Raw genomic sequence first — 56,366 nt, 5'->3', positions numbered from 1 at the left:
CCCCTGTGAGAGTAGGACGTCGCCGGTCTCAAAGTAAAGTCATTGCCTTCGGGTAATGGCTTTTTTTATGTTTATATAGATTTTAACCGAAGGGTTATATTGATGGCATACATAAAAATGTAAATGGCTTGGCGCTGAGGCGTCCATTTTTGAGGGAGTTACAATTGGGAGTTTGGATTTTAGATTGTTTGGTGCTTTGGGGAAGCATCCACAAAGCGTCGAAGCGGTATTAACAGGATTTATTGATACTCTTACCTATCTATAGTCGTATATAATAGAAGGAAGAAAAGGGAGTGGAAATTGTATTGAAAAGTTCTGAACGTCCACTTGTTGAGGCAATAACCAAATTTAAAGATGCAAATCCGATTTCATTTCACGTACCGGGACACAAGAATGGAATGCTTTCTGGATTACCTTCCGAACTGCAGGGAGCACTCCAATATGACTTCACTGAGTTAAAGGGACTTGATGATCTCCATGAACCGAATGGTGTTATTGAAAAGGCGCAGCAGAAGCTGGCTTCGTTGTACGGTTCCGACCGTAGTTTTTTTTTGGTGAATGGCACAACCGTAGGAAATCTGGCAATGGTTTATGCAACTTGCCGTGCAGGAGATACTGTTATCGTTCAGCGTAACGCGCATAAGTCGATTTTCCATGCTATTGAGTTGACGGGGGCCCGACCTGTGTTTGTATCTCCAGCTTGGGATGAAGCAACCAAGACAGCTGGAACTGTGACGTCTGCGCAAGTTAACGAGGCGCTCCAGGCGTTTCCCGAGGCAGTAGCTGTTATTCTGACTTACCCCACCTATTACGGCATAACAGGTTTAGAGCTGGAAGAAACAATCAGACTTTGTCATATGAATGGAGTGCCTGTATTGGTGGACGAGGCACACGGAGCACACTTTGTCGTAGGTGAACCGTTCCCGCGTTCGGCATTGGAGATGGGAGCGGATATAGTCGTGCAATCAGCACATAAGACGTTACCGGCTATGACGATGGCCTCATTTCTACATATGCGCACTAATTATATATCTTCGGAGAAAGTTGCTTCTTATTTAGGGATGTTACAATCTAGCAGTCCCTCTTATTTACTAATGGCTTCACTTGATGATGCCCGCGCTTTCGCGGAATCCTTTAGTAAAGAAGATAAAGATAAGTTCATGGAACGGCGTGAGATTTTTATCAAACAACTCAATCTCATTCCGCGACTTCTAACGATTAAAACGGATGATCCCTTAAAACTTATTTTACGAATAGAGGGTTGTTCAGGCTTTGATCTGCAGAAGCGGCTGGAAGCGGTAGGGATATTCGGGGAACTGGCAGACCCTTATCAGGTGTTATTTGTTTTACCACTATTGAAATCAGAACTATTTTATCCCTTTGCTGAAACTTGCAACAGGATCAAGACTGCGGTTGTGGGTCTGCCTGCAACAGAAAATACTGAGGGGATAGAAGATCTAGCCCTGTACGAAGAAGAGTTGACTTGCCTAGCTTATACGTCTGATGAAATGGCTCATATGGAAGTAGAATGGATTCCTTACAAAGAGTCAGTGAATCGTGTTGCGGCGGAGTCGATTACTCCATATCCGCCTGGTATACCCCTCTTGATCCGTGGGGAAACTGTAAGTGAAGCGCATATCCAATCACTGGACAAACTACTACAAATGGGGGCAAAGTTCCAGGGATCCATTCAAATTGTTGAAAAACAGATAATTGTGGTAAAGAATAGAGCGGAGGAATAATATGATACTGGAAGGTCAATTCATTTCGTTTGAAGGTCCTGAAGGGGCCGGTAAGACAACTGTTATTAAAGAGGTATATGAACGCTTGAAGAATGAAGGGAAACAGGTTATCTTGACACGTGAACCTGGCGGAATAAGAATTGCGGAAAAAGTCCGTGAGATTATTCTGGATAACGATCATCAGGAAATGGATGCCAAAACGGAAGCGCTTCTTTATGCGGCCGCTAGAAGGCAGCATCTCGTTGAAAAGGTTGTTCCGGCACTCAGGGAAGGAACAATTGTCTTGTGCGATCGTTTTGTCGATAGCTCATTAGCCTATCAGGGGCATGCCCGCGGACTTGGAATCGATGAGGTTCTATCTATTAACGAGTTCGCTATAGGTGACACAATGCCTGACTTGACATTGTTCTTCGATATTAATCCAGAAGCAGGACTTGCGAGAATTGCAGCAAACGAAATGCGCGAAGAGAATCGATTGGATAAAGAGAGTCTGCATTTCCATGAGCTGGTTTACGAGGGGTATCTAGAACTTATTCGGCGGTATCCAGAACGAATAAAAGTTACAGATGCTTCGCTCTCTCAAGAGCAGGTAACGGAAAATATTTGGAAAATCGTATGCGCCCAACTCATTAAAAAGTCTGATTCATGATATAATGGTTGGAAAGCGGAAAAGGGGAGATTATCGTGAAATTGATTGTAGCAGTTGTACAAGATCAGGATAGTAACCGATTATCTACGGCTTTAACCAAAGGAGACTTCCGGGCAACGAAATTAGCCAGTACGGGAGGATTTCTTAGATCTGGAAATACGACGTTCCTAATCGGGACCGACGAAACCCTTGTTCCGAAGGCACTAGAACTTATTCGGGAAAATTGCCGTTCACGCGATCAAATGGTAGCACCTGTTTCGCCAATGGGCGGAAATGCTGATTCATATATTCCATATCCAGTTGAAGTTGAAGTTGGTGGCGCGACGGTATTTGTCCTTCCAATCGAACATTTCCATCATTTTTGATGGACAGAGGTGAGCCGAAATGAAAGTCAATGGTGATTATAGAGCTGGACTTGATAAGACGCGAAATGATCCCTTGCAGGCGTCACAAGGCGGAACACGTTTTGGTCAGATGGTTGTTAAACAGGAACAGCGTCTTCAAGGTGAGCAAATTACTAGGCTGCTCGGAGATATTTCATCGGCCGGGGACCGAATTGCCCGTTCACGAAACTTGCGTGATATGGCCAAATTCAAAATGCTCATCAAGCGCTTTTTAAAAGAAGCCGTTGAATCTGGAATGGGGCTTAAACAGTCCCACTCATGGAATCAGTTCGGTGAAGGGCGCCGATTAAAACTTGTTGAAACGATTGACGACCGATTAATTGAACTGGCAAATGATTTATTGGACGAAGAAAAAACATCCGTTGATTTATTAGCCAAAATAGGAGAAATCAAAGGGCTTCTTATTAATCTATACATGTAATCCCGTGCTTTCTATCGCTTAGAAACACGGTTTTTTTTGAACACGGGGGAGGTGTGGTTAACATGACAGAAGAAGGTACTGACCGGCTGGTGCGGGAACAGAAAATAGTAATTCAACGCTTAAGTTCTTCACATAAAAATGCACGGATTGGACATGCGTACATGTTTGATGGCGAGCGTGGAACTGGGAAAGAAGCTGCAGCCATTTTTTTTGCCAAACTGCTCCTTTGTATTAACCCCGAAAAATCTGTTCCATGTGAAACATGCCATTCCTGCCGTCGTGTTTCATCCAGCAATCATCCCAACGTAACGCTCATCCGACCAGACGGACAAGATATCAAAAAAGATCAGATGTCCGATCTTGTTTTCAGTATGACGAAAAAGGGTTATGAAGCAGGCAAGAAAATATATATAATTAGTAGGGCAGATCGGATGAATGTTGCTGCAGCGAATACGCTTCTTAAGTTTCTTGAAGAACCTGAAGGCGATGTAACGGCAATTTTACTAACCGATTCGTATCAATCGATTTTGTCTACGATCCAATCGCGGTGTCAACGCGTATCTTTTTTACCACCTTCTAGAGAAATAATGATTGGTCAGCTTGTTGAAAAGGGAATTACTCCATCAATGGCGGCGACGGTTTCGATGGTAACAGCCAATCAGGAAGAAGCATTTCGGCTAGCAGGCGATGATCAATTTGCACACATACGAAAAACAGTGGTAAAATTGGTTGAAGCATCGGATCGACATGTCCATGAAGCGTTATTGTTCATCCAATCAGAATGGGTCCCTTTAATCAAAGAGAAGGAAGATACTGAAAGCGGACTCGACTTGCTTCTCTATGCATATAGAGATGTAGTCGCTTCTAAAGCAGGATTGCAGTCAACAGCAGCATTTCCTGATCAGCAAGAACTTATTAAAGGTCTTTCGATGAAGATGACATATAGCCGTTTGTCTGCTAACATGGAGGCAATATTGCGAGCCAAAAAGCAATTACACGGCAATATGAATCGCACGCTTTTAATGGAACAATTGGTGCTCAGCATGCAGGAGGGGTTACTTGTTGTATAAAGTTGTAGGAGTCCGTTTTAAAAAAGCGGGTAAAATATATTATTTCGATCCACTCGATTACGCTTTCGATGAAGGGGACTATGTCATTGTTGAAACCGCGCGAGGAATCGAATACGGTAAAGTTACAGGTGTAGTAAGAGAAGTCGGTGAAAATGATGTGGTCTTGCCACTAAAAAAAATTATTCGTCCCGCACAAACCGAGGACCTCGAAAAAGTGGAGGAGAATCTACTCGAAGCTGAGAGGGCTTTTAGCACAGGTGTAGAAAAGATCGTTGAACATAAGTTGGAAATGAAGTTAGTTGATGTCGAGTATACATTCGATCGAAACAAAATTGTCTTCTATTTTACAGCAGAAGGCCGTGTAGATTTCCGAAACCTTGTTAAAGACCTTGCTTCGATTTTCCGCACGCGTATTGAACTACGTCAGATAGGCGTACGCGATGAAGCGAAGATGCTTGGGGGTATTGGTCCTTGTGGTCGGATGCTGTGTTGTTCGACATTCCTTGGTGATTTTGAGCCGGTTTCTATAAAAATGGCTAAGGATCAGAATTTATCACTTAATCCATCGAAAATTTCAGGCTTATGTGGGCGACTTATGTGTTGCTTGAAATATGAGAATGATGATTACGAAGAGGCAAAAGCACTGATGCCGGACATTGGTACACGTGTCCAAACAGCAGAGGGACCAGGGAAAGTTGTTGGACTGAATTTACTTGAACGTCTTCTTCAAGTAAGTATGACAGACCAGGACTTGGTTCTAGAATATACATTGGAAGAGATAGTAGAGCAACAAAAAAATATAGCTCAATTGATGAAATAATGGGGTGGGATAGTTGAAAGAAAGGAACTTTCTGGATAGGGTTATGGAATTTGAGCAAGAACTCGAATCTATGCAAAAGCAATTCCGCGAATTGATTGGATTCGTCGCGCAGATGACGGAAGAGAACCATTCGCTTCAACTCGAAAACCATCATTTGCGCAAGCGGCTTGAAGAAATGGATAAACAAATGAATGAACAAACAGAAGAAATTATCAATACGCGCAAGCACCGGAAAAAACCGAATACGATAGATGTTGGCGAAGGTGTCGATAATTTGGCACGCCTGTATAACGAAGGGTTCCACGTCTGCAATGTCCATTACGGAGGTAGTCGTAAAGGGGAAGACTGTCTGTTCTGTCTCTCCTTTCTAAATAAACAAAACGTATGAAATGAGCCGATCCTATTATAATGTAGGCGTCGGCTTTTCTTTTATTGTTTGTACGCTAGGCACTTTACGGATTTTTTAAAATGGGGGAAATTATTATGGATGAATTTTTACAAGATGATGAGCGGCTTGATTATTTATTGGCTGAAAATTTACGGATAATTCAAAGCCCGTCCGTATTCTCATTTTCCCTGGACGCAGTACTGCTTGCAAGATTTGCATATGTTCCGATACGTGCTGGAAAAATTGTAGACTTATGTGCTGGTAATGGAGCAATTCCATTGTTTTTAAGTGCAAGAACAAACGCTGACATTATTGCCGTTGAATTGCAGGAACGTTTGGCGGGAATGGCTCAAAGAAGTGTAAGATACAATGGGTTAGAAAGTAGAATTCGAATCGTTAATGACAACGTTATCGGAATCGCAGCAAAAATAGGTTCTGAAAAGTACGACACAGTGACTTGTAATCCCCCGTATTTCCCTTCAAATGAAGCCAGCGAAAGGAACTTATCCGAGCATCTGGCGATTGCCAGACATGAAATCCATTTGAAACTTGACCAAGCTATCCAATCAGCGAGTGAATTGTTAAAACAGGGTGGAAAAGCAGCATTTGTTCATCGTCCCGGGCGCTTACTCGATATAGTCACTGCAATGCGTGCCAATCGTTTGGAACCAAAGCGGATTCAATTCGTTTATCCCAAAGAGGGCAAAGAAGCGAATACATTATTAATTGAGGGGATAAAAGACGGCAAACCCGACTTGAAGATACTGCCGCCCCTCTATGTATACGGTGCTGACAATGAATACACGGAAGAAGTGAGGCGCCTCCTTTATGGAAAAAACGAGTGAGCATCTTTTTTATGTTTTAGAATGCAACGATGGCTCTTATTACGCCGGTTATACGAATGATTTAGAAAAACGGGTTCGTGTACATAATGAAGGAAAAGGCGCGAAGTATACCCGTGCAAAAAAACCTGTCCGCTGTATTTATCATGAAAGCTTTGAAACAAAACGTGAAGCAATGCAGGCGGAATATCAGTTCAAACAACTGAAAAGAGATGCCAAAGAAAATTATATTGGAAAGAGGCGTAATGTCGATGAAGTCACAAAAAAGTGCTGAGCTGGGCGGCGGAAAACTATTTTTGGTCGGGACACCAATTGGCAATCTGGAAGACATGACATATCGTGCAATTCGTATATTGAATGATGTCGATACGATTGCAGCAGAAGATACGCGAAATACGATCAGGTTGTGTAATCACTTTGAAATTAAAACGCCTCTTATAAGCTATCATGAACATAATATAGAATTTGGTGGAGAAAAGATTTTGACACTATTGGAAGACGGAAAGTCAGTAGCACTTGTCAGTGATGCTGGTATGCCTTGTATTTCTGATCCGGGCGCGGATATTGTGTCTAAAGCGATTGGTGCAGGCTATGATGTAGTACCTGTTCCTGGCGCAAATGCGGCAATCAGCGCGTTGGTGGCATCGGGATTGGTACCGCAGCCCTTTCTGTTTTACGGTTTTTTATCGCGCCAGAAAAAAGCGCGGACGATTCAATTAGATCATTTAAAGCAGCGGGAAGAAACAGTTATTTTGTATGAGGCTCCTCACAGGTTGAAGGAAAGTTTACGTGCGCTACAAGATAGCTTTGGTGGACAACGTTCAGTTGTTCTGGCAAGGGAACTAACAAAGCGTTTTGAAGAATTTCTTCGCGGTACGCTTGAAGAGGCTGTAATATGGGCAGAATCGAATGAAATACGAGGCGAGTTCTGTATAGTCATTGAAGGCAGTGATGGGGTAATTGTTGAAGAACAACAAGCGTGGTGGCATGACTTGGATATCCATGCACATGTAACCGAATTAATAGAACAAAAAGGACTTCGTTCAAAAGAGGCAATCAGGGAAGTGGCAAATGAACGCGGATTAAGCCGTCGGGATGTTTATAAAGAGTTTCATGTCGAAATTGATTGAAGTAAAAGAGTATGAAAATATTAGAAAAAAAGTCCGAAACGGATAACCGTTCTGGACAATGATGGTTAATGATTATTTTTGTAAGCTTTCTTCAATTTCTTTGATTAGTTGTTTTGCGCCTTCTGGGCTCAAAATCAATTTACCATCAATCAAACTTAAATTGTCGTCAGACACATCGCCCGTAATGGAGCATGTCATGTTCGGCATATATTTCTTCAAGATGATTTTATCTTCATCAACATAAATTTCCAAAGCGTCTTTTTGTGCGATACCAAGTGTACGACGTAGCTCAATCGGAATAACAACTCGTCCGAGTTCATCGACCTTTCTTACAATACCAGTGGATTTCATAGCTAAACTCCTTTCAAAACAATTATTTTCGTCAAAATTCGACATAATTCGCTTGCTGTTTTCCATCATACCAAATCTTCCAATTTACGTCAATACATCTTATTAGAAACTATGAGAAAAATAGTAGTTTCTTGTAAAGAACATATTTTAGACATGAAAATTTCAAAGAGATATGTTGAATTAAAGAAATTCTTTGGATTGCTTTGGAGCGCAGACATGCCTTTCGTCAGTCTTAAACCACTTGTTACCTCTGAAAAGAATCCGTCGCTCGGTTTATACACCAATACATGTGAAATATAATGAAAGCGGCTGTTGCCGGGTTATTTCATTGTGTCGATGGGATCCTTTCGATAGAATAGAGAATATATACTTACACACTGGAGGAATAGTCTTGGCTGATTTGAATAAGACATTTTATATTACAACACCTATTTATTATCCGAGTGGTAAATTCCACATTGGTACCGCTTATACAACTGTGGCTTCTGATGCGATGGCACGTTATAAACGTCTACGCGGATTTGATGTCCATTTCTTGACTGGAATGGATGAACACGGCCAAAAGATACAGGAAAAAGCTGATGAGGCCGGATTACCGCCCCAAGAATACGTTGATGGTATCGCTGAAATAGCGAAAAAAGTCTGGAGCATTATGGACATTTCCTATGACGATTTCATTCGCACGACAGAAGAACGTCACAAAGAAGGCGTTGAAAAGATTTTTAAGACATTTCTCGATAATGGTGACATATATAAAGGTGAGTATGAAGGATGGTATTGCCTACCTTGTGAAACGTATTTTACGGAAGGACAGCTTGAAGATGGAAATTGTCCTGACTGCGGACGTCCAGTCCAAAAAGTAAAAGAGGAATCGTACTTCTTTAATATGAAGAAATATGCAGACAGACTATTGAAGTATTACGAAGACAATCCGAAGTTTATCGAACCCGAATCTCGGAAGAATGAAATGATTAATAACTTTATTAAACCTGGCCTTGAAGACCTCTCTGTTTCCCGTATGTCGTTTGACTGGGGCATAAAAGTTCCGAAAGACCCGAAACATGTCATTTATGTGTGGGTCGATGCACTGACAAACTACATTAACGCACTCGGTTATCAGACCAAAGACGATTCATTATTTAATAAATACTGGCCGGCAGACGTCCATGTCGTCGGAAAAGACATTGTCCGTTTCCATACGATTTATTGGCCGATTTTTTGCATGGCACTTGATTTGCCTTTACCAAAAAAAGTATTTGCACATGGCTTCATCATGATGAAAGATGGAAAAATGTCGAAATCCAAAGGGAACGTCGTCTATCCTGAAATGCTAGTTGAACGTTATGGACTGGATGCGACACGTTATTTCTTACTTCGCGAGCTACCATTTGGTCAAGACGGTGTATTCTCACCCGAATCTTTTGTTGAACGGACGAATTATGACCTAGCCAATGATCTCGGGAATTTATTGAATCGCTCCATTTCGATGATTAATAAATACTTTGACGGAGAAATTCCAACAGAAGACATTGTCGCAACAGAATTCGATAAGAGTTTGACGGATTTCATGACAATTACAGTCGAGAAATATGAAACTTCAATGGAGAATATGCAATTCAGTACAGTTCTTGGTGATTTGTGGGCGCTCATATCACGGACTAATAAATATATCGATGAGACCTCTCCGTGGGTATTAGCGAAAAATGAAGATGATAAAGGCCAACTGGCATCCGTAATGCTACATCTTGCCACGTCGCTTCGCCACATCGCTGTATTATTGCAACCGTTCATGACGGAAGCACCGAAACAGATTATTTCACAATTGGGTCTGGATGAAGGACTGCTTGCATGGGACACACTTGGTAACTTTACTAATATCCCAACAGGAACAAAAGTTGTGGAGAAAGGTGTACCGATTTTCCCACGTCTGGATGCAGATGTTGAGGTCGTTTATATTCGCGATCAGATGGCAATCACGGCTCCCGCTGAAGCTGCCCCTATAGAAGAAGCTGTTAAAGTTGAAATTGAGGAGACAGTAGAAGCTGAGATTACAATCGATGATTTCATGAAAATCGATTTACGCGTTGCGACAGTAACCGCTTGCGAAAAAATCCCGAAAGCGGATAAACTGCTTAAATTACAACTGGACCTAGGCTATGAACAAAGGCAAGTTGTCTCAGGCATCGCGGAACATTACGAACCGGAATCACTTATTGGTGAGAAAGTAATCGTTGTTGCCAATTTGAAACCTGTAAAATTACGTGGGGAACTATCCCAGGGCATGATTTTGGCAGGAAAATCAGAAGGTACTTTAAAACTTGCAACAGTAGATCCTTCATTAGAAAACGGTGCTAAAGTTAACTAAGTTAAACTTTTGTAGGTTACTTATGAGTCAGTTAAACCAAATTTCTAGACTAAAAAAGAATGAATGAAAGCGGCGTCCCTCTTGGAAACGCCGTTTTTCCTTTCACTGCAATAAAACCGTTTTGTAATCGTATTGTTAAATGTGTGAGATGAAAAACATAATTCTTTGAATTACAATAAAACCATTGTGAGGCGAAAATAGATGTATATAGATACACATGTCCATTTAAATGCAGACCAGTACGAAGAAGATGTAGATGAAGTAATTCAACGAGCCCTTGAGGCTGGTGTGGAAAAAATGGTGGTTATTGGATTTGACCGAAAAACCATATTAAGGGCAATGGAACTAACTGAACAGCATGCCTTCATCTACGCGGTCGTTGGCTGGCACCCTGTAGATGCAATCGATTGTACCGAAGAGGACTTGGCATGGATAGAATCATTAACTGCGCACCCTAAAGTGGTGGGGATTGGAGAAACAGGTCTAGATTATCATTGGGATAAATCACCGAAAGATATCCAGCAGGAAGTGTTCAGGAAGCAGATTCGGCTCGCGCAAAAAGTAAGTCTTCCCATTATTATCCACAACCGGGATGCAACGGCGGATGTTATTCGTATCTTGAGAGAAGAGGAAGCGGAAAAAACGGGCGGAATCATGCATTGTTTCGGAGGAAGTGTCGAAACAGCAAGAGAATGCATCGACATGAATTTTATGATTTCGCTAGGTGGACCCGTAACTTTTAAAAACGCAAAAACACCGAAAGAAGTTGCTACCGAAATACCGCTTGAGCATTTACTAATAGAAACGGATGCGCCCTATCTCGCACCTCACCCTTACCGTGGAAAGCGGAACGAACCAGCTTGGGTAACCTTGGTTGCAGAAGAAATTGCGAGGCTGAAAAAACTTCCAGTTATAGAAGTTGCAGAAAAGACTACAAAAAATGCTTTGAAAGTATTTAACATCGATTGATTAAACGAACAGGAAGTTTTCCATCCTTTACATATGGAGAACTTCTTAAACTTGCAATGAATTAAGTCCAAATGGGTTGACACTCTGTAGACTTACCTTTATAATTTGCCGAGTACTGAAGGAGGAGTTTTTTTCATGCAAAAAAGCACGATGAAAAACCTGTTCTTTAAGTCATTGAGGGGTAAACGATTAGCTATTACCGCAGTTTCACTTGCGCTATTCGTAACTGTTATTTCACTTGTTCTCTTTGAAGGAACAAAGAAATCGATCACGTTGGACGTGGACGGAGAAGAACTTAACATCAAGACACATGCACATACAGTAGGTAACCTTTTATCCGAGCAGGATATTAAAGTTGCCAAACATGATTTAGTGGTACCCTCAGTGAATACACCAATCGAAGATGGTTTATCGATCAGGTGGGAACAGTCGCAACAAGTCAAAATAAATGTCGACCAGGAAATCACATCCATATGGACGACTCATCATAAGGTGAAAGACGTACTAGCTGAAGCCGGTATTAAACTGACCGATTATGACGTTGTAAAACCCCAGATTCATGAACAACTTGGGGAAGATAACAGCATTGTCATTCAAAAAGCGTTTGAAGTAACGTTGAATGACGGAGGAAAAGAGAAGAAGGTCCAGTCACCTTCGACTACGGTCGCTGACTTTTTAAAGAGAGAAAACATTCAACTGAATGGAGACGATCGCCTGAACGGAAAGGCTGATGGTTACTTAAAGCCGGGTTCTATAGTGGAAATCGTACGAGTGGAAAAGGTCACCGATGTAGTGGAAGAACCGGCAAACTTTGTAGTTGAAACACGCAGCGATCCAACTTTACTGAAAGGACGGGAGAAAATCGTCCAGGCAGGAAAGAAAGGATTAGTTTCACGAAAGTTTGAAGTAGTAAAAGAAAATGGAAAAGAAGTTTCCCGTAAGTTAGTAGATGAAAAACCGATTAAAGCATCACAAAAGAAAATTGTTGCAATCGGCTCCAAAGCAATGGTTGCAAGCGTAGCGACATCCTCATCAAATAAGTCGTCTAACAAAACAGTTTCCCGTAACGACTCCTCAGCTGGGGGCAAAGAGTTTTATGTGACGGCCACAGCATATACAGCAGGATGTAATGGTTGTTCAGGCATTACAGCTACCGGCATTAATTTACGTGCTAACCCGAACTTGAAAGTTATTGCAGTCGACCCGAGCGTTATCCCGCTCGGTTCAAAGGTATGGGTTGAAGGTTATGGACACGCGGTTGCAGGAGACACAGGTGGCGCAATCAAGGGCAAAAAGATAGATCTTCATGTTGCGACGAAAAGTGATGCTTATAAATTCGGCAGACGCCAAGTGAAAGTTAAAATTATCGATTGATATAACAATCCGCAGGACTCTAAGTAGTCCTGCGGATTATTGTGTTATGCCGAAGTATGATTGGTCACCTACATATCTGTACATACGCCTGTGTGCAGAGTAGAATTAGGGTAAGAACGCAATGGGAAAGAGGATTTTTGTGAACATTAAAGAAATTGTTGTTGTTGAGGGAAAGTCTGATACAGTTGCCTTAAAACGAGCTACAGGTGCAGATACGATTGAAACAAACGGTTCCGCAATCGATGAATTGACACTTATACGTATTCGCCATGCGCAGGAAACAAGAGGTGTTATCGTATTCACCGATCCCGACTTTCCGGGCAGAAGAATCCGCGCAATCATCGAAGAACGGATTCCGGGCGTTAAACATGCATTTCTTGAAAAAAAGTTGACCATAGCTAAAAATGGTTCAGGTGTCGGAATTGAGCATGCAGCCGATGAGGACATCCGGTCAGCGCTGCGTTCTGTTTATACAGTGGAGGATAAGCCAGTTGTTGATATCCCGTTTGCAGACTTGATGGAAGCGAGACTAATTGGCCATCCCGATGCAAAAAGGCGGCGTGAACGTTTGAGTGAATTGCTACAAATCGGCCCGGTTAATGGGAAAGGATTAAAAAAGCGGCTTGAGATGTTCCGAATCGGTTATGAACGATTGGGAGAAACGTTGAAAGTTCTAGACAAGGAGGAGAAAGAAAATAATGAATAAAGATATAGCAACTCCGGTCAGGACGAAAGAGATTCTTGCTAAACACGGTTTTGCACTTAAGAAAAGTTTAGGACAAAATTTCTTGATTGACCCAAATATTTTACGAAATATCATAACTCATGCAGGCCTGACCGAAAAAACAGGCGTTATTGAAATTGGCCCGGGAATAGGTGCACTGACTGAGCATCTTGCTAGAAGCGCGGGAAAAGTGGTGGCATTTGAAATTGACGGCCGTCTTTTACCGGTTTTGGAAGACACATTGTCTCCTTATAACAACGTTACGATTGTTCACCAGGATATTCTGGAGGTCGATCTTCTACAGGTGATGAAAGAACACTTTGCCGATTACGAGGATGTCGTTGTTGTTGCAAACTTGCCTTATTATGTGACAACACCGATTATCATGAAGTTCTTGATTGGTAAAGTTCCTATCTCGGGAATGGTTATCATGATGCAGAAAGAGGTAGCGGATCGAATTACTGCGGTTCCAGGGACGAAAGCTTACGGTTCGCTGTCAATCGCTATTCAGTATTATATGGATGCGGAAGTGGCTATGATTGTGCCTAAGACAGTTTTTATGCCACAACCAAACGTGGAATCTGCCGTTTTACATTTAACAAGAAAAGAATCTGCACCCGCTGAAGTGATTGATGAAGACTTCATGTTCGTTGTATCCAGAGGCTCATTTGTCCAACGGAGAAAAACGATCTTGAATAACTTGCAATCTTCATTGCCTGAAGGCAAATTAAAAAAAGAGCAGATATTGAAAGCGTTCGAACAAATAGGTATGGATCCAGGCAGGCGAGGGGAAACACTGACAATTGCAGAATTTGCAAGTCTTTCCAATGCCTTGTACGAGGATTTCTTCATAAAGCGTAAGAAATAACGAAAAAAGAACATTTTTCACAATAAAATAAGCTTTTTCATAATAAAATGATTGACAAAGTACTTCAGCGATTGTTAAAATGGAGTTTTTAATTGACAGAACCTTTTTTAAGTGTTATGCTTATACTTAGTGAGGTGTAAGCGACGTGCCAAAAACATTAGCGGACATTAAGAAGTCATTGGATTCACATCTGGGTAAACGTTTGCATTTGAAAGCAAACGGTGGTCGGAAGAAGACGATTGAGAGAGCTGGAGTCCTGCGAGAAACATATCGTGCAGTATTCGTAGTTGAGCTTGACCAGGATGAAAATGCGTTTGAAAGAGTATCTTACAGCTATGCAGACATTTTGACCGAAGCGGTTGAAATAACAATTCTAGAGGGTGCAGATCCTACAGCATTCATAGTCAAATGATTACAGCATTTATGATTTAATACATTTTGTAAAGAAACACCTATACAGCCATTCAGAAATGAATGCCCTGTGGAGGTGTTTTTTATTTGATTTAGTCCATACTAATTTTGTCAGCCAAAAGGAGGAAAACCGAATGGCGAAAAAACGTGGTATTATGTCTGAGAGCTTAAAGGTAGAGATTGCCAAAGAGCTTGGATTTTACGATGTTGTTGAGCGGGAAGGTTGGGGTGGCATCAAATCACGTGACGCAGGTAATATGGTGAAACGAGCGATTGAAATGGCCGAAAGAGGAGTAGCACAACAGAAACAGCAGCTATGAATTACCCTTTATCCCACTAATAGGCTGACAAAAGAAGAGTTGGAACCGGGGTCGTCAAGACAACCGGGCCAGCTTTTTTTGTTGCTTTTTCCGTCAAGGAGAAATGAATTACCCAATTGTTATCATTTCACAGCGCAATTATTTCACCCTATGGTAAAATAGGGAACAAAGACAAGCTGGAATGGGGGGAAGCCGGATGCTTTATGAAAAAGCACCTGCAAAAATCAACTTAACACTTGATGTATTACATAAACGGCCAGATGGTTTTCATGAAGTCGAAATGATAATGACCACGGTCGATTTAGCAGACAGGGTCTGGCTCCGTCCAATGAATAACGGTGAAATTACAATTAAAGCATCTGAACGGTACGTACCGAATGATCGTAAAAACTTTGCGTATCAGGCTGCAGAACTCTTACAAAACGAATTTGGCATTACCAGAGGCGTTGAGATTACTCTTGAAAAGAGCATTCCTGTAGCTGCTGGGCTTGCAGGCGGAAGTTCAGATGCGGCAGCTACACTGCGTGGTTTGAATAGGTTATGGAACTTAAAATTAAGCGTTGAAGAGCTTGCTTCGCTAGGGGCTCGAATTGGTTCGGATGTTTCTTTCTGTGTTCACGGAGGAACAGCACTTGCTACAGGGCGAGGCGAAATAATTGAAGTTCTGCCCGCTCCACCGAAATGTTGGGTCATTTTAGCCAAACCAGCAATTTCAGTATCAACAGGTGATATATACGGAAATCTGGACTTGACTACAATTGAACATATAAACACAGCTGGTATGGTGGACGCATTAAAAACAGGTGACTACGACAAAATGTGCAAATCAGTTGGGAATGTACTCGAAACCGTTACGATGAATCTTCATCCTCAAGTCGTCGTGTTGAAAGATCAGATGAAAAAGTTCGGTGCAGATGCGGTATTGATGAGTGGCAGTGGCCCGACCGTTTTTGGCCTTGTTAAACATGAATCGAGAGTGCCACGCATTTACAATGGGTTAAAAGGATTCTGTCCGGAAGTCTATGCAGTAAGAATGGTCGGTGGACATACATTTCTTGATTGAACACGTACAATTGTGGTAATGTACATTAAAACATTCGGGTTTAGGAGATGGTACCATGAAGTGGAAAAGAAGCGAGCGACTTGTAGATATGACTCGCCACCTCTTGGAATATCCACATGAACTAATTCCATTAACCTTCTTTTCTGAACGTTACCAAGCGGCAAAATCCTCGATTAGTGAGGATTTGACGATTGTAAAAGAAACGTTTGAAGAAAAAGGAACGGGTAAACTTATAACGGTGTCTGGAGCGGCGGGAGGAGTGAAATTCATTCCAAAAATGTCGGATTCGGCTGTTCGTGAAGTGATATCGACGCTAATGGGTGAAATTGGTCATTCTGATCGATTGCTACCTGGTGGTTATTTATTCATGACAGATCTTCTTGGCAATCCAAGGATTATGGACCGGGTAGGTAAGGTATTTGCTTCAGCGTTTGCTGACACAGAGATAGATGTTATTATGACGGTGGCGACGAAAGGGATTCCGATTGCCCACGCAATTGCCCGTCACTTGAATGTTCCAGTTGTTATTGTTCGCCGAGATAGCAAAGTAACCGAAGGGTCTACTGTGAGTATTAATTATGTATCGGGTTCAAACAGGCGCATTCAAACGATGGTTTTATCGAAAAGAAGTATGCAAAGCGGTCTAAAGGTCCTTATCACAGATGACTTCATGAAGGCGGGAGGTACGATACTAGGGATGAAGAGTCTGCTAGAAGAGTTCGGCTGTGAGCTGGCAGGCATCGCTGTTTTAGTAGAGTCTGATCATGCAGAAGAAGTGTTGGTCGATAATTATCTCTCCCTAGTTAAACTTCAAGCTGTAAATGAGAAGCGTCGAACAATTGAGTTAGAAGAAGGAAACTATTTTGCGGAAGGTGGAAAATGATATGAATTATGTAGCAACAGAAAAAGCGCCAAAGGCAATTGGCCCTTATGCACAAGCAGTCACAGTAAACGGAATGGTTTACACTTCTGGACAAATCCCTTTAACACCGGAAGGTCTACTCGTTGCGGAAACAATCGAAGACCAGACGCACCAAGTGTTCGCTAACTTGAAAGAAGTATTGAAAGAAGCAGGCTCATCTTTGGATAAAGTGGTCAAAGCGACTGTTTTCATCAAAGACATGAATGAATTTGTTGCTGTCAACGACATTTACGCACAGCACTTCGGTACGCATACCCCGGCACGTTCAACTGTTGAGGTTGCAAGATTGCCGAAAGACGTAAAAATTGAAATTGAAGTCATTGCGCTTTTAGCAGAATGACGGAAGCGGCCCCGATTAACCGAAGCCGATAAAAACGAACATTTCAAACCCTGCAAGTAAATCTAAATTTAATTAGGCGACATTTCGTTTGGTTTTAACGAAATGTCGCCTTTCCTATGCGGAATTTTTGCAAGGGTTCCCCTGTGAGAATCCTAGTCCGATTCTATAATAGTGGTTCCTTTCAATAGTCTGGAAAACCGGATTATGTACATTTTGTCAACAGTAAAAACGAATTCAAAGCAGGCATTCTATTCCCTGTCTTTCAAATTTTAAAAAAATTATGTTTGTAAAGAAGGAAATTGCTTACTTTTGTGGAATATAGTCCTCATGTGCTTTAAAGACAAAAGGAGTGGTAGGGAATGGAAGTAACAGATGTTAGGTTAAGAAAGGTGGAGACTGATGGAAGGATGAGGGCGATTGCATCGATTACGATTGACGATGAATTTGTCGTACATGATATTCGGGTTATCGATGGAAATGAAGGATTGTTCGTAGCTATGCCAAGCAAACGGACACCTGATGGGGAATTCCGCGATGTAGCACACCCGATTAATACGAATGCTCGCACAAAAATCCAAGATGCCGTACTTGCGGCATACCATCTGTCTGCTGAAGAGCCAATATTCGAGGGAGCCGGCGCATGACGTGCCCTCTTCAATCATATGCAGAACACCTATATAGTGAAATTGACTGCCCTTTTTTAATGCGGCAGTTTTTTCTTGTTTTTAGTTTTAAAAGGGGACAGAGCAAAGAAAAATAATGACGATGAGCTTGTCAAGAGTAGAGAGGTTGAAAAAAACCCTGTTTTCAGCTATAGTTTATAAAGAAAACATTAAGAGAGGGATCGGCCTTCCTCACACATTTTTGGAGGCATTCAAATGACAAATACATATGCCGTCGTCCTTGCAGCAGGACAAGGTACACGGATGAAGTCAGATTTATATAAAGTACTCCACCCAGTCTGCGGAAAACCAATGGTGGAACACGTAATTGATCATATTCGGGGTCTTGGAACCGGTCGCATTGTCACTATTGTTGGGCATGGCGCGGAAATGGTCGAAGAGACACTTGGAGATAAAAGTGAATATGCATTGCAGGATGAGCAGTTAGGTACAGCACACGCTGTTCAGCAGGCGGAGAAGTTAATCGGTCATCTGGATGGCACGACGATTGTCGTGTGTGGAGATACGCCCCTAATTCGTTCTGAAACAATGGAGGCACTAATTGCCCATCACAATGAAACAGGCGCTAAAGCAACCATCTTAACGGCTTATGCAGATAACCCAACTGGCTACGGACGTATAATCCGAGGCGCAGGTGGACAGGTTCTACGGAACGTCGAACAAAAAGATGCAACGATAGAAGAGCAAAAGGTAATGGAAATCAATACAGGTACGTACTGTTTTGATAACCGTACGCTCTTTGAGACATTGAGAAAAGTGAAAAACGACAATACGCAAGGCGAATACTATCTGCCTGATGTTGTCGGAATTTTACAATCTGAGAGTGAACTTGTTTCGGCTTATGTGACGGATGACTTTAGTGAAACGCTCGGCGTCAATGATCGTGTGGTTCTGGCTAAAGCTGAACAAGTAATGCGCCAACGCATTGCTGAAAAGCATATGCGTAATGGAGTAACCATCATCAGCCCAGACAATACGTATATAAGTGCGGCTGCTGAGATTGGTCGAGATACAGTTCTTCAACCGGGTACCATGATTGAAGGGAACACTGTTATCGGCAGGAAATGTATAATTGGACCGAATAGCCAGATTATAGATAGTGTAATTGGGGATGAGACTACCATCCATTCGTCAGTGGTACGATCCAGTATAGTCGGTTCAACTACAACTGTGGGGCCTTTTGCGCATATCCGTCCTGATTCTAATCTAGGTGATAATGTGAAAATTGGTAACTTTGTAGAAGTGAAAAAATCATCACTGGGTGAAGGAAGTAAAGTATCTCATTTAAGCTATATCGGGGATGCTAAAGTCGGAGCGCATGTGAATGTGGGCTGTGGTTCAATTACCGTTAATTATGACGGGAAAAACAAATACCAAACAACGATCGAAGATGACGCATTTATCGGATGTAATTCCAATTTAATCGCACCAGTAACAATTGGTAAAGGTGCATATGTAGCCGCTGGGTCGACAATCAATAAAAATGTCCCAGAAAGTTCACTTGCAATTGCGCGCGCGCGCCAGGAGAATAAAGAAGGATATACTAACAAACTAAATCATAAGTAAACAGGGGGAACATGATGGCTAATCACTATCCAAACGATAAACTAAAGATATTCTCTTTGAATTCGAACCAAAGACTTGCGGAGCAAGTTGCGGAAGTAATCGGACGACCACTAGGGAAATGTTCCGTTAAGCAATTTAGTGACGGAGAAGTCCAAATCAATATCGAAGAAAGTATCCGGGGCTGTGATGTGTTCGTCATCCAGTCAACATCGTTCCCTGTCAATGAAAACTTGATGGAACTTCTTATTATGATTGACGCATTGAAACGTGCATCTGCTCGCACAATCAATGTCGTCATGCCTTATTATGGTTATGCACGTCAGGATCGAAAAGCACGTTCACGTGAACCAATCACGGCGAAGCTTGTTGCAAACTTACTTGAAACAGCTGGTGCGCATCGCGTCATTGCAATAGATCTTCATGCGCCCCAAATCCAAGGTTTCTTCGATATTCCAATTGATCACCTTGTTGCAGAACCAATTCTTACTGAATATTTTAAAGGAAAAGGATTCAACAGTGACGAATTAGTTATAGTATCACCGGATCATGGCGGTGTAACGCGTGCGCGTAAAATGGCGGACCGGATGAAAGCTCCTATTGCAATCATCGACAAACGCCGTCCTCGTCCGAATGTAGCTGAAGTGATGAATATCGTTGGGAATGTCGAGGGGAAAACAGCAATCCTGATTGACGATATCATCGATACAGCAGGGACAATTACGATTGCGGCGAGCGCATTAATCGAAAGTGGAGCAAAAGAAGTGTATGCTTGTTGTACACACCCCGTGTTGTCGGGTCCCGCAATTGAACGAATTGACAACTCTCAAATCAAAGAATTGGTCATTACGAATTCAATCGAGCTTCCGGAAACGAAGCAGTCTCCGAAGATAAAACAACTATCTATCGCCTCACTTCTTGCGGAAGCAATTGTCCGTGTATTTGAGGAGAAGTCCGTCAGCACCTTATTTGATTAATTCGAAATGTTTCATGTCGCTTGCCACTGGGTATTTATCAATTAGCACAATTTTTTCAATCAGAAGGGTGATTAAATAAAATGAGTACAAGTATACAATCAGAAGCGAGAGTACCAGCTAAAAAGTCAGCACTAACAGAATTAAGAAAAGAAGGCTATGTTCCTTCAGTTGTCTATGGTTATAAAACTGAAGCTACACCGATTTCAGTAAAAGAACGTGACCTCTTGAAAACATTGAGTGAAGTGGGCCGTAACGGTGTAATTAAACTTAATGTTGACGGTAAGGACATCAACGTTGTTCTAAGTGAATATCAGTCTGGCGCACTAAAAGGTGAAATCCGACATGCAGACTTCCTTGCTATCAATATGACAGAAGAACTAGAAGTGGAAGTACTTGTCCATCTTGTAGGAGAATCTGCGGGCTTGAAAGCGGGCGGCGTACTTCAACAGCCAAACCGCGAAGTGAAAATCAAAGTGAAACCTTCAGATATTCCTGAAACATTCGATATCGACATTTCAGAACTTCAAATTGGTGAATCAATTACAGTCGCAGATATTCGTGCGAAATCGAAATATGAAATTCTAAATGAAGATGATCATGGACTAGTTCTAATTTCTTCTCCACGTACGGAAGCAGAAATGGAAGAGCTTGAAAGTGAAGCTTCTGAAACGGCTGAACCCGAAGTAATCGGCGAGAAAAAAGAAGAGAAGTAATATGAAAACAAGCGTACGGAAACCCGTGCGCTTATTTTCTGTCTAATCATCTATTGTTAAAGGAAGATAAAATCGATGAAAATGATAATAGGACTCGGGAATCCGGGTAAACAATATGAAAAAACGCGCCATAATGTAGGCTTCCATGTCATAGATGAGCTTTGTAGACGTCTGACGGCGCCTGTGATGCAGTCCAAGTTCGGTGGGATGTACACGGTCATACATCGTCCAGAAGGTAAAGTGATGCTCGTGAAGCCGCTTACGTATATGAATCTATCCGGGGAATGTGTTCGGCCGTTAATGGATTACTTTCAAGTCGATGTGAAAGATATCACAGTTTTGTACGATGATCTGGATATTCCGCCTGGAACCATCCGGTTGCGTCAAAAAGGCAGTGCGGGCGGCCACAATGGCATGAAGTCAATCATTGCTCATCTCGGAACAGATCAGTTCAACAGAATCCGTATTGGTGTCGGTCGTCCGGTTGGCGGCATGAAGGTACCTGATTACGTACTATCGCCTTTTGGTAAGGATGAAAAACCATTGATTGAAGATATGGTGCAAAAAAGTGCATCTGCTTGTGAAGCCTGGCTAAACAAACCATTTAACGATGTGATGAACAACTTTAATGGTATGTAAGGAATAACAAAGCCCTTTCTCGCCTATACTTTGATAAAAGGGCGGGGGATTAGAATGGCGATCCGTTATACTTGCAGACATTGTGAGACCGAAATAGGCACACTTCCGTTTGAATCCGCGAAGGAGACTATTCTTCTTCTGCAAAAGTTGGACGACGGGGAAGTTGAGCATTTTCTGACGTATGAAGAGGACGGGGCATTAATGGTGCGATGCATATGCGAACAGTGTGAGCAATCGCTTCGGAGTTTCCCGGATTACTATACACTCAAGAAATGGCTTCAATAAGATGTACGCTTTGGCGCGGAATGCGTCCAAAGCTTTTTCTGTTTTCCTATTTATAAAGGGGAATTATCTACTAACTATTGGCGGCCAAACTCGTTTTGGCCTCCATTTTGAGCGTTTACTATAATTATAGAAAGGGTGTGTAGTATTGGAAACGCTGATGAATTTAATTTCACAAGAGAAAGAGATTAACGAACTAGTGAAAGAGTTGGAGGCGGGAAATGACCGCCAGCTTATCGCTGGTTTCTCAGGCGGAGCGAAGTCGATCCTTTTCAAGGTGCTCCATCAAGCAATGGATGAGCCCGTTCTAATCGTTTCCCCCAACTTGTTGCAAGCGCAACGTACATACGAAGACCTTGTAAAGACGTTGGGTGATTCACTCGTACACCTTTATCCCGCAGAGGAGCTAATTGCTGCGGATTTTTCTGTTTCAAGTTACGAGCTAAGGGCACAGCGCATCGATACAATCGATCATATGGCTCGTGTCGGAAAAGGAATTTACATCGCCCCCATTGCAGGCATGAAAAAACGATTGCCAGAGAAAGAACGATGGTTGGCTAGCTCCTTGTCGGCGAAATTAGGAGAAGAACTGAATATTTCTGAATGGCTTGTTAGACTTGTGTCAATGGGGTATACAAGACAGCCAATGGTTACCGCGCCAGGTGAATTTGCGTTACGGGGGGGAATACTCGATCTCTTCCCGTTAACTATGGAAGAGCCAGTTCGAATAGAGTTATTCGATACGGACATAGACTCGATCCGTACATTTTCAGCAGAAGACCAACGTTCAACTGGGAAGTTGGAAGCTGTGTTAATCCTCCCAGCCTCTGAATTTGTCTGGATGAAAGAAGATCTTACAGCAATCGCCGATGAACTTGAAAAAGCACTTGGGGTTAGCTTGAAGAAGATGAAAGATGCAGAGGCAAAAGAGCGTTTAATGATTAATATAACAAATGATATTCAATTGATGAGAGAAGGGTCAATGCCTGAAAACATGTTGAAATATGCATCATTTTCGGGTTCCACAACCTCGCTCGAGAGTTATTTCCCGAGTAATGGAATCGTTTTGTTCGATGAGATTGGACGTATTCTTGAAGTTGTAGGGTCACTTGAAACAGAAGAAAAGGAATGGATGGTTGCTCTTCTTGAAGAAGGGAAAATTGTTCATGATGCAACATTGTCAATTTCATTTGAGGAAATGAATGCGTTGCTAAAACAAAGGAAAATGTATTTCTCCTTATTCATCCGTACCGTGCCGGGAATCGTCGTGAAGAGGACTGTTACATTTTCTTGTAAACCCATGCAACAGTTTCATGGTCAAATGAATTTATTGAAAAGTGAAATAGAACGTTGGCATCAAGGAGAGTTTAATGTATTCATTGTTGCAGACGGGGAAGAACGGATGCGAAAAGTCCAATCGATTCTTCAAGATTATGATGTGTCGTCTTCCTTTTCAGGAAAAACATCGAAATCAGGTGGAGTACAGGTTATAGACGGTGATTTGTCTGCGGGGTTCGAGCTTCCATTCCAACGAGTTGCAGTTGTGACGGATTCTGAATTATTCAAAGGGAAATCTAAACGAAAAGCACGACCACATAAATTGACAAATGCCGAACGCATCAAAAGTTACTCGGAGATCAAACCTGGCGACCACATCGTTCATGTGCATCACGGTATTGGAAAATACTATGGTGTTGTAACACTTGAAGTAAGTGGAATTCATAAAGATTACCTCGACATCCGATACCGTGGGGAAGATAAGCTGTTTGTTCCTGCAGACCAAATTGATCTGATTCAGAAGTATGTAGCCTCCGGCGAAAAAGAACCAAAACTCCATAAATTGGGCGGAGCGGACTGGAAGAAAACAAAAAGTAAAGTTACGGCTGCTGTTCAAGATATCGCTGACGACTTGATAAAGCTCTATGCAAAACGGGAATCTGAAAAGGGACATGCTTTTGCGGAGGACGACGATATGCAAATGGCTTTTGAAAATGCATTCCCGTATGACGAAACGGATGACCAACTCAGATCTATCGCGGAAGTGAAGCTAGACATGGAAAGAGAACGGCCTATGGATCGTCTGCTATGCGGAGATGTAGGTTATGGTAAAACGGAAGTTGCAATCCGTGCGGCATTCAAAGCTGTATCCGACGGCAAACAAGTCGCATTTCTTGTTCCCACTACGATTCTGGCACAACAGCATTACGAGACAATGAAAGAGCGCTTTTCTGGTTTCCCAGTTGAAGTTTCCCTTTTAAATCGTTTCAGAACAAAAAAAGAACAAACAGAGACATTAAAAAAATTGAAGGCCGGTACAATTGATGTGGTTGTAGGTACGCATCGTTTATTATCCAAAGACATCGTCTATCATGATCTTGGATTACTGGTTGTCGACGAAGAACAGCGCTTTGGTGTAACGCACAAAGAAAAACTAAAACAGTTGAAAACGCACGTCGATGTCCTGACACTAACGGCAACGCCAATTCCACGGACACTCCATATGTCGATGCTTGGTGTTCGTGACTTGTCCGTCATTGAAACACCTCCTGCAAACCGTTTCCCGGTCCAGACCTATGTCATGGAACAAAACTTTGCACTCGTTCGTGAGGCAATTGAAAGGGAAATGAGCCGCGGCGGTCAAGTATTCTACTTATACAATCGAGTCGAAGACATGGAACGGAAAGTGGATGAAATAAAACAGTTAGTGCCAGAAGCAAGAGTAGGTTTCGCCAATGGACAGATGGGGGAGTCTGCACTTGAGTCGGTTATATTAAGTTTCCTTGAAGGGGAATACGATGTCCTAGTGACAACTACAATCATTGAAACAGGTATCGATATTCCAAATGTAAATACACTTATTGTCCAGGATGCAGACCGAATGGGCTTGTCTCAACTTTATCAACTTCGCGGACGTGTGGGGCGGTCAAATCGTGTAGCGTACGGTTATTTCCTATATCAGCGTGACAAGGTGCTAACAGAAGTCGCAGAAAACCGTCTACAAGCGATTAAGGAGTTTACAGAACTCGGATCTGGCTTCAAAATCGCTATGCGCGATTTATCCATTCGCGGTGCAGGCAATCTGCTAGGTTCCCAACAACACGGGTTCATCGACTCGGTCGGGTTCGATCTTTACTCTCAATTGCTTCAAGAAGCTGTCGAGGAGAAGCAGACAGGTATTATAAAAGCGGATATTCCTGATTTGGAAATAGCATTGCCGCTAAATGCATATATTCCTGACGACTATGTGCGAGATGGATTCCAGAAGATCCAAATGTATAAAATGGTGAAAGCAATCGAAAGTGAAGCGGACTATATTGAACTTGTTGACGAAATGACAGACCGGTTCGGCGATATTCCGCTTGAAGCTGACTTATTGCTCCGTGTAGGCCGTTTAAAAGCCTGGGGCCGTATTGCGGGGGTCGAATCAATTAAAAAGCAACAATCCCTTATTGAAGTTCGTATTTCATCGGAAGGAACAGCACGGACAGACGGCGCAAAACTTGTATCCGATTCCATGCCTTTTGGGCGCGCTGTTGGGTTTACGATGGAAAATGGTCAACTCATCATGACAGTAGATGAGCGCCATACGGGAAAACAGACTGGATTCGACGTTTTAGAAGCAATAATGAGAATTCTTGAGTCATCTACAAAGGAAACGATTGTTGCTGATTCCTTCTAAAGGACATGTTGCATATTTTGTCCATTATTGATGCATACTACAAATGAAATGAAGTCTTTGTTTAATTTGTAGAAAGTGAGGCATCATACATGAAGGCAACAGGAATCGTTCGCAGAATTGATGATCTTGGAAGGGTAGTTATTCCTAAAGAGATCCGAAGAACATTGAGGATTCGTGAAGGGGATCCACTTGAGATTTTTACCGACCGTGATGGTGAAGTGATTTTAAAGAAATATTCACCGATATCGGAACTCGGGCAATTCGCAAAAGAGTATGCGGAAACCCTTTACGAAACACTTGGAACTCCAGCACTGATTAGTGACCGTGATGAAATGATTGCCGTCTCCGGGTTATCTAAAAAAGATTATTTGAATCGCCAATTGTCCCCTGATATCGACGAAATCATGAATGGTCGTAAAGTCGTCACGGAAAAACTTGAAAAAGCCATCGAATGGGTTCCGGGACAAGTCGAACAAGTTAAATCTTATTGTATCGCACCAATTGTAGCTGCTGGGGATACAATCGGAGCTGTCTATTTACTGTCGAAGGTGCATTTTATAGGAGAAACCGAACTGAAGGCAGCGGAAACAGCTGCTCATTTTTTAGCAAAACAGATGGAACCGTAAAAACAGCCCACCAAAACCGGATAACACTGGTTTTAGTGGGCTGCTTATATTTACGTGGTGGGCAATAGAACATAAAATGACAGGTTAACGAGACAGCTATTCCGACAAAGGCTGCATTATATGTTTTTTTGTTATCCCCCAGTTTCAGCTGTTGCGATTGCAGGGCAGTTTGACTTCGATGGCTTGTGGCACCCCATATCGCACGCCATATTTACTTTAACTTCTGAGGGAAATGAAAAGAAAGCTGTATACATGAACATAAGAAAACAAAAAAAGGTGTCTTCTTACTTCCGTTTATCGGGAGAAGAAGACACTTTTATTATTATGAGATAAGCATATTAAGGACTAAGACACCAGCTAATCCAACTATCGAGAGAATCGTCACCATGACCGACCAAGTTGCAATCGTTTTACCGATTGAAAGATTAAAGTACTCTTTATAAATCCAGAACCCTGCATCATTTACGTGGGAGAACGTAATACTACCTGCACCAGCAGCCAATACCATCAGTTCTGGGCTGACACCCGTCATTGCAACTAGAGGTGCTGCAATACCGGCAGCCGTCATACCGGCAACAGTAGCTGAACCGACCGCTACGCGTAAAATAGCAGCAATTAACCAAGTGAGAAGTAACGGAGATAGAGTCGAGCCTGCCATGATATCTGCAATATATTGGTCGATGTGACTGTCAATAAGCACTTGTTTGAAGGCGCCACCAGCCGCAATGATCAGTAGAATCATTGCAATTCCGCTTACAGCCTCCGAAGTCGATTGCATAACCTCTTTCATTTTTCTACCGCGGTTCAGGCCAAACGTAAAGAAGGCGAGAATCACGGAAAGTAACAAAGCAATATTGGGATTGCCGATAAAATCAAAGAACGGCATTATTGCTGATTCTGGAATAGTGATTTCTACAATTACTTGAGAAGCGATTAAAATGACCGGCATTAAGGATGTCAAAATACTAGTTGCAAACCCGGGCATTTCTACCTCTGTAAATTCTTTCGGGTTAAATAATCCCTTCGGAATATCCACTTCTAAATATTCTTTTTTGAACAACTTCGTGAATAATGGTCCACCAATAATAATGGCAGGAATCGCAATTATAATTCCATATAATAATGTTTTCCCTATATTAGCTTCAAATACACTAGCAATCGCTGTCGGTCCCGGGTGAGGGGGAACAAAGCCGTGCATCGTAATAAGTGCTGCAATTACTGGCATCCCAACATATAATATCGGTACTCCGGCTGCAGTAGCGATCGTAAACACTAAAGGAATTAAGACGACAACCCCTGTTTCGAAGAACAGGGCAATCCCGACGACGGAAGCTGTCAAAACAGCAGCTAGTTGAACTCTCTTTTTCCCGAAGGATTTAATAAGGGTTGTCGCAATTCGCTGTGCGCCGCCTGAATCTGTCATCAATTTCCCAAGAATTGCTCCAAAAATGATAATCATCGTCAGACTTCCAAGTGTTCCACCTAAACCCCCTTGTACGGATGCGATTGCATCAATCGGTGACATTCCTTCTAATATCCCGACTACTAGTGCAACAAGAATTAAAGAGATAAAAGCATTTAACTTAAAAACAATCATTAATAGAAGTAATAGGGCAACTCCTATACAGACAGATACTATCGGCATGATATCACTCTTTTCGTTATATAGTAAGATGTAAATCGAAGAACGAATTATGTTATTGTTTATTTGCAAACAATCGAACGAATTTCGTCATCACGGGTTCAATGGCTTGTTGCATTTCTGCCATAACAGTGGAAAGGTGGACCATTTCTTTGTGTTCGAAACAGGTTTGTAAATAGGAAACGGCAGCCATGGAAACCTCCGTATTAACATTCACTTTGCATATTCCAAATTGTACAGCTTGTCTAATGATGGACGCTGGAGTTCCTGACCCCCCATGTAGCACAAGAGGAACGTCAACAGCCTGTTGTATACTTTCTAAAAGCAACAAATCTATCTTCGGCTCACCTTTATACATACCGTGGACAGTGCCGATAGCGGCTGCCAAAAAGTCTACGCCTGTTGCGTCAACAAAGTCTTTTGCAGACTGCGGATCAGTCAATGTGCCATCTCCTTCTTCTTCATCGGAGAATTCACCTTTCGCTAAGGAACCAATCTCAGCTTCAACAGACACGCCTGCCATATGGGCAATTTCTGTAATCTCTTTTGTACGGCGAATGTTTTCTTCCAATTCAAAGGTAGACCCGTCAAACATAACAGATGTAAATCCACAACGGATGGCTCGAATGATTGATTCCTTTTCATATGCATGATCAAGATGAAGTGCAATAGGAACGGGGGATTTTTCAGCCATTGCTTTTACAAAGGCTGAAAACCCTTCAACATCCACAGTAGGGAAATAACGTTCTCCTAGTGCAATAATGACCGGTTGATTTTCCTGTTCGGCAACTCGCACCGCTGCCTGGGCAGTTTCTAAATTGTATACATTAAAAGCTGCAACAGCATACCTGTTTTGCTGTGCATGCTGTAATATCGTTTTCGTATTTACTAACATGTGAAATGCCCCCTTATCTTACTTGATGAACAATTGACTAGTTATTTAAAATTTCTACTGTTTCTTTTAAGGTTGTTACAGCTCCTACATTACCTGGGAAGATAACGTATGCGATTCCTGGAAATTTACTTTCCTCTCCAGTAAACCATACCGGAATTCCCGGTTTTATTTGACCGGCTACTGTTGCTCTTTTTACTTCAAGGCCTTTTGTTCCAATATCGCTGGACGTGATGCCACCTTTTGCAACAATATAATTTGGTCGTACGTTCAGACGTTGCACGATACTTGTGACTGCATCCGATATTTTTACGGATAGTTTCAATTCTTCTTCTTTTTTGCCCTCACCGAGATCCAATCGTTCGCGCCTCGTATACACCGTAACTGTTTTGCCGGAGCGAACTAATTTTTCGGTTGTTTCTATCACCCGATTTATTTCTTCTTGGAACTTGGTAGGTTGCAACACAAGATGGGAATTAAATTCAATAAACTCGATAAAATCACTTGTTTTCAATTCATCTAATTGCTCAGTTGTCTTTTTAACATGAGATCCAACAAGGATTAAACCACCATGGCCTGTTTCTTCCCGAATCAATTCTTCTCTTGTCAAAAGTGCTTTATCGCTCACTCCGCCAATCACTTTAGTAAGGGCAGCCGCACTTCTAAACGTGAATTGTTTCCCGGATTTCATAGCTTTGATAAGAGCAATAACAAAAACTTCTACATCTACGTAATCGACTGCATTCACAACTACTTTATTGAAATCATTAACTTGTAGTAATTGGTTCTTAATGGTTTCAATATCAATCGCCCTTAAGCTTTCAAGAGAGATATATGTAGAATTCACAGCTTTGAATTCACCGTTTGTTTTTTCCTCAACCCATTCGCCTAAATGAGACTTGGAATAACCGAACGTCCTGTCCTTCGCAAATTCCGTCTCTCCTGCAGGCACTAGATAGTCTTCATATTGCACATAGTGGATATTGTCGACTGTGTAGCGGCCGCCTTCTTTGAAGAACGGCAAAATTACTTCCCCGTCATAGCGGATGTCCATAGCTGATTCAATTGTATTTTTCAATACTTCTGTCTCAAGAGGATAATGCCCTCTTAAAGTGGAATCTCCGCGGCTAATGATAATAAAGTCCTTGTTCTGTTTCTTCGCCGCCTCTACGACGTTTGCAGCAATTTCTGTATGTGCTTTTTCCGTTTCAGCAGCAGTGAATCCTCTGGAATTTGTCAATATGAAAAACATAGCATTTTCTTCTACAAAACCTTGTTCCAAACTTTCCACAGACCAATCCGTATAGACGGAAATACCATGAACCGTTTGAACACCTGTTGGATCATCATCCAGTACGATGATCTTTTTATTCAAATCAACTAATTCGTTTGCAAGCATACCTTTCACGGCTTGTGAATCGACCGCTTGGATATTCTCTAAAACATCTTGAACTAATCTCTTTTCATTACTCCCAATTGTGGTCATTGATTAAACTCTCCCAACTGTAATGTTTGCCATTTTTTCATAGTATTGAACAATTCCGCCATGGTCATCCGCCGCTTTACCATCCACTTTTAATGCGTGGAAAATCTCCAGTAATTGGCTAGATAACGGCATTGGAACTCCAATACTATGCGCTGTTTCCATTACGTTTGTCATATCTTTCAAGTTAATGTCAATTCTTCCGCCTGCCACGAAGTTTCGATCAAGAATTAATGGAACTTTCGCATCTAGGACGGCACTTCCTGCTAATCCACCTCTAATTGCTTGGTACATTTTTTCTACATCGATGCCTGCTTTTGCAGCTAATACCAATGCTTCGGACATAGCAGCAATATTTAAGTTTACGATTACTTGGTTGGCTAACTTCGCGGTTGCTCCGCTTCCATTACCACCAACCAATGTTATTTCAGAACCCATTGCGAATAAAACATCCTTCACTTGTTCAAAAACTTGTTCTTTCCCACCAACCATAATCGCTAACGTGCCGTCGATTGCTTTTGGTTCACCACCGCTAACAGGTGCATCCAACATTTCTACGCCTTGTTTTTCCGAGATTGCTGCAATTTCTTTTGAAACAACAGGGGAAATCGAACTCATATCAATAATAACAGCGCCTTTTTTCGCGCCGCTAAGGACACCGTTTTCACCCAATACTACTTGTTGTACATGATGTGAAGCGGGCAGCATTGTAATAATAACATCACTATTTTCGCCGATACCTTTTGCAGAATCCGCTGCTTTTGCCCCAGCATCTATCAGTGTTTGTACCGTCTCTTTATTCAAATCATTCACCATGACATCGTACCCTTTAGCTAATAAGTTCGATGCCATAGGTTTCCCCATGATACCTAAACCGATGAAACCAATTTTTTTTGACATGACAATTCCTCCTATTTATCTTAGTGTTTCTTACTTTATGATGTAAAATACTCTCAATTAATTGGAATTGTAACCGTTTACAACAACCCTAACGACTATATTGTATACCTTTTTTAAAATTTTGTACACATTTTAACTAGTTTTGTATACGAAAATGAAGCCGTAACATTTTAGGCTTTCTTTCTCTATCTACTTTTGATAAGTTAATGGTAATTAGTTTGAAGGAAATTGGAGTGAAAGAAATGACCCGAAACGATAAAAGCCCTCGCTCTGCTTACCATCAAGCATATGAAGTGATTCGTGACAGAATCCTAAACGGAGATATACCAGGCGGCACCAAAATTGTAGAAGAAAAATTAGCAACAGAATTAGGATTTAGCCGTACACCTATTAGAGACTCTTTAAGACAATTGGGTCATGAAGGACTGATCGTCAATAAAAGAGTTGTACAGCCCACAGAAAAAGATTTACGCAACTTGTTTCAAGTACGAATTCTTCTCGAAGGTTTCTCTGCGAAGTCAGCTGCTACCTATTTGCCGGAAGAAGAATTAAACGCGCTTTCCAATTGCGTTACAATAGGAAGAGAAGGTACAGTTGAAGAGATAATGGATGCCAATGAGCGCTTTCACGAAATTATTGTTCAAGCCAGTGGTAACGCTCTAATGATAGATACAATAGATCGCATGAAGTCCATAATTTATCTTTTTCGCAAGACCGTGGTGCTTTACAATCGTCCGCGATTAATAGACGAGCATGAGGAAATTTATGAAGCGATCAAAGAAAGAGATGGCGAGACAGCAAAACAGCTAATGGAAGCTCATCTAAAGGAGGATTTAGATTTTTGCCTCCATATATTAAGGAGTTCAAGTCATAATCACATATGAAAACCAAACGGCCCCCACTTTTCTAAGAAGTGGGGGCCGTTTGGTTTTGAAATAGGGTTTAATTCATCGCCGTTATCTATGAAAGAATCATTGAGTATTCGGTAATGCTGAATGGATGTTAGGATTTGCTCTGAAAGGTTTAACGCTTGTTGATGAAATATGTCATTTTTTTTCATTGTATAGATCGGATTCCTTGATATCTATTCAGCAATATATCCAGCTCTTGACTGTGTTCGACGACAATTGGATGACTCAAACCAAAGTCTTTTGCTTTCATATACATAATTTCCCTTTTTGATTTTATGAGAACCGATAGAATACGTTTTTTAGGAATTGTTTTTATCATTCTAGTCCCTCCGATTTATTTATATCATCATTCTTATTTTTTAATACATTTAAAGTAAGATATTCACAAACTTCATACCTATGTCTTTCCCATACAGTTGAACCATTAAACCTATTCTGAAAATTCAATTTGGATATTTGTAATACTACCTTGAAAATCTTTAAATTATTCATTCATGGTATAATGAATCTACTATGTACGACAGAAAGAGGCACGAAAATGGCGCAACAATGGGATATGAAAACGTTCATGAAAGGCGCGTCGATTCTGACGATTTCTGCGATTATTGTGAAATTACTTGGTGCGGTCTACCGAATTCCGTTCCAAAATCTTGTCGGCGACAAAGGGTTCTATATTTATCAACAAGTATATCCTTTTATCGGTATTTTTATCGTTTGGACGTCTTATGGCTTTGCGGTAGCTGTATCGAAATTACTTGCGGGAAGTACAAGCCGCGGTGAAGCAAAAGCGATGATGCGTGTGGCATTTACATATCTACTTTTATTATCAATAACCTTTTTTGTTCTATTAACTGTTTTTGCACCATTTTTCGCGCACTCCATGGGAGATCCCGCACTTGCTCCACTTCTGCGGGCAGGCGCGTATATCGTTCTGCTTATGCCGGCGTTAGCGGTGTTGAAGGGGTCATTTCAATCGGAGGGACAGATGGTGCCAGTTGCCGTTTCCGGTGTTGGTGAGCAGGCTTTCCGTGTAACGGTTATCCTCATTGGGACATGGATTGCGATGCGGACAGGTGCATCGCTGTATACAGCGGGTGAAGTGGCGATGTGGGGTGCAGTTATCGGAGAAAGTGCGGGCGTTGTAATTCTCGCACTCTATTTTCGTAATTCATTCAAAGGCCCGCTGGAAAGAGTCGATACATGGCGAGTGGTAAAAGAATTAACGGTTGTCAGTTTGGGGGTCAGCGCAAGTTCACTCATTCTCCTGATGTTTCAACTGGTCGATTCATTTACGATCTATAATATCCTCATGTCTAATGGTCTTGCAGAAGATACGGCGATGGTAATGAAAGGTGTCTACGACCGTGGACAACCGCTTGTGCAAATGGGGATTCTAATCGCTTCGACATTAGCGCTTGCGATTGTTCCACTAATCGCTCATCATTCGGCAAAAAAAGCGGGACAAGGGGCATTGCCATTTATCCGATTAACGTTCCGAACAGCATTCCTATTCGGATGGGCCGCCGCCGCGGGGCTTGCGCTAGTTTTACCCTATGTGAATGAAATGCTGTTTGAAACACGTGATGGTACCGCAGCACTCGTGATTTTTTCGTTTCAAATTTTTTGGTTATCTCTTATTTTACCGCTAACGGCGATGCTACAAGGTGCAGGGAAAGTGAAAGTACCGACGCTTCTACTTATTGGTGGACTGGTTATAAAAGTTTTTGCAAATCAACTGCTTGTCCCCGGATGGGATGTCATTGGCGCGGCAATTGCAGGAAATATTGGTTTCGCGGCGATTACGTTTGGACTATTACTTTATTTCAAAAAGGTTTGGCCGATCCGCCTTGCACAAATCCGTTTTTACGGATGGGTGATAGCGGCGACTGTCCTTATGATTGCAGTTGTCCTGCCATGGATGCTTATTGCAGACGGGTTTATATTCGACAAGTTTCCAAGTAGGATAGGTGCGACAATTATCGCGCTAACTTCTGTCGCTGCAGGTGCAAGTGTTTTCCTTTTCGTTGTTATGAAATCACGTATAATGGCAGAGAAGGAATGGTTTCTGCTGCCATTTGGCAAGCGTTTTGCTACATTGCAATTACGACTTAATAAAAGAAAAGGTGAATAACATGCATCGGTTAACAATTATTGGTCTCGGTGCGGGTGACCTTGATCAATTGGCGCTCGGGACATACCGAAAGTTAAAAGAAGCAAACCGCGTCGTAGCGCGTACGGATCAGCATCCTGCTGTCGCTGAATTAAGGGCAGAAGGACTTGTTCTGACAAGCTTCGATGAAATTTATGAAAAACACGACTCGTTCGAGCAAGTATATGATGAAATCGTAGATCAGCTGCTTGCAATGTGTGAGGAACAGCCAGTTACCTATGTTGTTCCGGGACATCCGCTCGTGGCCGAACGAACAGTTCAGCTATTAGTCGAGAAAGAGCGCGAAGGTATCGTTCAGCTTGAAATTGCGGGCGGCAACAGTTTTCTTGACCCGATTTTCGCAGCGCTGCGCATTGATCCAATTGAAGGATTTCAATTGCTTGATGGTACGGATATAAAACGCGATGATGTCCATATGACGCAGCATGTGCTGATTGGACAAGTGTACGATGCATTCGTGGCGTCTGAAGTGAAATTATCGTTGATGGAGAAATACGCTTATGATCACCCGGTGACGATTGTGACGGCGGCCGGTTCGACAGGCGAGAAAATTAGCACAGTCCCTCTATTTGAACTGGACCGAGTGACTGAAATTGATAATTTAACGACCATATATGTACCGCCTGTCTTCGAACGGGAAGCGCGGTTGAAAGACTGGACGACGTTTAGAGAAATCATTGCTGCACTGCGCGCTCCTGATGGTTGCCCATGGGACCGTGAACAGACGCATGCATCATTGAAACGGTACTTAATCGAAGAAGCACATGAACTGCTTGAAGCAATCGATAACGAAGATGACGAAGCAATCATTGAAGAACTTGGTGATGTATTACTTCAAGTGTTCCTTCATGCTCAAGTTGGGGAAGATGACGGTTACTTTGCGATGGAGGATATACTTCAATCGGTCAGTTCGAAAATGATCCGGCGACACCCGCATGTTTTTGGTGATAAGAGTGTGAAGGATTCTGAAGAGGTCCTGCAAAATTGGCAAGAAATTAAGCAACAAGAAAAACCGCAGCTGGCATCGCTTTTGGCAGGGCAGAACCGACCTTCTTCTTCACTACTGACGTCATTTAATTACCAGAAAGAAGCGGCAAAGGTTGGGTTTGATTGGCCTACGATTGACGGCGCTTTTGAAAAATTTGAAGAGGAATGGATGGAGTTCCGTAAAGAATTGGAGAGCGGAACAAAATACAGTCAAATGGACGAACTGGGTGATGTCCTGTTTACCATCGTCAACATTTCTCGTTTCCTCAAATTGTCTCCTGAAGAAGCAATGATCCACGCGAATCAAAAGTTCAATAGACGGTTTTCATTCGTCGAAAAAGGTGTAAAAGATGGACGTGGTGAATTTGCGGACTATACACTTGACGAACTCGAAGCATTTTGGCAATTAGCAAAAGAGGGGGAAGATAATCATGAGACTCGATAAATTTTTGAAAGTATCTCGCCTCATCAAAAGAAGGACGCTTGCAAAGCAAGTAGCCGATCAAGGCCGTATAACGATTAATGAAAAGGTTGCGAAGGCATCGTCTGTCGTGAAAGAAAGCGACGAACTGGCAATCCGTTTTGGTCAGAAAGTAGTAACGGTTAAAATCAATTTGCTGAAAGATACGACTAAAAAAGATGATGCAGCCTCAATGTACACGATTTTGAAAGAGGAGAAACTTGAAAAGGTGGAACCGGAGTTCATGGATGACGAAGATTGAACGGCATGACAGGGAATATTCCTGTCATGTTTTTTTATGGTCCGGCATAAGATGGCAATGAACGTACAAGCAAAGGGGGAAGCATATAATGCAATTTCAAACTGATAGTCCTACGTACGCAATTCCATCAGGAGACCATGTCGTTACGATGCGCAACAGAAAGCGGATGGATCTCACATCGGTAAAATCGATTGACCGCTTCGATCAGGAAGAGTTTCTCGTTCGTACATCTCAAGGATTGTTGCAAATCCGCGGAGAGGAACTGCGCATCGTCCACCTAGATGTCGATAAAGGACTTCTTACATTGGAGGGAACGGTCAGCACGATTCAATATGATGAAGAAGAATCAGGCTCAAAAGGTTTCCTCCATAAATTGTTTGGATGAGTTTATCCGTTCAATTTCTTAGCCTGCTCGCTATGATTGGGACGGGCATTGTCGCCGGGGCATTCATGGACATGATTGGAACAGGCACCACACACGCCGGTAAGAAATCAATTATTCGAAAGCGCGCGGCCTGGATTGAAGTGTTTGGATGGATACTTGTCGGATGCGGAACGTTTTATATTCTTTATCTTGTCAGGGATGGAGCATGGCGGATGTATGACCCCTTTGCTCAGATAAGCGGGCTGCTTCTTTATGCAAGTATCTTCTATAAGCCATTCCGATTTTTTGGTAGATTAATACTGGCATTACTAATAAAGCCGCTTTGGTTTCTTGCGCGTCTGATTATTACGGTTATTCGACATATCATCCGTTTCATTATAAAAGTCTTTGTAATGCTTTTCACACCAATTGTTAAACTATACCACTTCATTTCTGGAAAACTCTTTAAAGTGAGCGTGAAATGATGTATAATTTGTGGACTAACAACTTGTAAGGTGTGAAGAGAGGAAGTGTGGGACATGCAACAAAAGCAGCCGAAGAAATCGTCCGAAAGGATTGCATCGATTCAAACTGAATATGTCCGCTCCCTAAAAAAGAAAGAAGATAGGAAGAATGCGCGGAAGGTTCGTCTATACAGGAGACTAGCGGTTTTTGCTATCATTTCAGCAATTATCCTTGGTGGTCTAACGAATATGTTTTTCACTCAGAAGAAAGCTTTGGCAGAGAAAGAACTACAAAAAGAAGAAATGCTGACGCAGCTTGAAGAGGTAAATGAAGAGCAGGACATGCTGAAAAGACAACTAGTGAAATTGAATGATGATGACTATATTGCTAAGCTTGCGCGCAAAGAATACTTCTTGTCCGAAAAGAATGAGATTATTTTCGCAATACCGGAAAATGAGAAAAAAAAGGAAAAAAAAGATGAAGGAAAAGAGTAGTCTTATTGACACTCTTTTTTTATTGGCTATAATGGAAGTACGGTTCTTGCATTTGCAGGACTGATTAATATGGTTGCAAGGCTTCCAGCGCGGGGCCCGCTTAAATTTTAAGGAGGAGCATTTTTTTTATGTCAATTGAAGTAGGCAGCAAGCTAGAGGGTAAAGTAACAGGGATCACAAACTTCGGGGCATTTGTCGAGCTACCGAATGGCTCTACAGGCCTGGTCCATATAAGTGAAGTAGCGGACAATTATGTCAAGGACATCAATGATCATTTTAAAGTCGGTGACATGGTTGAAGTAAAAGTGATGAATGTCGGTGCAGATGGTAAAATCGGGTTGTCGATTAGAAAAGCGAAGCCTGAATCTGAGCAGCGTCCAGAACGTCCTCAGCGTCCGCAACGTCCGCGTCAAGGTGGTCGACCTGCTCCTGATCGTCCGGAGAACTTTGAACAAAAGATGGCAAAGTTCATGAAAGATAGCGAGGAGCGCCTCTCAACACTTAAGAGAGCGACAGAGTCGAAACGCGGTGGCCGTGGCGCAAGCAGAGGGTAACTTGCTAGCTGTTTCAATTCATGAAAAAATGTACGATAGTATAAAGAAAAACGGTGGCCAAGGGTTATTACTCTTGACCGCCGTTTTTTTGGATTTTAAGATGTACGATCTAAGAGATTGTCATAATTCTACCTAGGATAATTGCGGTAGTCTGACAAATTGTCATAGCTCGTCAATAATAGCTCCTCTTCTTGTTTGTCCTAAAAATAAAAGAGCAGTCCCAGCGTCGTTAGCAAACGACACTGGAACTGCTCTTTTACAACCTATCGTCTAGCAAGTTTAAATCATTTGCAGTGCGACACGATATAGCGAACTTAGACTGTTTTTTTAATCGTATGATGATTTTCGCATATAAACGACCATTTTTTGTAACTCATTTATGGCGGCAGAGGGGATCGAACCCCCGACCTCACGGGTATGAACCGTACGCTCTAGCCAGCTGAGCTACGCCGCCTTAACCTTATCTGCAAAAGAACTTGTTTCTGCTCATAAGAACAACAATATTTATAATACAATCGAACCGCGCCAGTGTCAACCTACTTCGAAGGGAAAAAGAAAAAACAGTTCGGAATGAGTCGAAACATTTTATTTTCTTCTTGTCATGAACAGACAATTTCCTGGCAAACGCCTATGTATACTCAAGGCATAGTAGACATAGGGGGAATGGGAAATGAAACTAATAGATAACGTAATGCGTCCTGTGGGCCATCCGATTGGCATGTATCTCGAAATGATTGGGAAACGAAAAATGCATATTTTAGTTGCAAGCCTATTCTTATTTGGATCCTTTTTCTTGGCACAAGCTGTTTTGTTCGACGCGGCTGTTCCTTTTTTCTTGCCGGTTTGGGCATTGGCACGGGCGCGCTTTAGGAAGCATCTGATATGGGTATTTATCGGCGGGATGCTAGGAAGTGCTTTTCTAGGTCTTGGACAAGCTGTCATCCATCTACTGATGCTTGCTTTGTTCAACGCAGTCATTAAGTATCCATTGTTACGAAGATCGGTACCTTTCACGGTAGCCGGATGCATCATCATCGTACAGGTGATATGGCAGTTTGTTATGCATGCCGGACAACCCCCAGTCAATGTTCAACTATATATAGGTTTTGAAGCAGTTCTTGCTTTATTTATGACGTTTTTCCTTTTTGTTGCTTTCCCGCCTGCTGATCGAATCTTTTTTGGAAAGTGGACACCTGAACGGCTTGGGGCGGCTTGCCTTATCGGAGCGATGGCTACAACTGGTATGAGTGGGATAATGTTGGGATCTGTATCGGTTTCAGGAACACTAATCCATCTAGCAATCTTACTAGCAGCACTAGTGGGGGGACTTCCATTTTCAACAACAGTCGCGATGATAATCGCTGCAATCGTTGGGATAGCAGAATTGTCGTTTACCGGAATGATGGCGGTCTATGGGATGACGGGCTTTTTTGCAGGTGCATTACGACGCTTTAAAAAAATGGGTATTGCAGTGGGGGGGATTGCGGTATCACTATTCTTCCTTATGTATGATCTGACGTTGCCTCTTGATAAATCTCATTTTGTGACAATCGGCGTAGCTACTGTTCTTTTTTTGTTTTTCCCAACAAAAAAACTTGAGACAATTCGGCGTGTATTTCATCCGGAAAACACGGATGTGACTGAAAAGCGACAGAAATGGCTAGCGGAAAGACTAGATGAACAGTTATCTGACTTCCAACAGTTCTCCGAATTCATGTCGGCACTCGTTAGCGACCGGTTTTCTCCGCAGAGTAATTCGAATATGGTGCCTCAACAAGTCATACCGAAAATCTGTCAGTCTTGTTTTAGGTACTCAAAGTGTTGGGATAGTGGAGACAATGATATGGGAGGACTGATTAATGAATGGGAAGTGACCTATTCCATGACGAAAAAAGCGAAGCGGCACCGCGTGGAAGAAAAAATAAAATACAAGTGTATTCGTTTTAACGGACTTGTGGCGGAACTTGAAGAAACGGCAGCTTCAAGTTTATTGACAGGGCAACTTCAACACGGACGGAAAATGCTGGCTCTCCAGTTACGGGATATGAGTACTCATCTCGATAAAATAATGAATGAAGTTAAAGAGGATTTATCTGTTTATAAACCAGCTGAAGAAGAGTTAGCAAAACGTCTTCTAGAAAAAGACATCGAATTCTTTCAGATTGATATGTTGTCAGGAGAAAGGGGAGCACGTCGCATCATCTGTTGTATCCCGGAGAAAAGATCCGACTTCGAAACAGATACTACGGTGGCAGAAAGGTTAATCCTACCTGTTCTAGAAGAAATGTATGACGAGCCTTTCCGGGTTGCAAAATCTCTCGTACTGCAAGAACCATTTCCGCATATTCAACTGACGTTCGGCTCTGCAGTTCGCTTTTCACTGGATTATGGCGTTGTCGCGACGGCAGGTGGTGAAACATTCCGTGCAGGTGACGCCTATGAAGTGTTCCCAATACATGAAGGACTTACTGCAGTCCTGTTGTCGGATGGGATGGGACAGGACTTGAATGCCTATCATGAGAGTCGAAAAGTAATTCGCCTGATGCGGGAGTGTCTTGATAGGAAAATGGATCCTGAAACGGCCATGCATACACTTCACTATATGATGTCCCTGAACGGACTTGATGATATGTATGCAACACTAGACCTCGCTCTTATTGATTTGCAGGATGGTCGTATTTGGTCTTGGAAAGCCGGGTCGATGAGTACGTATATTAAACGGGGGGAGGACTTTTTAAGGTTGGACAGCAAATCTGTGCCCGTTGGTTTTCTCCCATCCTTTTCTATTGAGGCGAAGAATGAAGAGTTAAAGTCGGGTGATATTATACTAATGTTAACGGACGGCATTTTTAACGGTGATATTCCAATTGAAAAACAAGAGGAGTCGCTGTATAACAGTCTTGAAAAATACGGAGGTTTCGAATGCGACAAAATCGCCGATCGAGTTATGCATGAGATGGAGCGGAAGTTTGGCGTAATGGGTGACGACCGTACAGTGTTAGTCATGAAAATCGATCATGTATTGCCAAAGTGGTCAAGTTTTACTCCGTACTCACAAATTATTTCCCGGGAAAAGGCGATTTGAAGAATCTTTAAGGGAGTGAGGGGACCCTAAATTGAAGCCCCTTTAGAAGTTTTATGATAAAATTTGATTAAGAGTAAGTCACTATAGGAGGAAGTCGGGCAATGGATACATTGGGACAGAAAATTTTTCGTTTCGTCAAGGATTGGTTGCTAATTTCCCCGAATGACCGTATTCTTGTCGCTTGTTCAGGGGGGGTCGATTCAGTGGCGCTACTACACTTCATGGTCTCCAATCAGGAACGAATGGGTATTGAAATCGCCGCAATTCACGTAGATCATAAATTGCGTGGAGAAGAATCGGAGGCAGACGGTACCTTTGTGAAAGAATTATGTGAATCATACGGAGTACCGTTTTTTGGTGGAAGTGTTCCGGTGCCTGAAATTATAGAGAGAGACGGCGGGAATGTGCAAGCTGTCTGCCGAGAGGGAAGATATGCTTTTTTTGCAGATATTATGCAAAAACATGGTTATCCTGTCTTGGCAACAGCGCACCATGCAGAAGACCAGTTGGAAACGGTATTGATGCAAGTGACAAAAGGTAGTATGCCTTCAGGTATCCCCGTTAAACGTGCAGTTGATGGGGGTCAACTTATTCGACCATTCCTTCCTGTCATGAAAGCGGATCTCTATTCATACGCTGCTGAAAACAACTTACAGTTCCGTGAAGACCCGAGTAATGAAAGTGACGCCTACCAGCGTAACCGTTTCCGTCACCGAATCATCCCCTTCCTTCAAGAGGAAAACCCGGCAGTTGCGGAAAATGCAGTGAGAATGTCAGGTTGGCTTCAGCAAGATGAAGAGTTGCTTGAAATAATGGCGAAAGACCGTTTGGATGGAATTATTAAATTCACAGAAGCGGGCTTGCCAAGCGTCGATGGAAATGCTTTCTCTAACATGCATCAAGCTTTACAAAGACGGATGATTACACTACTATTGAAGTATGTTTACAATGGGGAATTTGTGCCCGTAAAATATAATTTCGCGCTCATTAACCAACTACTGCACCATCTGGCTTCACAGAATGGGAATGTCTCCATTGACCTTCCGCGCGGTTACCGATTCATTCGTGAGTATGGGGTGTTGACGTTCGTTCGAGACACAGCAAACGAGGAAATCTCTGGGCAAAAACGATTGCCGAAAGATAGTTGGATCAGTTGGGGAAATGACGTACAGCTTTATTGGACTGATGTGGATAATCCCGCAGCACAATTATTCACGGATGCAGATGATATCATGTATTTTGATCTGCCTCATTCTGCATTGCCTCTGGGAATTAGGAACAGAGAAGATGGGGATCGGATTTTGTTACCCGGAATGTCACATCCGAAACGCTTATCCAGGTTGTTTATCGATTCGAAGGTTGCTATGACTTCGCGCAACCAATTGCCGGTACTCATTACAGCACAAGGTGAAGTGTGTGCGGTTCCAGGCTTAAGATATGGAGTGGCATTTTCGAGAAAACAAACAGATCGTAGTAAATACATAGTTAGTACAAGGAAGTTATAATTGATATGTATGAAAGAGGGGGAATTTCGATGTTGGCAAAAGATATCGAGGAAATACTGATTACAGAAGATGAAATCCAAGGGAAAATCCGTGAGCTTGGTGAAGTACTTACTGAAGAGTACCAAGATAAGTTCGTTCTTGCAATTGGCGTTTTAAAAGGCGGCTTGCCTTTCATGAGTGATCTTATTAAGCGCATTGATGCTTATATTGAACTCGATTTTATGGATGTCTCCAGTTACGGCAATGCAACAGTTTCGTCTGGTGAAGTTAAAATTGTTAAGGATTTGAATACAAGTGTCGAAGGGCGCGATGTACTTATCATTGAAGACATTATCGACAGTGGGAAGACGTTAAGCTACCTCGTCGAATTGATGAAATACCGCAAAGCAAATTCTATTAAAATTGTTACACTTCTTGATAAACCGACTGGCCGAAAAGTAGATTTAAAAGCGGATTACGTTGGTTTCATCGTACCGGATGCGTTTGTAGTCGGGTACGGACTTGATTATATGGAGAAATACAGAAACTTACCTTACATTGGTGTGCTGAAAAAGGAAATCTACTCATTTTAAGAGAGTGGTAAGTATTTCTTAAATGAGTTTGCGAAAAAAACATTTTGCTAAGGCATTTCCTTTGTAGGTGAATCATACCTATGATAAGATTTACACTAGTTTTCTGTCTAATGAAATGAGGAGGCTTGGGATGAATCGAATACTTCGATACTTTCTATTATACGGACTGATATTTCTTGCGATAATGGGGATATTCAGTTCACTAAACAATACAAACCCAAAACAGAAAGAGATTCGTTACGATGAATTTATAACTGCTTTGGAAGAGGGTAAAGTGGAAACAGTAAGTTTACAGCCAGTCCAGCTCGTCCTTGAAGTGAGGGGTAAAATGGATGGGTATGAAGAAGGTGAAGAATTCGTAACAAATGTTCTGAACGATGCTGCTATACAAGATGACATCCGTTCACTTGCTACGAAAACCAATACTGAAATTGATATCTTGCCTACTCCTGTAGCAAGCGCATGGGTTTCTTTCTTTACTGGTCTTTTACCGTTCATCATCATCTTCATTCTATTCTTCTTCCTGTTAAATCAGGCGCAAGGCGGAGGAGGCGGCGGTGGCCGTGTTATGAACTTCGGCAAGAGTAAAGCGAAGCTTCATACAGACGATCGCAAAAAAGTTCGCTTCACTGATGTTGCAGGAGCGGACGAAGAGAAAGCGGAGCTTGTGGAAGTTGTAGACTTCCTGAAAGATTCGACTAAATTCGTCGAAGTCGGAGCACGCATACCTAGAGGAATCCTGTTAGTTGGACCTCCTGGTACAGGTAAAACGCTATTGGCACGTGCGGTTGCAGGTGAAGCGGGAGTTCCGTTTTTCTCAATCTCAGGTTCTGATTTTGTGGAAATGTTCGTTGGGGTCGGGGCATCACGTGTACGTGACCTTTTCGAAAATGCTAAAAAGAATGCACCATGTATTATTTTCATCGATGAAATCGATGCGGTCGGTCGTCAACGTGGCGCAGGCCTCGGCGGTGGACACGATGAACGTGAACAAACACTGAATCAACTTCTTGTTGAAATGGATGGGTTCGGTGAGAACGAAGGGGTTATCATAGTTGCGGCGACAAACCGACCGGATATCCTTGACCCTGCACTTCTTCGTCCAGGACGTTTCGACCGTCAAATCACAGTTGGTCGCCCGGATGTAAAAGGAAGAGAAGCAGTCCTGCTTGTACATGCGCGCAATAAGCCGCTTGATGACACTGTCAACTTGAAGGCACTTGCACAACGTACACCTGGTTTCTCAGGAGCAGACCTTGAAAACTTATTGAACGAAGCAGCGCTTGTAGCTGCAAGACGTAACAAAACGAAAATCGATATGTCTGACATCGACGAAGCAACTGACCGAGTTATTGCAGGTCCTGCGAAGACGAGCCGCGTCATATCGAAAAAAGAACGTGATATTGTAGCATTCCATGAAGCGGGTCACGTTGTTGTTGGGCTAATGCTCGATGACGCTGAAATCGTTCATAAAGTAACAATTGTTCCTCGTGGTCAGGCGGGCGGCTATGCCGTTATGCTTCCGAAAGAAGACCGTTACTTCATGACGAAGCCTGAACTTCTCGATAAAATATCAGGGCTTCTGGGTGGGCGTGTTGCAGAGGAAATTGTCCTCGGTGAAGTTTCAACTGGAGCTCACAATGACTTCCAGCGTGCAACTGGCATCGCGCGTTCAATGGTAACTGAGTACGGAATGAGCGATAAGCTCGGACCGATGCAGTTTGGTCAGTCTCAAGGGCAAGTATTCCTAGGTCGTGACTTCAACTCTGAACAAAACTATTCCGAATCGATTGCATATGAAATCGACCAAGAAATGCAACGTATTATCAAAGAACAATACGCTCGTACACATGAAATTCTTTCTGGACAACGTGATTTGCTTGATTTAATTGCAACGACGCTTCTAGAAGTAGAAACACTTGATGCAGAGCAAATTAATCACCTAAAAGATCATGGCACACTGCCAGATCGTCCATATGGCCGTTATGGCTTGGATAATTTAGATGAAAAACCGAAGAGTATCGATGCAGTAGAAGGTGGAGATGACGTAGTCATTTCTGATTCGACTGGAGCACCTACGGATCCGTCAATCGTTGATTTACGAAAAGAATCCGATGGCGAACAACCTCTTAGGCCAATCGACGAAGAACGCAGAGATTAAAAATTATAAAAGCTGACTGTTTCTTTTGAAACAGTCAGCTTTTTTGTTGCGAACTAATGTCTTCATGTCCGAATTCTAACCGTATGCGAAGGATTAAACTTGCACCCATCCTCTATGTGACCCTGTTCAACGTGTCGCCATTCAAGCCACTTCTGCTTTTGTTCATAGCTTGGTATGTGGTATGATATGTTGGAAAATGACGAAGTTAGCGGGGGAACCAATATGATTCTAGTGCTGGATACAGGAAATACAAATATTGTCCTTGGTGTCTATGAACAAGGAGAACTTAAACATCATTGGCGTATGGAAACTTATCGACATAAGACGGAAGATGAATATGCGATGCAAGTAAAGTCGATGTTTTCACATGTCGGACTAACTTTTGACGATGTACATGGCATTATCATTTCATCGGTCGTCCCACCGGTTATGTTTCCTTTGGAGCAAATGTGTAGGAAATACTTCAATCAAAAACCACTAATTGTTGGACCGGGTCTCAAAACTGGATTGAATATCAAGTACGAAAATCCTCGTGAGGTTGGTGCAGACCGGATTGTCAATGCAGTTGCAGCAATACATGAATATGGAACTCCGCTGATTATTGTCGATTTTGGGACGGCAACAACCTATTGTTATGTAAATGAAAAAGGCGAGTATATGGGTGGGGCAATTGCGCCAGGTATCGGAATTTCATTGGAAGCATTATTCGACCGGGCATCTAAATTGCCTCGTATCGAGCTTACGAAGCCAGAGCATGTTGTAGGGAAAAACACTGTAGCTGCTATGCAGGCTGGAATTGTTTATGGATATGTTGGACAAGTTGAAGGTATTGTTGCCCGTATGAAAGCACAGAGTAAGGAAGAACCTACCGTCATTGCTACGGGAGGGCTTGCAGATCTCATTGCAAGTGAGACGACAGTTATTGATACTGTTGACAACTTTCTAACGCTAAAGGGGCTTCATCTAATATACGAAAGAAACATGTAGAAGGAGTAGATATAGTAAATGAAAGATTACTTAGTAAAAGCACTTGCATTTGACGGGACAATCCGCGCATATGCGGTACGCTCAACAGAAACGGTGTCTGAAGTACAACGCCGACACGGCATGTGGCCGACAGCAACAGCAGCTCTTGGGCGTTCAATGACGGCGACTGTTATGATGGGTGCCATGTCAAAAGGTGAAGATAAACTGACCATTAAAATTGATGGCAAAGGTCCAATTGGTTCAATGGTTATCGATGCAAATGCACATGGTGAAGTTCGAGGGTATGCATCGAACCCACAAACGCATTTTGACTTGAATGAAATAGGTAAACTCGACGTAAAACGTGCGGTTGGAACAGAAGGGATGCTTTCAGTCGTAAAAGATTTAGGTCTTCGCGATTTCTTTACAGGACAGGTTCCGATTGTATCTGGCGAGATTGCTGAAGACTTTACGGAGTACTTTGTCGTTTCGGAGCAGGTGCCTTCTGCAGTCGGACTAGGTGTTCTCGTAAATCCTGACAATACAGTTAAAGCCTCGGGCGGTTTCATAATCCAGGTTATGCCTGGTGCATCGGAGGAAACGATTGTACAACTTGAAGAGCGTATTGCTAACGTCGAACCAATTTCATCATTAATCAACCGTGGTCTTACACCTGAGGAAATACTTTATGAAGTGCTGGGTTCTGAAAATGTGGAAATTCTAGATCAGATGGATGTTTCATTCGAATGTAATTGTTCGAAAGACAGATTTGGTAATGCAATCATTGGCCTTGGAGAGCAGGAAATCAGAGAAATGATCGACGAGGATGGAAAAGCTGAAGCGCATTGCCATTTCTGTATGGAAACGTATGTGTATCCAAAAGAAGAGCTGGAAGGCTTTATCGATGAAATACAATCGAGGGCCTGAGTCTGGGGCGGAAAGTTCACAGAAACGTAAACTAAAGACGAAACCACTTGTTCTCCTAATTGCAATTCTATTACTGTTTAATATCTTTTGGTTTGTAGGTTGGCTTATGCCGAACAAACCAAAGCAAACAGATGAAGTAGTGGCATCGGTTTCCGGTAAGCCAATTACAAGAGAACAGTGGATGACTGCGATGGAAAAAGAAGTGGGTCGCGAAACGCTCCTAGATCTTGTAAATGACTTGGTTATGGAAGTGGCTGCAGATCGGTATGAGATTGAAGTGTCCGATAAGGAGATTAACCTTGAAATGGCGCTTATCCGTTCCGTTGACGGGCGTTCCATTTCAGGTCAAGATGAAGAAAAGATGCGTCAAAAAATCCATTCCAATCTCATCCTTGAAAAAGTGTTAACGAAAGACATTGTTGTGAAAGACAATGCAATTAAGAAGCATTACGATGAAAATAGTTCACTTTATAATATCCAAACTTCCTATCGGACCTCTATTATTATTGTTCCGACGAAAGACGAAGCAAAACAGACAATTGATGAACTGTCAAAAGGTTCAAGCTTCGACGTACTTGCAAAAGAGCGGTCGACGGATCTTGCATCAGCAAGCCTTGGTGGGGATATCGGCTATATCAACGATTCGACAGATTCAATTGACTTGGCTATCGTTGAAGCAGTGTCCGGAGTGAAAGAAGGAACGATAAGTGATGTAATAGCTTTGAGTGACGGTACTTACTCGGTTTTGCGTGTGAATGAGGTAGTGAAGGGGCAATCGTTTAAATTTAAAGAAGTAAAAGATCATGTTAGGCGTGAGCTTGCAATTGAACAACTTCCACAAACGGTTAACCCGGAGGCGTTCTGGGAAGAGTTTGATGCGGAATGGTTTTACGGTAAATGATAGATAGCTGTCCGGAAGTCGACTTTAATCGGCATATCCGGACAGCTTTTCTTGTCTTCGGGAATAGGATACCTTCTAGATAGGAATTTCGACTTGGTTATGGCACTATGCACTATTAGTCTGTCAGAGGGTTAATCTTTAAGGGGAGTAAAAGAATATATATTGTGCGCATTCAATTGTTGACAATGTTCACATAATGGTAGTAATATTAGTATTATAAAGCATATCAAATTAGTAGGGATTGGGAGAGGGTAAAAATGACGTTAGTTGGAAACTCTGTTGCAGACTTAGTGGGGAAAACACCTCTTGTTAAAATGAACAGAATGACAGGGGCAGAAGATGCAGACATTTATTTGAAACTGGAATACATGAATCCGGGGTCGAGTGTCAAAGACCGTATTGCACTTGCAATGATTGAGGCTGCTGAAAAGTCGGGTGATTTGAAAGAAGGAAGTACGATAATCGAACCGACAAGCGGAAACACGGGAATTGGCCTCGCAATGATCGCTGCGGCAAAAGGCTATAAAGCTGTTCTCGTTATGCCAGATACGATGAGTTCTGAACGACGCAATTTGCTTCGTGCTTATGGTGCAGATCTTGTACTTACGCCGGGTGCTGAAGGAATGAAGGGTGCCATTGGAAAAGCTGAAACACTAGCAAAGGAAAATGGTTGGTTTATGCCACAACAATTTAACAATGAGGCAAACCCTGAAATACATCGCTTAACAACAGGTCCTGAAATTGCAGACGCACTAGACCGTGTGGACGCATTCATTTCTGGAATTGGAACGGGCGGTACGATTACAGGAGCGGGTATCGTCTTGAAAGAGCGTTTTCCGGAAGTGAGCATTATCGCAGTTGAACCGACAGATTCTGCCGTACTTTCAGGCGGTAAGCCAGGACCACATAAAATTCAAGGTATTGGTGCAGGATTCGTTCCAAAAGTTCTCGATACGGAAGTTTACAACGAAATTATCCAAGTGACGAACGACGAAGCGTATGAAACGGCAAGACGTGCAGCTCGAGAAGAGGGTATTCTGGGCGGCGTTTCATCAGGAGCGGCAATATTTGCAGCTTTACAAGTTGCGAAGAAACTTGGCAAAGGGAAAGTAGTCGTTGCGATTCTTCCCTCTAATGGAGAACGTTACTTAAGTACACCACTTTATCAATTTGACGAAGAATAATTAAATGCAGCTAGAAGGTGCTAAAATGCACCTTCTTTTTTATTTCAATTTTATTGGTTTTAGATGTTCTTCGAATAAAAAAGGAATTCACGCTAATTTTTATAGCGTAAAAAGGCTTTTTCCCTGTAAGATGAAGTTACTAAAGTTATCGGGAGGAAACTGGGATGCACAAACAAAAGATCGATTATACAACATTGGCGATGACGAAAGAACAATTTTTCTATGGCTATAAAGAATTGGCTCATATGCATGACGCTCATGTCCTTCTTGAAAGTGGACGGGGCGGGGCATTATGTATGGCGGGAATTGACCCTCTCGTTACATTGCGGACATTGAACGAGAAAAAGTTACAACTAATTTGGCGTGATGGCACAGAGGAAGTTAGAGAAGGAGATCCCCTCGAACTACTAAATGAGTTTGTTCAGTCATATGAAATTGAATCTATTCCTGGACTACCGGATTTTCAAGGTGGTGCTATAGGTTTCATTAGCTACGATTATGTCCGAACTTATGAAAATATTCCAGACGATACAATGGACGACTTGGATACACCCGATTTATTCTTCTGTCTGTTCGACCGCTGGGCGGTTCTTGATTGTAAGAATGAAATGGCTTATTTCATGACACTCCCAGATAGTGATTTAGAACCCTCGGAGCTAGAATCCGACTGGGTAGCCGCTGCGTTAGCAGGAGTAAGTAAGCAAGTTTTCGCGCCAGGAGATGCTAAAGAAGTGTCTATTAGTGAAAAAAATCTAGCTGTTTCTGTTACGGGGCCGCAATTTGCGCAGATGGTTCGTGACGTGCAGAATTATATTTCAAGCGGGGATGTTGTTCAAGTCAATCTCTCGGTAAGACAATCGCAATTGCTGACAGCAAATCCTCTTGATATGTATGAAGCGCTACGCTCATTTAATCCATCTCCTTATATGGCTTCAATCGGGTCCGCGGAATTCTCCGTTGTCTCGGGTTCACCTGAGCTACTGCTGAAAAAGCGTGGAGATGAAATGAGTACGCGTCCAATTGGTGGTACGCGCCCTAGGGGGAAAGACGAAACTGAGGATGCTGCGCTTCACGCTGAATTATTGTCGAACAAAAAAGAGACGGGCGAACATATTATGCTTGTAGATTTGGAACGAGAAGACTTTGAGCGTGTTTGCACAACTGGAACAGTGGAAACAGATGAATTCATGGTCGTGGAAAAATACTCACACGTGATGCATCTCGTGTCAAACGTCCGAGGAAAAGCTGCAGAAGGCATATCTAATGCTGATATTGTCAAAGGTGTATTCCCAGGGGGTTCCATCACAGGTTCTCCGAAACTCCGGACAATGGAAATTATTGAAGAACTAGAACCCACGCGAAGAGGATTGTATACGGGTTCAATCGGTTGGTTTGGCTTTAATGGTGATTTTGAACTTAATATTGTCATCCGTACTGTCTATATTAAGGACGGCATTGCACATATCCAGGCAGGCGCAGGTCTTGTCGCCGATTCAGTGCCAGAAGCGGAATATGTAGAATCGTTAAATAAGGCAAAAGCGCTTTGGCAGGCAAAAGCAATGGTGGAAAAGTAAGATAGGGGGTTCGTTATGTGGTGTTGGATGAATGGTGAATTCCTGCGAGCGGACGAGTTAAAGATTTCACCCTTCGATCACGGTTTTCTGTATGGAGCTGGCTTTTTCGAAACGTTCCGAACGTATAAGGGTAATGTGTTCTTGTATGATAAACATATGGATAGACTACATGCTGCACTCACAGAGTATCGGATTTCGATGCCTTACGATGAAATGGAAATTCTCACTGCTGTAAGTAGACTGGATGAACTGAATGGCGGCAGTGATGGCTATTTCAGGCTAAATGTCTCGGCGGGTGTCCACGATATCGGTCTTGCACCTTCTTCCTATGTAATGCCGAACGTTATTTTGTTTAGAAAAGAATTGGTTCCGACTGTTCGGGGTGCGGAGAAGAGGGCAGTCTGGCTTGAGACGCCGCGTAATAGACCAGAAAGTACGGTACGTCATAAGTCTCACAACTTCCTTAACAATGTCAAGGGGAGACTGGAGCTATCTTCGTTGAAAGAGATGGAAGGTCTTTTCGTAACTGCTGAAGGTTATGTTGCTGAAGGCGTTACGTCAAATGTATTCTGGTTGAAGGATGGCGTATTATTTACGCCGACTATCGAAACGGGGATTCTCCCGGGGACGACACGTGCGTTTATCATAGAAGGTGCTAAGTCTACCGAAATCACCGTGAATGAAGGGTTTTATGGTAAAGATGATGTGGAATCTGCTGACGAGGTATTTGTAACGAACGCTGTGCAGGAAATCGTTCCCCTATCCATGATTGAAGAAATACAGCTTCCGGGAGCGGCGGGTGGTTTTTATAAAAGACTCCATGAATACTACTTGCGGGCGATAGATGATATGAAAGAAGGTTATCGGTAATGAAATTGATTCATGCACGTGATACATACCAGTTTGGAAATGTAGAAATGGATTTTAAAAAAGAAACGGTTATCATGGGGATTTTGAATGTGACGCCCGATTCGTTTTCAGATGGCGGAAAATATGGCCGCATTGACGCTGCGCTTAAGCGTGCGGAAGAAATGCTTCGAGATGGAGCAAAAATTATTGATGTGGGCGGTGAATCCACTCGTCCAGGACATATTCCGATTTCATTGGAAGAAGAGCTTGAACGAACAGTTCCAATTATCAAGGCTTTGACGAATGAATTCGGATGCACCGTGTCGATTGATACATATAAAGCTGGCGTCGCAGAAGAAGCAATCTTGGCAGGCGCAAGGATCATCAATGATATTTGGGGAGCAAAACGCGAACCGTATATTGCAGACGTTGCAGCAAAACATAATGTGCCCATTATTCTAATGCACAATCGTGAGAAGGCGGAGTACGTAGGTAACTTTATGGATGAAGTTATCGCTGATTTGGAAGACAGTGTAGGGATTGCTGTTGCGGCAGGTGTAACGCATGATAATATCTGGCTCGATCCGGGTATTGGGTTTGTTCGGAATGCAATTCAAAATATATGGACAATGCAAGGGCTCGATCGAATAGCTGAGATGGGGTACCCAGTACTTCTCGGAACATCGCGAAAATCGCTGATTGGAAGCGTTCTTGGCTTACCCGTTGAGGAACGACTTGAAGGAACAGGAGCAACTGTTTGCTACGGAATCGAACATGGCTGTCATATTGTGCGCGTGCATGACGTGAAAGAAATCGCCCGAATGGCAAAAATGATGGATGTGCTAACTGGGAAAACGGATTTCGAACAATAGGAGGAGTCCATTTTAAATGATGAAGTATGAGTGGCGAAAAGAGGATAAAGAAATCTATTTGCCAAAACAGACACCCACTATTTATGATGACATCGAAAAGTTGTATATCAAAGTACAAGGTGAAGGACATCCAAATAGCGATTTGTTTCGGTCAAATGTGGAACTTTTATATGCATTGTCTTATAGTATCCGAATGATGCCAAAGAGTGGCTACACACCAAAAGACTACTATGAATATACAGTGTTTCCGCTTGAGGGAATTTGGGATTTGGATGAAGAGGGCAGAAAATTGGATTACCTGGATAAAAATCATTTTGTCTATCAATTAATGATCAGACAGCCTGACTTTGTGACGAGGGAAATTTTTCAAAGAGCTGTTGAAAGCGTGCGAGCCAAAAAGATACATATACCAGTGGATACAGCAACACTTGAACCGTTTTCTGATGGATTATCTGTTCAGATGATGCACCACGGTAGTTACGATAAAGAACCAGCAACGTTTACTATAATGGAAAAGTATTGCGAGGAACAAGGTCTAATCCGAATTGAAAAAAGTCATAGAGAAATCTATATCACAGACGCTAGAAGAACAGCACCAGAGAAATTAAAGACTGTGCTTAGATTTAAAGTTTCAAAATAAGAAATGTAGTTTAATTGGGGAAGTAAATAAGTTGTGTACGTACGCTAACTTAAAGGCGGGTCACCCTATTGCTTTATCAGTCATACGAGGAGGATGCGGTATGGATTATATTCATCTGAACGAATTGGAGTTTTACGGCTATCACGGTGCACTGCCGGAAGAGACAAGGCTTGGTCAGCGTTTCCGTGCGACGGTTTCGCTTGCAACAGATTTGTCGGAAGCGGGAAAGACAGACAATCTGGATAAAACGGTTAATTATGCTGAAGTATATAGCTTGTGTCGAACAATTATAGAAGGCGAACCTGTAAAACTGATTGAAACAGTTGCTGAAAATATTGCGACAAAGGTATTGGTGATGTTTGCAGATAAAGTGACTGGCGTTCGTGTGATACTTGTAAAACCGGATCCACCGATTCCGGGCCATTATACATCTGTGTCGGTAGACATTACGAGGGGGCACTTTCAATGAATGTTGCGTACCTCTCTTTGGGTTCGAACATCGGTGATAGGCTGCATCATTTGAAAGAATCGGTTCGAGCGCTTCATTTAAGTAAAGGCACAACGGTTACATCGATATCGTCAATTTATGAAACAGTGCCTGTTGGCTATACAAATCAGGCAGACTTTCTTAACCTGGTTATCCGTGTTGAAACAGATTTAACAGCACATGAACTGTTGGTGGTGTGTCAAAGTATAGAACAAGAGCTTGGCCGATTTCGTGAAGTCAAGTGGGGTCCTCGGACTGTAGACCTTGATATTCTGTTTTATAATAACGACAATATTGAAACGGAGGATTTGGTTGTACCGCACCCAAGAATGCATGAGCGGGCATTTGTTCTAATTCCTCTTCTAGAAATAGCTCCTTTAATTGCCGATTCAATGGTAGACACAGGCGTTATACTTTGGAAGAAGCTTAACGAAGTTGATGAATTCCTGCAAGAAGGGGAATGACACATACCGTAGCTGTTCAATTGGTGAAATAGCTAATCCCTATTTAAGGGGAGGGAATACAAAATGAATGATATTGCGATGGACAACCGTGTTGTTCTTGCACCGACAGCGCGTGAGAAAATCCATGTATGCCTGCTTCACTATAGTCGTCTTGTGGCGCTAAAGGGTGAACATATAGCGAAATGCGCAAACATGCTCCGTGATACATGAAAGGAATTCGTGGCAACGCGAATATCCGTAATATGGTCAATACAATGAAAACGGCTGATGAGTTAACGAACCTTATGAACGACTTTGGTGAAGAAATGATGAAACGTGATCAAGTAGCAGTTAGTATAAGTTCTGTTTGCGCTGGATAAGTCGGGCTGTCACGCGTTGTGGCAGCCTTTTTCGATACGGATAAGTTAAAAGTTGGAGATTTTTCGTCAAGACACCAGTTATTCTTGGTGTTATTAGATGATGTGAATAAGTAAAACGTGTTTGGGTGGCGCAAATTGTGTACAATAGATGCATGCTATCTTATGCAGCGGATAATGATGAAGGAGTGAAAGAAATGTCACATTTGGATGAAATGAACGATCAGCTTTTGGTGAGACGCCAGAAGATGGAAGATATACGGGAAAGTGGATTAGACCCATTCGGCTCAAGATTCGAGCGGACACATCTATCGAATGAAATCCGGGAGCGTTTTGAAGAGATTTCAAAAGAAGAGCTCGATGAAACGCCTCATACAGTAACAATTGCAGGTCGTATCATGACGAAGCGCGGTAAAGGAAAAGCTGGATTTGCGAATCTGCAAGATCTTGGCGGCCAGGTTCAAATCTACGTAAGACAAGATGCGATTGGTGAAGATGCTTACAAACTCTACAATAGTACAGATCTTGGGGACATTATCGGGATTACAGGGACAATCTTCAAGACGAAAGTTGGAGAACTCTCTATTAAAGCGACAGAATTCACATTCCTTACAAAAGCGCTGCGTCCATTACCTGAGAAATTCCACGGGTTGAAAGATATAGAACAACGTTACCGTCAGCGTTATTTGGATTTGATTGCGACGGAAGGTAGTAAAGAGACATTCATTCTAAGAAGTCGTATCATCCAGTCGATGCGCCGTTACTTGGATGGGCAAGGTTTTCTTGAAGTAGAGACACCGATGCTACATGCGATTGCAGGAGGAGCATCTGCACGCCCATTCGTCACACATCATAATACGCTCGACATGACACTTTACATGCGGATTGCAATCGAGCTTCATTTGAAGCGCCTTATTGTCGGTGGACTTGAGAAGGTATATGAAATAGGACGCGTATTCCGTAACGAAGGAATTTCAACGCGCCATAATCCGGAATTTACAATGATAGAATTATATGAAGCGTACGCGGATTATAACGACATCATGGAATTGACCGAAAACTTAGTAGCTCATATCGCCCAAGATGTGCTCGGCACGATGCAAGTGCAGTATGGAGAAGATGTGATTGATTTAGCGCCTGGATGGAAACGTCTGCATATGGCTGATGCGATAAAAGAGTATACGGGTGTTGATTTCTGGAAAGAGATGACTAAAGAAGAAGCTCATTCATTAGCTAAAGAACACGGGGTAGAAGTTAAACCATTGATGGAAGTGGGACATGTGTTGAATGAGTTCTTCGAACAGAAGGTAGAAGAGCAACTTGTGCAACCGACATTTATCTATGGACATCCTATTGAAATTTCTCCACTTGCGAAAAAGAATGCACAAGATAGCCGCTTTACGGATCGTTTTGAGTTGTTCATTGTACGACGTGAACATGCGAATGCATTTACAGAATTGAATGACCCGATTGATCAACGTGAACGTTTTGAATCACAACTTGTAGAAAAGGAACAAGGGAATGATGAAGCGCACGACATGGATGAGGATTTCATCGAGGCACTTGAGTATGGATTACCGCCAACTGGAGGACTTGGAATCGGTGTGGATCGCCTTGTCATGCTGTTGACAAATGCACAATCAATTCGTGACATCTTACTGTTCCCGCAAATGCGCCCGAAAGAATAAATGGAGATAACCGCTGTGTAATGCCTATTAAAGGGCTATTACACAGCGTTTTTTATAGATTTGGATAAAAAGATGAAACTAATTCAAAGTTAGTGTTGCATTAAAAGTAGCCAGGTGATATATTAGATAACGTTGCCAGTCCGACACATCGTGTTTAGTCAAAACTTGAAATTAGTTGTTGACACGGACGACGTAACTTGGTATGATATAAGAGTT

At 42.4% G+C, this 56,366-nt stretch carries 59 protein-coding genes and 1 tRNA gene; 53 read left to right on the top strand and 7 right to left on the bottom strand.

All coding sequences use genetic code 11. The features are described 5' to 3' along the window. Window positions 1-293: 293 nt before the first annotated feature. The 10 genes from AC25Y5_RS17055 to rsmI all read left to right on the top strand — a co-directional run bounded on the left by AC25Y5_RS17055 (window position 294) and on the right by rsmI (window position 7,466). Window positions 294-1,742: an aminotransferase class I/II-fold pyridoxal phosphate-dependent enzyme gene (locus AC25Y5_RS17055; RefSeq protein WP_488141338.1), complete on the top strand. Its 1,449-nt coding sequence runs from the start codon at window positions 294-296 to the stop codon at window positions 1,740-1,742. A 7-nt stretch (window positions 1,743-1,749) separates the two neighbouring features. After that, window positions 1,750-2,391 carry a dTMP kinase gene (gene tmk, locus AC25Y5_RS17050; RefSeq protein WP_488141341.1) on the top strand — a complete coding sequence of 214 codons (642 nt, stop codon included), beginning with the start codon at window positions 1,750-1,752 and terminating at the stop codon, window positions 2,389-2,391. Between the two features lie 35 nt (window positions 2,392-2,426). Beyond that, entirely contained in the window at window positions 2,427-2,756 is a 330-nt protein-coding gene (locus AC25Y5_RS17045; RefSeq protein ID WP_482103239.1) for a cyclic-di-AMP receptor, read from the top strand. A 19-nt stretch (window positions 2,757-2,775) separates the two neighbouring features. Continuing rightward, window positions 2,776-3,216, top strand: a complete 441-nt coding sequence (locus AC25Y5_RS17040) for a YaaR family protein (RefSeq protein WP_482103238.1) — start codon at window positions 2,776-2,778, stop codon at window positions 3,214-3,216. 62 nt (window positions 3,217-3,278) lie between these two features. Then, complete coding sequence (gene holB / locus AC25Y5_RS17035) at window positions 3,279-4,286, top strand: DNA polymerase III subunit delta' (RefSeq protein ID WP_488141337.1); 1,008 nt, start codon at window positions 3,279-3,281, stop codon at window positions 4,284-4,286. After that, window positions 4,279-5,106, top strand: coding sequence for a PSP1 domain-containing protein (locus AC25Y5_RS17030; protein ID WP_488141336.1), 828 nt, complete (start codon window positions 4,279-4,281; stop codon window positions 5,104-5,106). The genes holB and AC25Y5_RS17030 overlap by 8 nt, the downstream gene beginning before the upstream one ends. 13 nt (window positions 5,107-5,119) lie before the next feature. Continuing rightward, window positions 5,120-5,494 carry a DNA replication initiation control protein YabA gene (gene yabA, locus AC25Y5_RS17025; RefSeq protein ID WP_482103235.1) on the top strand — a complete coding sequence of 125 codons (375 nt, stop codon included), beginning with the start codon at window positions 5,120-5,122 and terminating at the stop codon, window positions 5,492-5,494. A gap of 95 nt (window positions 5,495-5,589) precedes the next feature. Further along, on the top strand, window positions 5,590-6,339 hold the full coding sequence (locus AC25Y5_RS17020) for a tRNA1(Val) (adenine(37)-N6)-methyltransferase (RefSeq protein WP_488141335.1): 750 nt from the start codon (window positions 5,590-5,592) through the stop codon (window positions 6,337-6,339). Then, window positions 6,323-6,610 (top strand): GIY-YIG nuclease family protein, encoded by a 288-nt coding sequence (locus tag AC25Y5_RS17015; protein ID WP_482103233.1) that lies wholly within the window; start codon window positions 6,323-6,325, stop codon window positions 6,608-6,610. Before AC25Y5_RS17020 ends, AC25Y5_RS17015 begins: the two co-directional genes overlap by 17 nt. After that, window positions 6,588-7,466 (top strand): 16S rRNA (cytidine(1402)-2'-O)-methyltransferase, encoded by an 879-nt coding sequence (gene rsmI, locus AC25Y5_RS17010; RefSeq protein WP_488141334.1) that lies wholly within the window; start codon window positions 6,588-6,590, stop codon window positions 7,464-7,466. The genes AC25Y5_RS17015 and rsmI overlap by 23 nt, the downstream gene beginning before the upstream one ends. A gap of 72 nt (window positions 7,467-7,538) precedes the next feature. On the opposite strand, the gene abrB is transcribed toward rsmI, so the two are convergent. Continuing rightward, window positions 7,539-7,817, bottom strand: coding sequence for a transition state genes transcriptional regulator AbrB (gene abrB, locus AC25Y5_RS17005; RefSeq protein ID WP_149582631.1), 279 nt, complete (start codon window positions 7,815-7,817; stop codon window positions 7,539-7,541). A 391-nt stretch (window positions 7,818-8,208) separates the two neighbouring features. Here abrB and metG point away from each other — a divergent pair, with 391 nt between their 5' ends. From metG to spoVT, 18 genes are all read left to right on the top strand, one after another. Next, window positions 8,209-10,182, top strand: coding sequence for a methionine--tRNA ligase (gene metG / locus AC25Y5_RS17000; protein ID WP_488141333.1), 1,974 nt, complete (start codon window positions 8,209-8,211; stop codon window positions 10,180-10,182). 201 nt (window positions 10,183-10,383) lie between these two features. Further along, entirely contained in the window at window positions 10,384-11,151 is a 768-nt protein-coding gene (locus AC25Y5_RS16995) for a TatD family hydrolase (RefSeq protein WP_488141332.1), read from the top strand. Between the two features lie 135 nt (window positions 11,152-11,286). Beyond that, on the top strand, window positions 11,287-12,525 hold the full coding sequence (locus AC25Y5_RS16990) for a resuscitation-promoting factor (protein ID WP_488141331.1): 1,239 nt from the start codon (window positions 11,287-11,289) through the stop codon (window positions 12,523-12,525). Between the two features lie 139 nt (window positions 12,526-12,664). Continuing rightward, window positions 12,665-13,231, top strand: coding sequence for a ribonuclease M5 (gene rnmV, locus AC25Y5_RS16985; protein WP_482103228.1), 567 nt, complete (start codon window positions 12,665-12,667; stop codon window positions 13,229-13,231). Beyond that, complete coding sequence (gene rsmA / locus AC25Y5_RS16980) at window positions 13,224-14,117, top strand: 16S rRNA (adenine(1518)-N(6)/adenine(1519)-N(6))-dimethyltransferase RsmA (protein ID WP_488141330.1); 894 nt, start codon at window positions 13,224-13,226, stop codon at window positions 14,115-14,117. Before rnmV ends, rsmA begins: the two co-directional genes overlap by 8 nt. 145 nt (window positions 14,118-14,262) lie before the next feature. After that, entirely contained in the window at window positions 14,263-14,529 is a 267-nt protein-coding gene (gene veg, locus AC25Y5_RS16975; protein ID WP_482103226.1) for a biofilm formation stimulator Veg, read from the top strand. Between the two features lie 133 nt (window positions 14,530-14,662). Continuing rightward, window positions 14,663-14,848, top strand: a complete 186-nt coding sequence (locus AC25Y5_RS16970) for a small, acid-soluble spore protein, alpha/beta type (RefSeq protein ID WP_482103225.1) — start codon at window positions 14,663-14,665, stop codon at window positions 14,846-14,848. A gap of 196 nt (window positions 14,849-15,044) precedes the next feature. Continuing rightward, a complete protein-coding gene (gene ispE / locus AC25Y5_RS16965) occupies window positions 15,045-15,911 on the top strand; it encodes a 4-(cytidine 5'-diphospho)-2-C-methyl-D-erythritol kinase (protein WP_482103224.1) in 867 nt (288 codons plus the stop codon). Between the two features lie 55 nt (window positions 15,912-15,966). Next, entirely contained in the window at window positions 15,967-16,794 is an 828-nt protein-coding gene (gene purR / locus AC25Y5_RS16960; RefSeq protein ID WP_482103223.1) for a pur operon repressor, read from the top strand. A gap of 1 nt (window position 16,795) precedes the next feature. Next, complete coding sequence (locus AC25Y5_RS16955; protein WP_488141329.1) at window positions 16,796-17,173, top strand: RidA family protein; 378 nt, start codon at window positions 16,796-16,798, stop codon at window positions 17,171-17,173. A gap of 359 nt (window positions 17,174-17,532) precedes the next feature. Continuing rightward, the gene (spoVG, locus tag AC25Y5_RS16950) at window positions 17,533-17,817 is read left to right on the top strand and encodes a septation regulator SpoVG (RefSeq protein WP_488141328.1); all 285 of its coding nucleotides are present in this window, start codon (window positions 17,533-17,535) and stop codon (window positions 17,815-17,817) included. A 234-nt stretch (window positions 17,818-18,051) separates the two neighbouring features. Then, window positions 18,052-19,422 (top strand): bifunctional UDP-N-acetylglucosamine diphosphorylase/glucosamine-1-phosphate N-acetyltransferase GlmU, encoded by a 1,371-nt coding sequence (gene glmU, locus AC25Y5_RS16945; protein WP_488141327.1) that lies wholly within the window; start codon window positions 18,052-18,054, stop codon window positions 19,420-19,422. A gap of 14 nt (window positions 19,423-19,436) precedes the next feature. After that, entirely contained in the window at window positions 19,437-20,396 is a 960-nt protein-coding gene (locus AC25Y5_RS16940) for a ribose-phosphate diphosphokinase (RefSeq protein WP_482106324.1), read from the top strand. An 80-nt stretch (window positions 20,397-20,476) separates the two neighbouring features. Then, complete coding sequence (locus tag AC25Y5_RS16935) at window positions 20,477-21,109, top strand: 50S ribosomal protein L25/general stress protein Ctc (RefSeq protein ID WP_482103218.1); 633 nt, start codon at window positions 20,477-20,479, stop codon at window positions 21,107-21,109. 75 nt (window positions 21,110-21,184) lie between these two features. Continuing rightward, window positions 21,185-21,748, top strand: coding sequence for an aminoacyl-tRNA hydrolase (pth, locus tag AC25Y5_RS16930; RefSeq protein ID WP_488141326.1), 564 nt, complete (start codon window positions 21,185-21,187; stop codon window positions 21,746-21,748). Between the two features lie 54 nt (window positions 21,749-21,802). Further along, complete coding sequence (locus AC25Y5_RS16925; RefSeq protein WP_482103216.1) at window positions 21,803-22,033, top strand: anti-sigma-F factor Fin; 231 nt, start codon at window positions 21,803-21,805, stop codon at window positions 22,031-22,033. A gap of 145 nt (window positions 22,034-22,178) precedes the next feature. Then, window positions 22,179-25,709, top strand: a complete 3,531-nt coding sequence (gene mfd, locus AC25Y5_RS16920; RefSeq protein WP_488141325.1) for a transcription-repair coupling factor — start codon at window positions 22,179-22,181, stop codon at window positions 25,707-25,709. Between the two features lie 89 nt (window positions 25,710-25,798). Further along, window positions 25,799-26,335: a stage V sporulation protein T gene (spoVT, locus tag AC25Y5_RS16915; RefSeq protein ID WP_482103214.1), complete on the top strand. Its 537-nt coding sequence runs from the start codon at window positions 25,799-25,801 to the stop codon at window positions 26,333-26,335. A 322-nt stretch (window positions 26,336-26,657) separates the two neighbouring features. Here spoVT and AC25Y5_RS16910 read toward each other — a convergent pair whose 3' ends face one another. The 4 genes from AC25Y5_RS16910 to garR are packed head-to-tail and all read right to left on the bottom strand — an operon-like array spanning window position 26,658 to window position 31,252. Continuing rightward, the gene (locus AC25Y5_RS16910; RefSeq protein WP_488141324.1) at window positions 26,658-27,980 is read right to left on the bottom strand and encodes a gluconate:H+ symporter; all 1,323 of its coding nucleotides are present in this window, start codon (window positions 27,978-27,980) and stop codon (window positions 26,658-26,660) included. Window positions 27,981-28,032: 52 nt separating this feature from the next. Continuing rightward, the gene (locus AC25Y5_RS16905) at window positions 28,033-28,872 is read right to left on the bottom strand and encodes a class II fructose-bisphosphate aldolase (protein WP_488141323.1); all 840 of its coding nucleotides are present in this window, start codon (window positions 28,870-28,872) and stop codon (window positions 28,033-28,035) included. Between the two features lie 37 nt (window positions 28,873-28,909). Beyond that, complete coding sequence (locus AC25Y5_RS16900; RefSeq protein ID WP_488141322.1) at window positions 28,910-30,355, bottom strand: four-carbon acid sugar kinase family protein; 1,446 nt, start codon at window positions 30,353-30,355, stop codon at window positions 28,910-28,912. A 3-nt stretch (window positions 30,356-30,358) separates the two neighbouring features. Continuing rightward, window positions 30,359-31,252, bottom strand: a complete 894-nt coding sequence (garR, locus tag AC25Y5_RS16895; RefSeq protein ID WP_488141321.1) for a 2-hydroxy-3-oxopropionate reductase — start codon at window positions 31,250-31,252, stop codon at window positions 30,359-30,361. A 242-nt stretch (window positions 31,253-31,494) separates the two neighbouring features. Between garR and AC25Y5_RS16890 the strand changes: the two genes are divergently transcribed. Beyond that, the gene (locus tag AC25Y5_RS16890) at window positions 31,495-32,136 is read left to right on the top strand and encodes a GntR family transcriptional regulator (RefSeq protein ID WP_488141320.1); all 642 of its coding nucleotides are present in this window, start codon (window positions 31,495-31,497) and stop codon (window positions 32,134-32,136) included. 172 nt (window positions 32,137-32,308) lie between these two features. Here AC25Y5_RS16890 and AC25Y5_RS16885 read toward each other — a convergent pair whose 3' ends face one another. Further along, complete coding sequence (locus AC25Y5_RS16885; protein WP_488141319.1) at window positions 32,309-32,482, bottom strand: Spo0E family sporulation regulatory protein-aspartic acid phosphatase; 174 nt, start codon at window positions 32,480-32,482, stop codon at window positions 32,309-32,311. A gap of 219 nt (window positions 32,483-32,701) precedes the next feature. Here AC25Y5_RS16885 and AC25Y5_RS16880 point away from each other — a divergent pair, with 219 nt between their 5' ends. From AC25Y5_RS16880 to AC25Y5_RS16850, 7 genes are all read left to right on the top strand, one after another. Further along, window positions 32,702-34,294: a putative polysaccharide biosynthesis protein gene (locus AC25Y5_RS16880; RefSeq protein ID WP_488141318.1), complete on the top strand. Its 1,593-nt coding sequence runs from the start codon at window positions 32,702-32,704 to the stop codon at window positions 34,292-34,294. Window position 34,295: 1 nt separating this feature from the next. Continuing rightward, window positions 34,296-35,765, top strand: a complete 1,470-nt coding sequence (gene yabN / locus AC25Y5_RS16875) for a bifunctional methyltransferase/pyrophosphohydrolase YabN (RefSeq protein WP_488141317.1) — start codon at window positions 34,296-34,298, stop codon at window positions 35,763-35,765. Next, window positions 35,752-36,042 carry an RNA-binding S4 domain-containing protein gene (locus tag AC25Y5_RS16870; protein ID WP_482106318.1) on the top strand — a complete coding sequence of 97 codons (291 nt, stop codon included), beginning with the start codon at window positions 35,752-35,754 and terminating at the stop codon, window positions 36,040-36,042. The genes yabN and AC25Y5_RS16870 overlap by 14 nt, the downstream gene beginning before the upstream one ends. An 88-nt stretch (window positions 36,043-36,130) precedes the next feature. Further along, window positions 36,131-36,427 carry a sporulation protein YabP gene (gene yabP / locus AC25Y5_RS16865; RefSeq protein WP_149582686.1) on the top strand — a complete coding sequence of 99 codons (297 nt, stop codon included), beginning with the start codon at window positions 36,131-36,133 and terminating at the stop codon, window positions 36,425-36,427. Then, window positions 36,424-36,891 carry a spore cortex biosynthesis protein YabQ gene (gene yabQ / locus AC25Y5_RS16860; protein ID WP_488141316.1) on the top strand — a complete coding sequence of 156 codons (468 nt, stop codon included), beginning with the start codon at window positions 36,424-36,426 and terminating at the stop codon, window positions 36,889-36,891. The genes yabP and yabQ overlap by 4 nt, the downstream gene beginning before the upstream one ends. A 54-nt stretch (window positions 36,892-36,945) precedes the next feature. Next, window positions 36,946-37,365, top strand: coding sequence for an FtsB family cell division protein (locus AC25Y5_RS16855; RefSeq protein ID WP_488141315.1), 420 nt, complete (start codon window positions 36,946-36,948; stop codon window positions 37,363-37,365). A 128-nt stretch (window positions 37,366-37,493) separates the two neighbouring features. Then, window positions 37,494-37,919, top strand: a complete 426-nt coding sequence (locus AC25Y5_RS16850) for a S1 domain-containing RNA-binding protein (protein WP_179393599.1) — start codon at window positions 37,494-37,496, stop codon at window positions 37,917-37,919. A 380-nt stretch (window positions 37,920-38,299) separates the two neighbouring features. On the opposite strand, the gene AC25Y5_RS16845 is transcribed toward AC25Y5_RS16850, so the two are convergent. Beyond that, window positions 38,300-38,373, bottom strand: a tRNA-Met gene (locus tag AC25Y5_RS16845). A gap of 216 nt (window positions 38,374-38,589) precedes the next feature. Here AC25Y5_RS16845 and AC25Y5_RS16840 point away from each other — a divergent pair. From AC25Y5_RS16840 to lysS, 17 genes are all read left to right on the top strand, one after another. Beyond that, window positions 38,590-41,004: a SpoIIE family protein phosphatase gene (locus tag AC25Y5_RS16840; RefSeq protein WP_488141314.1), complete on the top strand. Its 2,415-nt coding sequence runs from the start codon at window positions 38,590-38,592 to the stop codon at window positions 41,002-41,004. A gap of 101 nt (window positions 41,005-41,105) precedes the next feature. Continuing rightward, entirely contained in the window at window positions 41,106-42,509 is a 1,404-nt protein-coding gene (tilS, locus tag AC25Y5_RS16835; protein WP_488141313.1) for a tRNA lysidine(34) synthetase TilS, read from the top strand. A 29-nt stretch (window positions 42,510-42,538) separates the two neighbouring features. Continuing rightward, a complete protein-coding gene (gene hpt, locus AC25Y5_RS16830) occupies window positions 42,539-43,081 on the top strand; it encodes a hypoxanthine phosphoribosyltransferase (protein ID WP_482103201.1) in 543 nt (180 codons plus the stop codon). A 130-nt stretch (window positions 43,082-43,211) separates the two neighbouring features. After that, complete coding sequence (ftsH, locus tag AC25Y5_RS16825) at window positions 43,212-45,242, top strand: ATP-dependent zinc metalloprotease FtsH (protein WP_488141312.1); 2,031 nt, start codon at window positions 43,212-43,214, stop codon at window positions 45,240-45,242. Between the two features lie 222 nt (window positions 45,243-45,464). Then, window positions 45,465-46,229, top strand: coding sequence for a type III pantothenate kinase (locus AC25Y5_RS16820; protein ID WP_488141340.1), 765 nt, complete (start codon window positions 45,465-45,467; stop codon window positions 46,227-46,229). An 18-nt stretch (window positions 46,230-46,247) separates the two neighbouring features. After that, window positions 46,248-47,135 carry an Hsp33 family molecular chaperone HslO gene (gene hslO, locus AC25Y5_RS16815; RefSeq protein ID WP_488141311.1) on the top strand — a complete coding sequence of 296 codons (888 nt, stop codon included), beginning with the start codon at window positions 46,248-46,250 and terminating at the stop codon, window positions 47,133-47,135. After that, window positions 47,113-48,036 (top strand): peptidyl-prolyl cis-trans isomerase, encoded by a 924-nt coding sequence (locus tag AC25Y5_RS16810; protein WP_488141310.1) that lies wholly within the window; start codon window positions 47,113-47,115, stop codon window positions 48,034-48,036. The genes hslO and AC25Y5_RS16810 overlap by 23 nt, the downstream gene beginning before the upstream one ends. Window positions 48,037-48,293: 257 nt before the next feature. Further along, entirely contained in the window at window positions 48,294-49,220 is a 927-nt protein-coding gene (cysK, locus tag AC25Y5_RS16805) for a cysteine synthase A (protein WP_488141309.1), read from the top strand. Window positions 49,221-49,384: 164 nt separating this feature from the next. After that, window positions 49,385-50,794: an anthranilate synthase component I family protein gene (locus AC25Y5_RS16800; protein ID WP_488141308.1), complete on the top strand. Its 1,410-nt coding sequence runs from the start codon at window positions 49,385-49,387 to the stop codon at window positions 50,792-50,794. A gap of 15 nt (window positions 50,795-50,809) precedes the next feature. Beyond that, complete coding sequence (gene pabC / locus AC25Y5_RS16795) at window positions 50,810-51,664, top strand: aminodeoxychorismate lyase (RefSeq protein WP_488141307.1); 855 nt, start codon at window positions 50,810-50,812, stop codon at window positions 51,662-51,664. Next, window positions 51,664-52,515, top strand: coding sequence for a dihydropteroate synthase (gene folP, locus AC25Y5_RS16790; RefSeq protein WP_488141306.1), 852 nt, complete (start codon window positions 51,664-51,666; stop codon window positions 52,513-52,515). Before pabC ends, folP begins: the two co-directional genes overlap by 1 nt. A gap of 16 nt (window positions 52,516-52,531) precedes the next feature. Next, the gene (locus AC25Y5_RS16785; RefSeq protein WP_488141305.1) at window positions 52,532-53,155 is read left to right on the top strand and encodes a GyrI-like domain-containing protein; all 624 of its coding nucleotides are present in this window, start codon (window positions 52,532-52,534) and stop codon (window positions 53,153-53,155) included. Between the two features lie 100 nt (window positions 53,156-53,255). After that, on the top strand, window positions 53,256-53,624 hold the full coding sequence (folB, locus tag AC25Y5_RS16780; protein ID WP_488141304.1) for a dihydroneopterin aldolase: 369 nt from the start codon (window positions 53,256-53,258) through the stop codon (window positions 53,622-53,624). Next, a complete protein-coding gene (folK, locus tag AC25Y5_RS16775) occupies window positions 53,621-54,106 on the top strand; it encodes a 2-amino-4-hydroxy-6-hydroxymethyldihydropteridine diphosphokinase (RefSeq protein WP_488141303.1) in 486 nt (161 codons plus the stop codon). The genes folB and folK overlap by 4 nt, the downstream gene beginning before the upstream one ends. A gap of 63 nt (window positions 54,107-54,169) precedes the next feature. Then, on the top strand, window positions 54,170-54,316 hold the full coding sequence (locus AC25Y5_RS16770; protein ID WP_488141302.1) for a hypothetical protein: 147 nt from the start codon (window positions 54,170-54,172) through the stop codon (window positions 54,314-54,316). Next, window positions 54,313-54,465 carry a hypothetical protein gene (locus tag AC25Y5_RS16765; protein ID WP_488141301.1) on the top strand — a complete coding sequence of 51 codons (153 nt, stop codon included), beginning with the start codon at window positions 54,313-54,315 and terminating at the stop codon, window positions 54,463-54,465. The genes AC25Y5_RS16770 and AC25Y5_RS16765 overlap by 4 nt, the downstream gene beginning before the upstream one ends. Window positions 54,466-54,659: 194 nt before the next feature. Continuing rightward, the gene (lysS, locus tag AC25Y5_RS16760; RefSeq protein ID WP_488141339.1) at window positions 54,660-56,150 is read left to right on the top strand and encodes a lysine--tRNA ligase; all 1,491 of its coding nucleotides are present in this window, start codon (window positions 54,660-54,662) and stop codon (window positions 56,148-56,150) included. Window positions 56,151-56,366: the final 216 nt, after the last annotated feature.

This window comes from Sporosarcina sp. Y1011, assembly GCF_057669885.1.
This window is presented reverse-complemented; position numbering and strand designations above follow the sequence as displayed.

What these genes read in the sequence shown, in the direction of transcription:
- AC25Y5_RS17040 (WP_482103238.1), top strand. Translation starts at nt 2,776, where the DNA reads ATGAAAGTCAATGGTGATTATAGAGCTGGACTTGATAAGACGCGAAAT.
- holB (WP_488141337.1), top strand. Translation starts at nt 3,279, where the DNA reads ATGACAGAAGAAGGTACTGACCGGCTGGTGCGGGAACAGAAAATAGTA.
- AC25Y5_RS17020 (WP_488141335.1), top strand. Translation starts at nt 5,590, where the DNA reads ATGGATGAATTTTTACAAGATGATGAGCGGCTTGATTATTTATTGGCT.
- AC25Y5_RS17015 (WP_482103233.1), top strand. Translation starts at nt 6,323, where the DNA reads ATGGAAAAAACGAGTGAGCATCTTTTTTATGTTTTAGAATGCAACGAT.
- rsmI (WP_488141334.1), top strand. Translation starts at nt 6,588, where the DNA reads ATGAAGTCACAAAAAAGTGCTGAGCTGGGCGGCGGAAAACTATTTTTG.
- abrB (WP_149582631.1), bottom strand. Translation starts at nt 7,817, where the DNA reads ATGAAATCCACTGGTATTGTAAGAAAGGTCGATGAACTCGGACGAGTT.
- AC25Y5_RS16995 (WP_488141332.1), top strand. Translation starts at nt 10,384, where the DNA reads ATGTATATAGATACACATGTCCATTTAAATGCAGACCAGTACGAAGAA.
- AC25Y5_RS16990 (WP_488141331.1), top strand. Translation starts at nt 11,287, where the DNA reads ATGCAAAAAAGCACGATGAAAAACCTGTTCTTTAAGTCATTGAGGGGT.
- rsmA (WP_488141330.1), top strand. Translation starts at nt 13,224, where the DNA reads ATGAATAAAGATATAGCAACTCCGGTCAGGACGAAAGAGATTCTTGCT.
- AC25Y5_RS16970 (WP_482103225.1), top strand. Translation starts at nt 14,663, where the DNA reads ATGGCGAAAAAACGTGGTATTATGTCTGAGAGCTTAAAGGTAGAGATT.
- ispE (WP_482103224.1), top strand. Translation starts at nt 15,045, where the DNA reads ATGCTTTATGAAAAAGCACCTGCAAAAATCAACTTAACACTTGATGTA.
- purR (WP_482103223.1), top strand. Translation starts at nt 15,967, where the DNA reads ATGAAGTGGAAAAGAAGCGAGCGACTTGTAGATATGACTCGCCACCTC.
- AC25Y5_RS16955 (WP_488141329.1), top strand. Translation starts at nt 16,796, where the DNA reads ATGAATTATGTAGCAACAGAAAAAGCGCCAAAGGCAATTGGCCCTTAT.
- spoVG (WP_488141328.1), top strand. Translation starts at nt 17,533, where the DNA reads ATGGAAGTAACAGATGTTAGGTTAAGAAAGGTGGAGACTGATGGAAGG.
- glmU (WP_488141327.1), top strand. Translation starts at nt 18,052, where the DNA reads ATGACAAATACATATGCCGTCGTCCTTGCAGCAGGACAAGGTACACGG.
- AC25Y5_RS16940 (WP_482106324.1), top strand. Translation starts at nt 19,437, where the DNA reads ATGGCTAATCACTATCCAAACGATAAACTAAAGATATTCTCTTTGAAT.
- AC25Y5_RS16935 (WP_482103218.1), top strand. Translation starts at nt 20,477, where the DNA reads ATGAGTACAAGTATACAATCAGAAGCGAGAGTACCAGCTAAAAAGTCA.
- pth (WP_488141326.1), top strand. Translation starts at nt 21,185, where the DNA reads ATGAAAATGATAATAGGACTCGGGAATCCGGGTAAACAATATGAAAAA.
- AC25Y5_RS16925 (WP_482103216.1), top strand. Translation starts at nt 21,803, where the DNA reads ATGGCGATCCGTTATACTTGCAGACATTGTGAGACCGAAATAGGCACA.
- spoVT (WP_482103214.1), top strand. Translation starts at nt 25,799, where the DNA reads ATGAAGGCAACAGGAATCGTTCGCAGAATTGATGATCTTGGAAGGGTA.
- AC25Y5_RS16910 (WP_488141324.1), bottom strand. Translation starts at nt 27,980, where the DNA reads ATGCCGATAGTATCTGTCTGTATAGGAGTTGCCCTATTACTTCTATTA.
- AC25Y5_RS16905 (WP_488141323.1), bottom strand. Translation starts at nt 28,872, where the DNA reads ATGTTAGTAAATACGAAAACGATATTACAGCATGCACAGCAAAACAGG.
- AC25Y5_RS16900 (WP_488141322.1), bottom strand. Translation starts at nt 30,355, where the DNA reads ATGACCACAATTGGGAGTAATGAAAAGAGATTAGTTCAAGATGTTTTA.
- garR (WP_488141321.1), bottom strand. Translation starts at nt 31,252, where the DNA reads ATGTCAAAAAAAATTGGTTTCATCGGTTTAGGTATCATGGGGAAACCT.
- AC25Y5_RS16890 (WP_488141320.1), top strand. Translation starts at nt 31,495, where the DNA reads ATGACCCGAAACGATAAAAGCCCTCGCTCTGCTTACCATCAAGCATAT.
- AC25Y5_RS16885 (WP_488141319.1), bottom strand. Translation starts at nt 32,482, where the DNA reads ATGATAAAAACAATTCCTAAAAAACGTATTCTATCGGTTCTCATAAAA.
- AC25Y5_RS16880 (WP_488141318.1), top strand. Translation starts at nt 32,702, where the DNA reads ATGGCGCAACAATGGGATATGAAAACGTTCATGAAAGGCGCGTCGATT.
- yabN (WP_488141317.1), top strand. Translation starts at nt 34,296, where the DNA reads ATGCATCGGTTAACAATTATTGGTCTCGGTGCGGGTGACCTTGATCAA.
- AC25Y5_RS16870 (WP_482106318.1), top strand. Translation starts at nt 35,752, where the DNA reads ATGAGACTCGATAAATTTTTGAAAGTATCTCGCCTCATCAAAAGAAGG.
- yabP (WP_149582686.1), top strand. Translation starts at nt 36,131, where the DNA reads ATGCAATTTCAAACTGATAGTCCTACGTACGCAATTCCATCAGGAGAC.
- yabQ (WP_488141316.1), top strand. Translation starts at nt 36,424, where the DNA reads ATGAGTTTATCCGTTCAATTTCTTAGCCTGCTCGCTATGATTGGGACG.
- AC25Y5_RS16855 (WP_488141315.1), top strand. Translation starts at nt 36,946, where the DNA reads ATGCAACAAAAGCAGCCGAAGAAATCGTCCGAAAGGATTGCATCGATT.
- AC25Y5_RS16850 (WP_179393599.1), top strand. Translation starts at nt 37,494, where the DNA reads ATGTCAATTGAAGTAGGCAGCAAGCTAGAGGGTAAAGTAACAGGGATC.
- AC25Y5_RS16840 (WP_488141314.1), top strand. Translation starts at nt 38,590, where the DNA reads ATGAAACTAATAGATAACGTAATGCGTCCTGTGGGCCATCCGATTGGC.
- tilS (WP_488141313.1), top strand. Translation starts at nt 41,106, where the DNA reads ATGGATACATTGGGACAGAAAATTTTTCGTTTCGTCAAGGATTGGTTG.
- hpt (WP_482103201.1), top strand. Translation starts at nt 42,539, where the DNA reads ATGTTGGCAAAAGATATCGAGGAAATACTGATTACAGAAGATGAAATC.
- ftsH (WP_488141312.1), top strand. Translation starts at nt 43,212, where the DNA reads ATGAATCGAATACTTCGATACTTTCTATTATACGGACTGATATTTCTT.
- AC25Y5_RS16820 (WP_488141340.1), top strand. Translation starts at nt 45,465, where the DNA reads ATGATTCTAGTGCTGGATACAGGAAATACAAATATTGTCCTTGGTGTC.
- hslO (WP_488141311.1), top strand. Translation starts at nt 46,248, where the DNA reads ATGAAAGATTACTTAGTAAAAGCACTTGCATTTGACGGGACAATCCGC.
- AC25Y5_RS16810 (WP_488141310.1), top strand. Translation starts at nt 47,113, where the DNA reads ATGAAATACAATCGAGGGCCTGAGTCTGGGGCGGAAAGTTCACAGAAA.
- cysK (WP_488141309.1), top strand. Translation starts at nt 48,294, where the DNA reads ATGACGTTAGTTGGAAACTCTGTTGCAGACTTAGTGGGGAAAACACCT.
- AC25Y5_RS16800 (WP_488141308.1), top strand. Translation starts at nt 49,385, where the DNA reads ATGCACAAACAAAAGATCGATTATACAACATTGGCGATGACGAAAGAA.
- pabC (WP_488141307.1), top strand. Translation starts at nt 50,810, where the DNA reads ATGTGGTGTTGGATGAATGGTGAATTCCTGCGAGCGGACGAGTTAAAG.
- folP (WP_488141306.1), top strand. Translation starts at nt 51,664, where the DNA reads ATGAAATTGATTCATGCACGTGATACATACCAGTTTGGAAATGTAGAA.
- AC25Y5_RS16785 (WP_488141305.1), top strand. Translation starts at nt 52,532, where the DNA reads ATGATGAAGTATGAGTGGCGAAAAGAGGATAAAGAAATCTATTTGCCA.
- folB (WP_488141304.1), top strand. Translation starts at nt 53,256, where the DNA reads ATGGATTATATTCATCTGAACGAATTGGAGTTTTACGGCTATCACGGT.
- folK (WP_488141303.1), top strand. Translation starts at nt 53,621, where the DNA reads ATGAATGTTGCGTACCTCTCTTTGGGTTCGAACATCGGTGATAGGCTG.
- AC25Y5_RS16770 (WP_488141302.1), top strand. Translation starts at nt 54,170, where the DNA reads ATGAATGATATTGCGATGGACAACCGTGTTGTTCTTGCACCGACAGCG.
- AC25Y5_RS16765 (WP_488141301.1), top strand. Translation starts at nt 54,313, where the DNA reads ATGAAAGGAATTCGTGGCAACGCGAATATCCGTAATATGGTCAATACA.
- lysS (WP_488141339.1), top strand. Translation starts at nt 54,660, where the DNA reads ATGTCACATTTGGATGAAATGAACGATCAGCTTTTGGTGAGACGCCAG.